Here is a 56,438-nt window from a genome sequence, read left to right as displayed (position 1 = left end):
CGGTTCTTCCGGCGCGGGCGGCGCGCAGTATTATCAATATTCCGGCGGCAACCCGTTTGGCGGCGGCGGAGTACATTTTAACGGGACGGGCGGGTTTAACGCCTCGGACTTCAGCGATTTCTTTCAGCAGATTTTCGGCGGAATGGGAGGCTTTTCTGGCAGGGGCAGACGATCGTCTGCTTCCGCCAACCCGTTTGCTGGTTTTGGCGGGGCTTCCGCACAGCAAGCGGAGAGCGGCGACAGCGAAGCCAATTTATCGCTTGATTTGGCCGAGGCTTACCGCGGCGGTCTTGTAAATCTTACTCTTCCAAACGGAAGGAACGTGCAAGTTAAATTCCCCGCAAAAATAGCGGACGGCGCCAAAATAAAACTTAAAGGTTTGGGAAATCCCGGCCCCAGAGGCAGCGGCGATTTGTACGTAAACGTTAAAATTGCGCCTAACGCTCATTTCAGGCTGGACGGGAAAGACATATATAAAGTTATAGACATTATGCCGTGGACCGCCGCTTTGGGCGGGAATGTTTCGGTACGTATGCCCGATGACAGCTTGGTAAAAATCAAGGTGCCAGCCGGCTCGCACAGCGGGCGCAAGCTGAAGCTGAGCGGAAAAGGCTTGGGCAAGAATGGCGATATGTATGTACAGCTTATGATAAACAATCCCAATATACTGACAAAGCGTCAGAAGGAATTGTTTGCTATGCTTAAAGAGACGGAAGAATAAATCTTCCCGTTTTATCAAAGCCTCGGTTGAACGCCGAGGCTTTTTATTTATGCTGTTTATCTTGGCGCTATTTGTTAAAATTAAAATAGTTTAAAACAAAAGAGGTTTTATGGCGAAGATAAAAGACGGGCCCAAAGTAGTAGGCATAGGCGAACTTTTGTGGGATATGCTTCCCGAAGGCAAAAGAGCTGGCGGCGCGCCGATAAATTTCGTCTATCACGCCGCAAGGCTTGGCGCGCGTGGTTGCGCGGTAAGTGCGGTCGGGGGCGACACTCTGGGCAGTGAAATCCTTGCGGAGCTTGCAAAAAACGGAATAGAGCATTGTATAGCGCGCTTGGATTATCCCACGGGTACGGTTTTGGTCAAACTTGACGATAAGGGCGTACCATCTTACGATATTACCGAAAATGTGGCTTGGGATCATATTCCTTTGACACAAGAAGCCTTGGCTTCCGTAGCCGAGGCGGAGGCAATCTGTTACGGCACTTTGGCTTCCAGAAGTGAAGAAAGCGCAAAGAGCGTAATTGAACTTTTAAGCCGTTGTCCAAAGGAGGCTCTCCGTTTTTACGACATTAATTTACGGGGAAATTATTATAACGCCGAACTGGTAAAGAGATTGATCGGCAAAGCAAATGTCTTTAAAATAAACGACGAGGAACTTTTAATATTGAAGCGGCTTCTCGCTCTAAAAGGCGACGGTGCGCAAATATGCCGCGCTTTGCTTAAGGAATACAATCTTAGATATCTGATACTTACCGCGGGTGCGAAATACAGCGAGGTATATTGGCACGGCGGGGTATCACGCGTGGACACTCCGCAGGTTAAAGTGGTGGATACGGTGGGTGCGGGCGATTCGTTTTCGGGCGCTTTCGTATATGGCATTTTAAGCGGAATGAATGTAGAGCAAGCGCATAAGCTGGCGGTGGAAGTGTCGGCTTATGTCTGCACGCGCAGCGGCGCGTGGCCGAAATATGAGAGGAAACAATTTTTATGACCGACAGTAATAAATCTTCGTTTATTTTCAAATTGATACCGGTAATGCTGGCGTTTTTCGCGATGGGTTTTGTGGATATGACGGGCATAGTCAGCAATTACGTACAGAAAGATTTTAATCTTTCGCATACTATGGCGGGATTGCTGCCGTCGATGGTGTTCTTCTGGTTTTTGGTCTTTTCTGTTCCTACGGGCATTTTGATGAATAAGATAGGGCGGCGCAAGACGGTGCTTATCAGCTTGGCGGTTACTTTAATAGCCTTGATTTTGCCTTTTGTGCATTATAATCTTGCGTTTATGTTGGCGGCATTGTCGCTTTTGGGAATAGGCAATACTTTGATGCAGGTTTCGCTTAATCCTTTGGTGTCGAACATCGTCAGCGGCGATAAGCTGGCCAGCTTTATGACTTTTGGGCAGTTCGTTAAGGCGATAGCCTCGTTTATCGCGCCGATTATAGCGGCGTGGGCCGCTTTGCGTTTTGACAACTGGAAGTTGTTATTCCCGATATTCGCGCTGGAAGGCCTGCTCGCCTTAATCGCCTTGGCTAAGACGGAAGTAAAAGAAACGCAGAGCGTAAGCAAAAACTCCGGCTTTAGGGAAAGTTTCGCTCTGCTGGGCGAAAGGACGGTGCTTTTGTTTTTCATAGGGATAATATGCCATGTCGGCATAGACGTCGGCACTAATTTGACCGCCCCTAAAATCCTTATTGAAAGGCTGGGGTGGGACCTTACGGCCGCTTCCGCAGGGGCGAGTATTTATTTCCTCTTTCGTACAATAGGCTGTTTTGCGGGCTCTTTTCTGCTTGCCAAGATAAACAACGGCGTGATATTTGCCGTGAGCGTGCTTTTGATATTCTCGGCTTGTCTGGGGCTTTTGGCGGCGCCGTCTAAGGCTTTGATATATTTGTGCGTGGCTATGATAGGTTTGGGCAATGCCAATATTTTCCCGATAATATTTTCCCGCGCGATATTAAGCGCGCCGGGCAAACAAAATGAGGTTTCCGGACTGATGATAATGGGGCTTGTAGGGGGAATGATATTCCCGCCGATTATGGGCGCGGCTTCGGATTTATTTGCATCGCAGAGCGCGGCCGCGGCGGTATTGGCTTTGGGCGCGGCCTATTTGTTATTTGTAATTAAGCTGACTTTTAAGAAAGAGTAAAACTTTGTGCAATTTTTATCAAAAAATATCAAAAAGTCTTTATTGGTAAAACGCCCCCGTTTTTTACGGGGGCGTAATTTCAAAAGAAAGTCAGGGAAGGCTCAGGCGAGTTTTGTATTTCTTTTTTATAGCTGTATATCGCGTAGCGCAGGGCGTCTAGGGCGTGGTCGTTAAATTTTAGCGGCTCTTCTAAAATATTGCCGTTTAGGTCGGTTTTCCAGCTGTAAGATTCTATTTCCCTGATAAGATTGCAGGAACTCTTTGTTATCAGCAATTCCCCGCAGCTTTTTACCGCCATTATCCCGTTAAGAATATTCTTGTCGGCCGCTTTTATGTTAAAACCCGCGCGGTATATCGCTTCTATGCGGGCGGGCTCGGCGGCGTCGGCGTATATCGTTTGCCCGCGCTCTTCTGGCGGGATTATATTCTTTAATTCCTCTATCAGAGCGTCGTTTGTCAGGGCGGCGCGGTATAGTTTTTCTTCCGCGCAGAAAGCGCCGTCTTTTATCCCCACTTTCACCAAAGCCGAAGGATTGTTAAACCCGAAATCCAAACCCCAAATAATCTCTTGCGGGTTGCTAAAAGGCTCCTCTACGCTGCGCCAGCGGGAATATATTATTTTGTCGCTTTTTCCCCAGTTGCCCAAGGCGTAGACTTCATAGGCGTTCTTATCGTAATCCTTGAGGGAAAGAAGAGTATCTACATATTCCTTGGAGAGGAAAGGATTATCCCTGTAACTGCTGCGTATGACTTTTATGCCTTTGCGGTTTATCAGCTTTTTGGCTATCCAGCTGTTGGCGTCGGTAGGGTTGAGGGTAAGGAATATTTGGTTTATCATATCAGCTTCTTTGGCTGCGGAAAGGCGGGTGAGCAGAATAAGATAATCCTGATAGGTAAATTCCGTCGCTTCTTCCATCCAGATATAATTAAATTCGGAGGATTTTATTTTCTCTGGGTCGTCGAGCGAAAAGAACTGTATTCTGCTGTTGCCCAGCAGATAAAAATTTTCCGTCTTGTTAAGTTTCCCGCTTTCAAAAAGGCCGTATTTGCCGAGCAGTTCCATTATAAGGCGAAAGGCCGTCATTTTAAGGGCGGGCATGGTCTTTCTTGTTATGGCTATGAGGCAGGCGCGGTTTAAAGCCCGCATTATCAGCAGCTGGGCCATGGCGTAGCTTTTGCCCGAGCGCGCCCCGCCGATATTGACTACCGTCTGCTCGCGGGCGGTATAGTTTTCCCTGAATATCCGGCCTACTTTAAATCTGTTTGTCGTTTTCATAAATTATTTTGCTGGGAGCCTCGGTTCTTTTGGGGCTTTCTTTGGGTGATTTGTTGTATTTTTTTGGCAGGCGGTTCGTCAGGGAAAAGCACAAAATGCCCGCGGTCTTGGATTTGAGCGCCGCTTCTATAAGCGCGATTTCAAGTTTAAGATTGATGATTTTGTCAAAGGCTTTAAGGAAACTTTTATCTTCTGCCAAAGCCGAACAAAGCATATTTTTGGGAAAAGCGGAAAGCTCCAACGCTTCGGCTATGGTGTTAGCTTCCTGCAAGGTTTTTAGGAAATTTTCTTTTAGGGTTTTGTCTGTATCTTTTTGCATATTGCCGTCGTAGGAATAGTCGTGACGGCTATAAGTATATAATAGCAAATTATTAGTTTCTCTTCAAATAGGCGCGAAAGCCGCAGCGCGAAAAAGCGTTGTTTTCCCCCGAAAACGGCTTTAGCGTTCAATCTATTTATTTTTGTATATTTCCCAAAGTTTGGCGTATTTAACGGCGGGATAGAAACTGCTGAACAAAGCCCACAGAAAACCTTGTATACCGTCCAAGAAGCCCAGTTTAAGAATGTATATTTTAAAAAATTCCAGCGGCGGCCTTATAAGTTGAACGGCCTTAAATTTCTTTCCGCGTTCGGCCATAGTCTGCGCTGCCAAAGAGGTGTATCTGTTAAACTTGCCGAAGTATTGTTCTATCGAAGTGTAGGTATTGTGCATAAACACATTTTCAAGTTCGCCCGTTTTGCCTTGCGTTTGCAGAACTTCGTGCACTCGTCCGCCGACGTAGCGGGCGGAGCCGGTTTTTACCAGCCTTAAAATTTTTTCGTTATGCACTCCGCCGTGTTTCATTTCTCTTCCCAAAAACACGTTGGATCGTTTAAGATAATAACCTTGGCACAGGTCCATATCCTTGGAGTTTAAAAGTTCTTTTATTTCCTCAAGCAGAGCCGGGGTGAGATATTCGTCGGCGTCCAAGCTGAGCGCCCAAGGTTTTGAGCACATTTCCAAAGCGGCGTTTTTCTGTTCGGTGAAAGAAGTAAATTCCTTAAATGCCGTTTTAGCGCCGAACTCTTTGGCTATGGCAAGAGTTTGGTCGGTGCTGCCGCTGTCCAGGATAATAATCTCATCAGCTATTTCCTTAACGCTTTGCAGGCATGTTCTAAGATTTTTTCCTTCTTGTTTTGTTATTAAAAAGACCGACAGTTCTCTCTTCATTAAAAATCCCCTTGTTCTTTTTGCTCTTTTGTGCGAATATTGTATCAAAAACCTCGCAAGTCTGCGTAAGAGATATTTCCTTAAGGCAGAAGGCTCGGCAATCGCCGAGGCAGCTACTCTCGCATTGCTGTTCTTTGGGCTTTATTAAAGCCGATACGGGCGCGGGCATATCTAAAAATTCTTCCGCTTTTAACGGAGCGAATACTATGGCTTTTTTGCCTAAAGCCGCGGCCAAATGCGCGGGCAGCCCGCAGCCGCCGATAATGCCCTCGCTCCTGGCTATTATCGCGCTTAAAACCGCTATATCGGGTGCGGTTCTTATTACGGCGGGTTTCTTTATGCAGAGCCAAAAAATCTCGTTTACCGTATGGGAAGATTGTTTATCAGCCGCTACTAAAAGTACTTTAAGCTCTTTATGTTTAAGCGCCGTTTTGTCGTTTAGTTTAGCGTAAAATTCTTTGCCGCAGTTTAGGTGCGGCGCACTTGCGCCGGGGAACATACAGACGAATTTCTCTTTAGGGGAAATACCTGCCTCTTTAAGCAGGTCCAGCGCGGCATTGTCTTCCGCTTTGTCTATAAACAATTGGCTTTTCGCGGGGAAAAAGTAAATAAACAAAGGTTTAAGCAGGGCGATATTTATGTCTTGCGCTTTGTTTTTGCCGTCGGTCTTTACCGACGTGCCGCCAAAAAGCGCGCTAAGCGGGGAATAGGGCATAATACGTCTTTTTATGCCGGCCATAAATGCCGTAAAAGCGTATTTAAAAATAGGTTTTGTTAAGATTAGAAGGTCGTATTTTTCTTCTTTGAGAAGGTTGTAAAGTTTCCCTGCCCCGATAAGAGGCCTCGTCTTGAATACGGCCGAATTGTTTTTAAACAGCCAAGGATAAGCCGATATAACGCTTATTTGCGCGCGTGGGAAATTACGCTTAAGTATGCTTAAAGCTGGCGTAAGCGCGAGTGTCCGTTCCGGAGTATCCGGGCAAATAAGCAGTATATTGTTCACTCTTATATTTTAACATTTAAGGCAAATATTTAAAAAAGAATAAAATTATGCTAAATTTATCTTAATCCGTTAAGGAGGGTGATTTCGATGAAGAAGTTTGCGATGTTTATTTTAAGCTGTTTGGTTTTTGGCGCTTGTGCGGGTGTACCCGTAGATAAAAGTACGGAGTATTTGGCCAAGGGAGAGATGTATCATAAAATCGGACGAGCACAGAAAGCTCTTAAGTATTTAAACAAGGCCATTGCGGAAGATCCGACAAACGCGCAGGCGTATTTGTCGCGCGGTTCGCTTTTTTACTCCGTGGGCGAATATGATAATGCAATAGCTGATTTCAACTTGGTATTGGAAGCCGATAAAAACGTGCCCGAGCTTTACTCCGCCTTGGGTGCGGCTTATGCCGCCAAGGGCGAATATAAAGAGGGCCGGGAGGCCTTATTAAAATCTTTGGAACTTTATCCAAACAATGTAGCGGCTTTAAATTCTTTGGGGGGAATATATTATTCTACGGAGAATTATAACGCCGCCATCGAGCAATACAGCAAAGCGTTGGATCTGCGCCCCGTACAGGGAATTTTCTATATGAGAGGAGTCTGCTACGAGAAGCTTGGCATGCAGGAGAAAGCCGCAGACGATTTCGCTAAAGCGGATTTCTTGGCGGGCGTATCGGCACAGTAAAACAGTATTTCGTTTAATTGGATAAATTAAAACCCGCGGTATTGAGCCCGCGGGTTTTTTTACGGCTTTGTAATTGTTTGGCTTCTATTCAAATCTAAGCGCGTCTATCGGGTTGAGAGTAGAGGCTTTATAGGCGGGGAAAAATCCGAAACATATACCCACCAAACCGGAAAATACAAACGATATTACCATCGGGAAAAGGGTTATCCCTATCGGCAGAAAGTCAGGAGCGAAAGTTTTTATCCCCATTGCAACAGATATGCCCAAAGCTATACCCAAAAGCCCGCCCGTTAGAGAGAGGACCAAGGCTTCCACCAAAAACTGCAGCCTTATATCCCAAGCTTTTGCGCCTATAGCCATACGTATGCCGATTTCTCTGGTCCTTTCCGTTACGGATACGAGCATAATGTTCATAATGCCTATACCGCCAACCAGCAGAGATATCGACGCTATTGCCGCCAACAGTACGGAAAATGTTTGGCTGGCTTCCATGGCGCTTTCCATCATTTGCGTAAGATTGCGGATAATAAAATCGTCCTCTTTTTTACCGGTAATATTATGGCGTTGCCGCAGGAGAAGGGTTATCTCCTCCTCCGCGGCGTCAAGCTCCTCGGTGGAGTTGGCCTGCACCATAATGTTTCTTACCGTGCCCGGGAATTCCGAGCCGAACAGTTTTTTAGACGCAGTGCTTACAGGGACTATTACGGTATCGTCTTGGTCGGTACCGTAGGCCGATTGCCCCATTGATTTCAGTACGCCTACAACTTTAAAAGGCATATTGTTTATTCTGACGTTTTTGCCTATTGGATCGACTACTCCAAAAAGATTTTCCACCACCGTTTCGCCAAGTATTACCACGCTTGCGGCCTGGCGTACGTCTTCGTCGGTAAATAGGGAGCCGTTATCCACTTCCCAAGAACGTATATAAAATAAAGACGGAGTTGTACCTTGTACTTGCGTAGCCCAGTTTTGGTTGCCGTATACTATTTGGCCCGTACCGTTGACGGTAGCCGCTACTTGATTTACGTGCAGAGAATTTTTTTCTATGGCGTAAGCGTCGTTTAAAGTTAAAGTGGGTTTGGAGCCATGTCCCGTTCTGGCCCCGCTGGAAGTTACCGAGCCTGATCGTATCATAAGCAGATTACTGCCCATACTGGACATTTGGTCGGAAATCCTTTTTTTCGCGCCTTCGCCTACCGCTAACATTACGATTACCGCCGCTACGCCGATAATTATGCCCAAACTGGTCAGCACGGAGCGCAGTTTGTTTGTCCATATCGCTTTAACGGCTATTTTAAAGATGGTGAAAATATCTATCATTGAACTACCGTCCTGTGATTGTTTTGTTCGTCGCTTACCAATTCTCCGTCCTTAAAGCGGATAATACGTTTGGCATAATCGGCGATGTCCTGTTCGTGCGTTACCAAAATTATGGTTTTATTCTGTTCGCTGTTGAGTTTTGCGAAACTGCACATGACTTCTATACTGGTTTTCGTGTCCAGGTTCCCGGTAGGCTCGTCGGCGAAGATTATCGGCGCGTCGTTTACTATCGCTCTTGCTATGGCTACGCGCTGCTGCTGCCCGCCGGAGAGTTGATTGGGCATATGTTCCAGCCTGTTGCCCAACCCGACGGCTTTTAAAGCCTTTATCGCTTTTTCTTTTCGCTCATGTGCTGGTATTCTGGCGTAAATCATCGGCAGCTCTACATTTTCTATAGCCGTAGTTCTGGAAAGTAAATTAAATCCCTGAAACACAAAACCTATTTTGCGGCATCTTATGTCGGCCAGTTCGGTTAAGCTGGATTTGGTTATATCCAGTCCGTCCAAATAATATTTGCCGCTGGTGGGTTTGTCTAAACAGCCCAGCATATTCATAAAAGTACTTTTCCCGCTTCCGCTCGGGCCCATTATCGCGACAAACTCTCCGTGCTCTATGGTCAGATTGACGTCTTTTAGCACTTGCAGCGGAATATCGCCAAGATTATAAGTTTTGTATATATGTTCTACTTTGATTAAGGACATTGTCTTATCCTCCGCCCGCGTTAAAAGCCGGGGGGCCCCATTCTCCTGCGGTTATTGTTGGTTTTACTCTGGAGCAATGCGCTGGTGACGATTTCGGTATTTTCGGGCAGATTGTCACTTAGTATTTCCGTCCTGCTTCCGTTGGTTATACCGGTAGTGACTTCTATGCGTTCTATCTCGCCGGTATTTTTGTCTTGAATCCAAACCCCTTGCCCCTTATAGGCTTTTTTACCTTCTGGGGAGGTATTTTTTATGATGGCATTGTCAGGCGGTACGAATCTCAGCGATTGGTTCGATACGCTTAAAGCGTCTTCCCTTATCGCTGTTATTATGGAGGCGTTGGCCGTCATGCCTGGTTTTAATTTAAGATCGCTGTTATCGACCGATACCACCACGGTATAAGTTACGACGTTTGATGTCGTTAAAGGGGAGTTTCTAACCTGTATTACTTTGCCTTTGAAAGTCGTTGTGGGATAGGCGTCGACGGTAAAATTAACGTCTTGACCTTCGGCTATTTTGCTGATATCGGCTTCCGATATGTTTACTTCTATTTGCATTTTGGTTAAGTCTTCCGCTACGGAGAAAAGCGTAGGAGTGCTGAAGCTTGCCGCCACCGTTTGGCCGAGTTCGACTTCTTTGGAAATAACAATTCCGTTTACCGGCGAAACTATTTGGGTATAGCCCAAGTCGATTTTGGCTTTGTCCAAAGAGGCTTGCGCCTGTATTACCTGCGCTTTGGCCTGGAGGTAAGCCGTTTCGGCGTCGTCAAGTTCGCTTTTGGCGACGAGTTCCTGCTTATAGAGCTGTTTGTAGCGGTTATAGTTCCTTTCCTGATTTTTAAATTCGCTTTCCACTTTAAGGACATTGGCTTCCTGTTGAACTACCGCGGACTCGTAGGTGGAAGGATCAATAACTGCCATAAGGTCGCCTTCTTTCACTATGGAGTTAAAGTCGACCAGTATTTCCTGTATTTTGCCCGATACCTGCGTACCTACGCTGGTTTCGGTGGTAGGGTTAATCGTGCCGGATGCTTCTACCTGCTCGACTATTCTTGCCCGTTTGACAAATTCCGTCGCGTAAAAATCGGTTTTTGGCCCGGCGGTTAATTTGAAATATAGTCCTATCGCGGCCGCTATTATGAATACGGCCAATATTATTTTCCAAGTTTTCTTTTTCTTTCTCATAGTTATATAATCCCCATAGCTTTATTAAGCGCCGCGATCGACAAAGTATAGTCGAAAACGGCTTGTATATAAGCGAGTTTCGCGTCGCTTAAAGTAGTTTCCGCATCTTTAACTTCTATGTAGTTGCCCACGCCCACTTTGTAGCGGCCTACGGCCAGTTCGTAGTTTTCCTGCGCTTGGGTGCGGGTTATTTCCGCCACCGGTATTTTGGATTTAGAGTCCTGCACGTTAAGGTAAGCCTCTTTTATTTCCAACAAAATATCCTGTTCGGCGGAAGTCAAATTGTAGTAAGCGCTGAGCATATTGTTTTGCGCTTCTTTTACGCTGTTATAGGTGCTTAAGCCCGAGAATATCGGTATTGATACGCCCGCGCCGATGCTCCATCTGTCGTAGAGGGGGAAATCTCCTCCGCTCCACCCGTAAGAGCCGGTGGCGTTTATGCTGGGCGCGTAACCTGTTCTGGATAGTTTTATATTCTGCCTTGCGCTTTCCAATTTTAGTTTATAGCCCAGCAAATCCTGTCTGTTTTTCATCGCGGTATCAAGGGCTTCTTCTTCCGTGAGGGTAAACTCAGGAAGGGTATTGTTCATCTGGAGCGAGAACTGCGGCGCAGGATCATAAATACCCATAACGTTTAACAGTACATGGTAAGACTTTTTTAAGGAGTTCTCGGCCTGTATTAAATTGAGTTTCGCGTTGTTTAAGTTTACCTGTGCGGTGGTAACGTCGATTTTTGGTCTTGTTCCCACCTGATAATAGGCCTGCGCTCTTTTAAGCTGCTCCTGATATTGTTCGACCGATTGCTCGTACACGTGTTTGCTTTCTCTGGCGAGCAGGGTATCATAGTAGGCTTTTTTTAGTTCGTATATGGTATTGATTATTAAATTTCTGGTATCGGCGACGGCGGAATAATAGGAATTTTCCTGTATCGCGGAGGAAAGGCCCGTCTTGCCAAAGTCGTAAATAAGTTGCTTGGCGTTGATGGAGGAAGAATATCCGTCCTGAGCACCGTTCCAGCCCGTTGCCGATTCGGAGTCGCTTCTGCTGTAATTGGCGCTTGCGTCTATTTGCGGCAGATAAGACGATTTCGTCTGTGAGAGCCTATTTCGCTGTGCTTCCTGCGATGCGAAAGAGGAGGAAATCGTCGGATTATTTTTTAAAGTGATGTCGATACAATCCTCAAGCGAGAGGACAGTATCTTTCTTTATCGTATCCTGCGCCGCGGCGGCGCTGGGATATACGAAAACGGCCAAAGCCGTAATAATAGGAATAAGATTTTTTATTTTCATAATAATATTTTAACAATTATGGGTTTGATAATTAAGCGTTTCAGCCCGCCGATAGCATAGCCCCTTTTGAAACGAATATATTGCCCGACGGTAAATATAAAAATATGCAATAAATTAGGGCTTCTATACGTTTTAGGTGCCCGAACTGTAAAATGAGATTGCTAAAAATTAAATAATAATGTATTTTATGTTAGGACATTAAAGAAATATACGAGGTGAAGATATGATTTTGGTTACCGGCGCAAAAGGACAGATGGGGCAGTCTTTAAAGAAAGTTTTTCCTGCGGACAAAGTTATTTATACCGATATAGAAGAGCTTGATATAACCGTCTATGACAGCGTAGACAAAATTGTGCGGGAAAATAATATCTCCACCATAATAAACGCCGCGGGGTATACCGCGGTTGATTCCGCCGAAAAAAATATGGATCAAGCCTATGCGGTAAACGCTTTTGGCGCTCGCAATTTGGCGATGGCGGCGGCGAAGTACAACTTGGGTATGATACAAATGTCCACGGATTTTATCTTTGACGGCAACAACTTCAAACCTTATACCGAAAACGACAAACCGCACCCTCTGTCTGTATACGGACAAACTAAACTTGAGGGGGAGTTGTTCGTCCTGAAAAACGCGCCGCAGTGTATAGTCTTGAGGACCTCCTGGCTTTACAGCGAGTTCGGCACTAACTTTGTTAAGACGATAATCTCGCTTGCCAAGAAGCAAGATGAAATCAAGGTAATATACGATCAAATCGGCTCGCCTACTTATGCCGGCGATTTGGCCGCGATCGTAGAAGGGATGGTGCCGGTGGTAAAAAACGGCGTAAAGAAAATATACAATTATTCCAACGAAGGCGTATGTTCTTGGTACGGATTTGCGAGGGAAATCGTCAGCCTTAAAAAACTTAAATGCGAAGTCCTGCCGATAGAATCGCAGGAATACCCCGCTTCCGCGCAGCGCCCGCATTATTCGGTGCTTAGCAAAGCCAAAATCAAAAGGGAGTTCGGCATAAAAATCCCCTATTGGCGCGACGCTTTGCAAAAAGCGATAGTCCGCATAGACGCCGATTAGAGTAATATACCGCAAAATATTTATCCGCGCTTTACAAAAATAAAGCGCGGATTTTTTGTAGTTTGGGTAAAAACTCTTGACCGTAAAAAATAGCAAGGCTTCTTAATGCCCTCATTGGCTCTTGACTTGAAGTTAACTCCATAGTTTATACTTTATATAGATTTTAAATAGGAGTGTGAAGCAATGTGTAAAAAGAAATTGGCCGCCGTATTGTCGGCGGGTTTGATATGCGGATTTATACTTGGGAAAATGACGGAGAATAAAACAATGAAAGATAAAAATATAGATACGATATTTGCCATTGGGGAGGAAAACCCTTACGGCAAATTCTTTACCGGTAAGACATATCTTAATATGCTCAGCCAAGGCGACGCGGAGTTTAATGCGCCGATAGGCAATGTTACTTTCGAGCCTGGCGCCCGCACTAATTGGCATAAACACAGCGGCGGGCAGATACTGCTTGTTTTGGCGGGTGAAGGGCGCTATCAGGAACGCGGCAAGGAAATACGCGTTCTTCATAAAGGCGATGTAGTAAGAATATCGCCAGATGTAGAGCATTGGCACGGTGCCGCGCCGCAGAGTTGGTTTACGCATATATCCTTGGAAACCAATGTCCCAAACAACAAGGCGCAGTGGCTTGAGCCTGTATCCGACGGGGAATATAAATGAGGAAAGGCGTAATACTTTTATTGGCGCTGCTTTTAATAGCGGCCGCGGTATTTTTTACGGCACATAAGAGAGAGGAATATCCGTATATGACAAACGAGGAAATTAAATCCGATGAGATTATGCAAGTGTGGGGGAATTTTGTGGAGCGGGACGTAAAGCCGCACGGCGCTTTGGATAAAAGGACCAGGTATCTCGTCCTCTTGGCGGGTAATGCCGCGGCGCAGGGCTTTGGCTCTTACGAAACGCTGTTAAGGGAAGCTCTGAAAGCGGGCGTAAAGCCCGAGGAAATAAAAGAAAGTTTATATCAAGCCGTTCCTTATGCGGGTATGGCGAAGATATACGATTTTCTTATCCTTACCGATAAAATTTTCGCGCAGAGCGGAATAAAGCTGCCCTTGGCGAAAGCAGGTGTAGTAAATGAAGATACGAGGTTTGAGCAAGGTCTTAAAGCGCAGAAAGATATTTTCGGTTCCGAACATATCGACGTTATGCGCCAAAACGCCCCCGCGGATCTAAAGCATATACAGGATTATCTTTCGGCCAATTGTTTCGGCGATTATTATAGCAGAGGCATATTGGATATAAAGACGAGGGAACTTCTTACTTTCGTCGTTTTGGTATCAATGGGGGGCGCGGATCCGCAAGCCAAGGCTCATGCGGGCGGGAATAAAAATATTGGCAATAGCCGCGCGCTTTTGATAGACAGCGTTACCCAGCTTCTGCCCTATATAGGCTATCCTCGCGCTTTAAACGCGATAAGCGCGATACAGTCCGCTTACGGCGCGTAGCAAGGCATTAAATAATAATTGTTGGCAAGTATGTTTTGTGCTTGCCAAAAACGCTTGGCGGGATAGTATCTGGCAGGTTTTTAGGCGGGGGAATTATCCTTAAAGAAGCAATTAAAGTTTTTAATGCCGCAACAATCTTCCGTCTAAATATCAATTATGCAATAAAAAAACCGGTGCTTTTTAGCACCGGTTTTTTGCGTTTATATATTTTTATTCCGAAGCCTTCACTTGGAAGCTGTCCACGCCCGCTTTTTCGGCGTAGGCTTCTTCTTGCTCTCTGGCTTCTTTTATGGGTTTTATCGTTGAGCACCCGCCGACGCATCCGCCGGGGCAGCACATCACTTCCACTAAATTGCCCGCGGATTTGCCCGTCTTGGCATAGGCTTTTAGTTTAAAGATGTTTTTCCTGTCTATGCCTGCTATAACCTCCTCTTTGATCAAGGAGGCGTAATCGCCCGCGGCTTTCTTTACGGTCTGTGCGACGCCGCCCGTTATGCCGAATTTTAAAGCCTCTACCGTAGCTTTGCGGTCGAATTCGGTTTCGGGGCAATCTTCAAGATTTATACCTTTGCCGAAGATCATTGCTTTAAGCTCTTCGTAGCTTATTACATAATCGACATATTCGTCGGTTTGGGCTTCTTTGCGTTTGGAAAGACAAGGCCCGACAAATACCGTTATAGCCTCGGGTATCTCTTTCTTTGCCAGCTGGGCCGTATAGTGCATAGGCGTACCGGTTGAGGAAATATACGGCAGCAATTCTGGAATATGCTTCTTGGCTAAACGTGTATAGGCGTGGCAGCAGGAAGTCGTCATAAAGGGGCGTTTTTCGTCTACCACTTTTTCTATAAATTCCGCCGCCTCTTTTTGGGCCGTAATATCTGCGCCGAGGGCTACTTCGTATACGTGGGTAAAGCCCAGTTCTTTAATAGCGGTGGCGAGCTGGCCTACCGATATGCCGAACTGACCCGCTATCGAAGGCGCTACCATAGCCACCAAAGGTTTGCCCGCTTTGGTTTGTTTCAGTACGTCTAAAATTTGGCTGCGCTCCATAATCGCGCCGAATGGGCAGTTCTTCATACAGTTGCCGCAGCTGATGCATAAAGAGTGGTCTATCTTCGCTATGCCCTTTTCGTTCTTCTTTATGGCGTTTACGGGGCAGGATTCTTCGCACGGTACCGTTAGTTTGAGTATGGCGCCGTAAGGGCAGGCGTCTTTGCATTTGCCGCAGCTTTTGCATTTGTCTTGGTCGATATGCGCCTTATGGTTGCTTACCGTAACTGCGTTGAAGAAGCAGGCGTTTTCGCACTTTCTGGCCAGACAGCCTTGGCAAAGTTCGCTTACCATATATCTGCTTTTTACGCAGGCCGAGCAGGCGCTTTCCAAAACTGTCAGCAGTTTATTGCTTTTATGGTCAAACTGAGGGTTATTCTGCCCGACATATTCGTTTAAAGGAATGGCTTCGTCGACTTCATTGACGGAATAGCCGAAAGCGGCCAAAGCGCGAAGTTTCAATATTGCGCGTTCCTTATATACGCAACAGCGGAACGCCGCTTCGCTGCCTTTGGGGATAATATTCCACGGAAGGTGGTTGATGTCCTTTTCCAATGTGCCTTTATAGAACATTGAACAGATTTCTTCCAGCACTTCCATTTTAAAGTGTTCGGAGTAATTTCTTTTTGTCATATACATATTTTACCATATTGGAAGTATCGGAAAAAGCGGATAAAATGCTCTTGCCAAGGCGGTTCCATCGATAAAATTTTAGTGTTTGCGGGTTAATTTTTAAGTTTCAGGCAAAGCAATGCCAAGCCTATGCTGAGGTCCTCGTTTTGCAGCGCTATGTGAGGTGGAACTTTTATATCGGCAGGCGAGAAGTTCCAAATAGCCTTTATTCCCGCGCCGACTAAAGTATCTGCCACGCCCTGCGCCGCGTAAGCGGGTACGGATATTATGGCGGTGGTGATTTTGTGAGTCTGGACATAAGATGCCAAGTGCTCTATATGCAGTATGTTTTTGTTATCGGCTTTGGTTATGTCGGTATCGAAAGCCGCCACCATATTAAAGCCGTGTTTTTTAAAGCCTTCGTAGTGGAACAAAGCCGAGCCCAGTTTACCGTATCCCACAAGGCATACGTCCCTTTCCTTCTGCCAGCCCAAGAATTGCTGTATGGCGGCTATGCTGCCTTTTACATTATATCCGAGCCTTGTTTTGCCGGGCGCTTTGGCCAGCAGCATATCCTTTTTTACGGAAATCGGTTTCAGGCTTAGTTTTGATGCTATCTCCACTGAGGATATATACTGCCTGCCGTAGCGGAACATATCGTTAAACAGCCTCAAATATTGAGGCATACGCTTAACCGCTTGGATATTGCCGGCGTTTTGTTTTTCGGATTTGTTCATTGTTTTGATGTGTTTTTCTTTACGTCTTTAGAGAAGAGGCCGCCGCTTTTGGACGGCGGCCTCTTTGATATTTATTTCTTTGCGGCTTTCGCTTTTTTCTGAGCGACCAATTCTTCCCCGTAGTAAGCCTTTAAGAACAATTCTTTGATTTCGCTTACTAAAGGATATCTGGCGTTTCCGCCCGTGCATTGATCGTCGAACGCGAGTTCCGACATTTCGTCGAGTTTCGCCAAGAAGTCGGATTCGGGTATGCCGTACTCTTTGATGGAAGTCGGGATATTAAGCCCTCTTTTGAGTTTTTCGATCTCAAGTACGAGTTTGTCGACTTTCTGGCCCTTGTCGTCTTTGGAGCTATCCAACCCTAAGAAGTGGGCTATCTTGGCGTAGCGTCCTTTGACGAAAGGATACTTATACTGCGGGAACAAGCCTTGTTTCGTCGGTTTTTCCGTGGCGTTGAACTCTATTACGTAGCTGATAAGCAAGGCATTGGCCAAGCCGTGCGGAACGTGGAAGATACCGCCCAGTTTGTGCGCCATGGAGTGGCACAATCCCAAAAACGCGTTTGCAAATGACATACCGGCTATCGTAGCGGCATAGTGCATTTTCTCGCGGGCATTGGGGTTCTGCGCGCCTTCGTCATAGGATACTTTAAGATATTTAAACACAAGCCTTAAAGCTTCCAAAGCCTGGCCTTCGGTGAAGTTCGTGGAGAATATGGAAGTATAAGATTCTATCGCGTGTACCAATACGTCCAAGCCCGAAAAAGCCGTCAGGGATTTGGGCATATTCATTACGAATTCAGGATCGACGATGGCCATATCCGGCGTTAAGGCATAGTCCGTAATGGCGTATTTGGTATTGGTTCTTTCGTCGGTGATAATCGTAAAGGGAGTTACCTCCGAACCGGTGCCGGAAGTGGTTGGAATTGCCACCATCACGGCTTTTTTGCCGAGCTCCGGCAGAGGATAAATTCTCTTTCTTATATCCATAAAGCGTGCGGCGATGTCGTCAAAGCTCATATTCGGGTTTTCGTACATGAGCCAAATCATTTTGCCCGCGTCCATAGGCGATCCGCCGCCCAACGCGATAATCAAATCGGGCTGGAAGGAATCGGTAATGTGCAAGGCTTCGTGGATAGTGGCCAAGTCCGGATCGGGCTTTACCGCGCTGAATACCCTTATCGACATGCCAAGGTTTTCCAATACATCTCTTACCATAGCTACATAACCGAAGGTTTCCATCGATTTGTCGGTAATGATGAAAGCTCTTTTCTTGTCTTTAAGTTCTTCAAGGGCGAGCTTCAAAGCGCCTCTCTTAAAGTAGATTTTCTTGGGTACTTTGTACCAGTACATATTTTCTCTTCTTTCGGCAACGGATTTAATGTTCATAAGGTGTTTTACTCCGATATTTTCGCTGACGGAGTTACCGCCCCAAGAGCCGCACCCCAAGGTGAGAGAAGGCGCAAGCCTGAAGTTGTAAACATCGCCAATGGCGCCCTGCGAAGAGGGCATATTGATAAGGGTTCTGCCGGTGTGCATCGTCTTTTGGAAAAGCTCAATGTGTTTCTTATTGGCTTCGTCCGTGTAAAGAACGGAAGTATGCCCCGCGCCGCCCAGCTCAATAAGAGCTTCGGCCGTATCTACGGCGTGTTCAAAAGAGTCGGATTTGTAAAAACCGAGTATCGGGGAGAGTTTTTCGTGCGAGAAAATTTCCTCGTCGCCCACCACCGAACATTCCGCTATGAGTATCTTGGTATGTTCCGGCACTTTTACGCCAGCCATCTGCGCTATTTTGTAAGCGCTTTGCCCGACTATTGCTGCGTTTAATTTGTGGCCGTCGGGCATAATGAGGCTTCCCACGGCGGCTTTTTCTTTCTTCGTCAAGAAGTAGCAGCCTCTTAAAACGAATTCGTCTTTTACCGCGTCATAAATGGGGGCTTCCACTATTACGGATTGCTCGCTGGCGCAGATTACGCCGTTATCAAAGGTTTTGCTCATAATTACCGAGCTTACCGCCATTTTGATGTCGGCTGTGGCGTCTATAACTACGGGAGTATTGCCCGCGCCTACGCCGATAGCAGGTTTGCCGGAGCTGTAAGCCGCGTGCACCATGCCGGGGCCGCCGGTAGCCAAAATAAGGTTAATGCCGGGGTGGCGCATAAGTGCATCGGAAAGCTGCATGGTGGGTTCTTCTATCCAGCCGATGATATTTTTGGGCGCGCCCGCTTCTACCGCCGCGTTGAGTACTATTCTGGCGGCTTCTATCGTGCATTTCTTGGCGCGCGGATGCGGCGAAAATACGATACCGTTTCTCGTCTTTAAGGCCAAAAGGGATTTAAAAATGGCCGTCGCGGTCGGGTTCGTGGTAGGTACTACGCCCGCTATTATGCCGATAGGCTCGGCTATCTGTTTGTATCCGAAAGAGTCATCGTCCGTTATCACGCCGCAGGTTTTAGTGTCTTTATAACTGTTATATATGTATTCCGAAGCGAAATGGTTCTTTATAACTTTATCTTCCATTATCCCCATTCCCGTTTCGGCAACCGCGAGCTTGGCAAGATATATGCGGTTTCTGGCTGCGGCCATCGCCGCCGCCCTGAATATCTTGTCTACGGATTGCTGGTCAAAGTTGGCGTATTCTTTTTGCGCCGCTTTGACTTTTTCGACTACGGCATTAAGATTTTTAAGTGCCGCGTCTTCATTCTGAGTCGTGTTTTTTTTGGTTTCTGCCATTGTTTGGTTTCTCCGGTTTTACTGCTTTAAGTGTAAAGTAATTGGTATACTTATATATCCATTATATCAATTAGCAATTGTCAATGCAATATCTAAATAAAACTTTAAATTATCGTTAGCAATAGCACTCATATTTAAAGCTAATTGGTATATCTTGATATCTAATATACTGTTTCAGTCCTTAAATATACATCAAAAAGCCTGTTTAAAATCGAGAGAAGCTTTTTTATTCCTTATATGAGGTCGCGTTTTTCGTTGGCAGGCGTATGGGAATTGAATAAATATATACTCTGTAAAACATTTTTGAAAAATCAAAAAACGCTTGACTGTTTTTTTTTTTTTGATAAATTTCTTCTGTAACACTAGCTCATATTACTGTAAATGTTTTTATTTTTCCGAGATTGCTTTATGAGTCTTTTTTCATAGATAGGATATAAAAAGGAGGAGATTGAATGGATATGTTAATAAAAAAAGTTTCTATGAAGATGTTTTTTATGGTTTTGTGTTTTCTTCCGGCTTCGGTTTTGGTTTATGCGGAGAGTTGTTCTTCGGTTGGAAAAATAGAATATAAATATACAGCCAAAGGGTGCAGTTATATCACAGAAAAGAGGACCTGCTGTGCTAATAAAACTTGGAGTGCTTGGAACGGGAAATGTCCCATTGCTCCAGTTTCATCTTTGATAGTTCAACATCTGGAGTGCAAGGGTACAAGCTATATCTATGAATCGTTTGGGAACGGTATGTTTCAAGATTCATATCCACCTACATTTACTATACCTTATCCAAAATGTTCGACCAGTAATATTTGTTCGGGAAAATCTGAAGGTTATATCTGTTACCAAAGTTATACCGCTAAGGAGGAACAATGTGCTCGAGATGTTGATTGCAGATATTGGTCGGAGGCCGGAACCTTTGATCGAAGTCAAGAATGCTATTGGGGAGGTTCGGCCGATGTTACCATTAAAATTGTTACTTGCAAATCTTCTTGATAAAGAGGAGTTAACTTATATTGGTTGTGCCGCCAATATATGTGCAGGTTAGGAGGTTGAGTTTTGGTTTTATAAAAAGATTTACCGAAGAAAAAATCTTCGGCTCTCAACTAACCGCCCCGCCGTTTTTACGGCGGGGTTTTATTTCTTCTATTAAACTTATCTATTGAAATAGGTCTTTTTTGCTTCCGCCGTCGTATGGATAGGCCAGCCCCGCTCGGAGCAAATTCTCGCCCAAGTCTTTATTGTCTGCTTTTACGTCGCACAATAAACGAAAATATTTGTCGCGTTCACAGTTTTCAAGAACGATAGTTTTGTCTTTTAAAAAGTTTTCGGTAAAATTCTTTGCTTTTTGCGCCAGTAGTTTTTCCCTTTCAGTTTTGCCTTTTATCTCGGGGCAGTCTATTGCGCGCACTCTTACGGATATGTTTTTGCAAAGGACTTCTTCTTGGCAGTTTAAATCTATTTTAAAAGTATCGCCGTCGTATACCGAAAGCAGACTCGGAGATAGCAATGTTCCCGTTTCAATCGGCTCGGTAGTGTCTTGGGTGCGAGGGAGATTATCTACCGGTTGATATTGCATAAAATACAATATCACGGTTATTATTACGGCCGCGATAAATTGGATTTGTTTCTTCTTGCTCAGACGTTTTCTTGCCATAATTACAGTTGGTTTGTCAGCGCGCCGACTATCTTCCAGGCCCAGTTCATTTCTATTTCTTCCGTCATAAGTTCGGAATCTTGGAAGTCCTTTTCAAACAGGCGCGTTTCCAGTTGTTTTACGAAGGCAGGGTCGTCTATGCCGAGGCTCATCTCATTGTTTATAAACAGGCTCATTTTGTCGAAATTGGCCGATCCCACTATCGCCCAGCCGTCGTATAGAGCTGCTTTTACGTGGCTCATACCGTTATAAAAATATACTTTTATTCCGTTCCTGAAAAGTTTATTGGCCATGGCGATATTATTCTTTGCCATAATGCCTATATCGTTTTCGCTGGGGAGTATTACTCTTACATCTACGCCTCTCATTCTGGCGTCGAGAAGGTGTTTTACTATTCTGTCGTCTGAGAAATAGGCGTTCTGTATATATATTCTCTTTTTAGCCCTTTTTATTGCTTCTATCTGCGCTTTGAATATTTGCGCTTCCTGCGGCTGTGTATAGAGCAGTCTAATATTTATCATCCCCGGTTTTTCGGCATTTTTGGGCCTGCTCTTTTTGCTGAAGATTTTCCTGTACGCCGCCGAAAAGTCCCCGCCTATTCCGTTAAAACTCCAGGCCTCGTAAAAATTCTTTACCAACTTGCCGACTACCGGCCCCCGCAGCGCGATCATCATATCGTGCCATTGATAGCGGTATTCCTCGCCGAAGTTCATCCCGCCGGTATAGGCCAAATCCCTGTCTATTATTATTACTTTGCTATGGTCGAAGGTCGCCCAGGTGTTCAGGCGTTTTCTTACTTTAACTTTTGAACCTTTCTTTAAATACGAAGCTATGCTTTTTGGCATTACATAATCTTTGGAGTAGTACGCTGGCGTTTTTTTATTGTTTAACAGAGAGTTTAGCTCGTCTACCATAACTCTTACGTCCGTACCCTCTTGCGATTTGCGTTTGAGCATATCGGCCAGCGATAAGGAATACATATCTGTGGTGAATATATACAGCCTTATGAATATTGAATGTTGAGCCTGATTGGCGTTGACGAGAAAATGGGGGAAAAACTCCTCTCCGTTTACAAGCAGTTCTGCGCTGCCTTTGTATACTTCTTTTGATATCGTTTTATCCAAAAAATCGTTAAAGGCCGTCAAATCCATAGGTTGGGCGTTTTCATTTATAGGGGGAATTTGGCCTTCATTGTCGGGAGTAAGGGGGGCCATCGCGCTGTATAGGGAATTTTTACCCAAGGACAAAAGCCTGAATGTTGATGTAAAAGGAGCTTTTACTATCCCGAATATATGGCTTTTTATAAGAAAAGAATATATAAAAGACAAGGAAAAGCCCAACTCTGTCATTTGTTTTTTAAATTCGAAATATTCCGGCAGAGTTAAGGTGAGCGCAAGATTATTTTCCAAATCCAAGTATATATATGGTTCCATGGGTTTGTTTTGGGTGGGGATTAAAAATCTTTTTTCGGTTATTTCCGCAATTTGCAAATCTTTTTTTATCGCGGCGAGGAATAATTCCGTAAAGCGGCTTTCATTTATTTTGCCTACTACTTCTATATTTTCAGGCAATTCCGTAAGAAGTTTAAAATCGGCCTTGCCGTTTTCTGCTCGAAACAGTACTCCTTCAAACCCTTGTATTATTACCACTACCCCTTTGCCGTTGCCTTGCGGAATAAGTGTTTTGAAAAAATCCGTTATTATGTTTTCAAACCCGCCGGATACGTATAATATTTCCTTTTTGCCCTCTGAAGTTTCATTTACCGCTTTTGCCGCGCTTAATTGTGTGCGGGAATAATTGTCCAAGGGGTTAGATTTTTCTTTGGGAAGCTCGGCTTTTAAATAAACGTCCTTATTTTCATAAAGGTATTTTATGTAAATATTGTCCTTTAAGAGAAAAACCTCTTTCGGAGCGGTTTTGTAACTATCCACGGACGAGAGGAAGTTCTTTCTGGTCTTTGACGGCGTTGCGCAAGCGCAGAGTATTAGTATAAGCGCCATCGAAAAGGAGAATAGCTTTTTTATAATAATCGTCAAATTATGTCTTCCGTTATCCAAGTATTTGCCGCGACTACCTTACCCGGCGCTATTTTTACCGGGCCTAGAATAGCCGCACCTGCATATATAGTTACATTATCGCCTACTGTCGGATGGCGCTTAAGGCCTTTTTTTGCAAAGCCGTTTTCATCTTTAGGGAAACTTTTTGCCCCCAAAGTTACGCCCTGATATATTTTCACATTGTCGCCTATTTCGGTGGTTTCGCCTATTACTACCCCTGTGCCGTGGTCAATGAAGAAACTTTTTCCTATTTTAGCGCCGGGGTGAATATCTATTCCGGTAAGGCTGTGGGCGTGCTCGGTTATTATTCTGGCGATAAGCTGCAAATTGTTTTCGTACAAGAAATGTGCCATTCTTTGCAAGGTTATTGCCAATAGGCCGGGATAGCAGAGCATAATTTCGTAGTAATTTTTTGCGGCCGGGTCGCCTGTGTATGCGGCTTGAATGTCGCTTATAGCCAAATTCTGCAGGCGGGGAAGTTCCTCTTCAAAGCGTTTAACCAAATCGCGGGCTTTTTTGCCCGCCTGGTCGGCTTTTGTTTCCTGCCCGGAAAAACAGAGATGATGTTTTATTTCCCGTCTAAGTACGTTTAAATTTTTGTTCAGCCTTTTGTCAAAATCGTTAAGTTCGCCCTCTTTTGAACTCAGCTTGGGGCTGATGGTGTAAAGGAAAAGTGCGTCTTTAAAGAAAGTAAAGGCGCTGAGTATCGCTTGTTTGTCGGGAAAGAAATCCCTTCTGGAACAGGATACCGCCATAGAGGAGTTTTTGATATTATGCGTCAATAATCGCGCGGCCGCGGATATGTTTTTCATAAAATAATTCTACTAAATTTATTGCTATAATCTACTTGTAAGGGGGCGGCAAATGGCGTATGAAAACGTCTTGAAAGAAAATATGTCAACCAGAGGGATAATAATGAGATGGTTTAAACTTATCCCCTATGCGGCATTTGTCTCCTTAAAGCAAAGCGCTTTATTTGCGCTTTTTAACGCTTTTGCTGTATTTATGTCGTTTTCTCTTTACGAAAAAAACGACGGATACAGCTGGTTCCTCAGTGTAGCGATGAGTTTATCTCTTTTCTGTTTAGGCGTAAATTTTATTTTAGGGTACAGTTCCGTCAAACTGATGCAGGATGGCGTCAATGGGCAAAAGCAGGATGTTCTTGGTGCCGTAATTCTTACAATGAAGAAGAGTATAATAATTTTTGCATCTTCTCTCCTTTTGGCCGCTGTAATCTATTTTACGCTGTTGCCCGCGATGTATTTAAGCGGAGGATTAAAGAACTGGTATCTTTTCATATTGGTGCTGATATACACGTTTTTTTCGCCCTATATCATATTCTATCCCTGGATGATAATGTTGGAAGAGAAGAACGTCTTTGACTCTTTCCGCGCCAGTTACCATTTGGTCAGGAGCAGGTGGATAAAATACGCATTATTGTTTTTCCTGTCGGCACTGATAATGTTTTTTGCCGTTATGGGGATAATATTTGTTGCCGGGATGATAAGCGTCTGGATAAATTGGGATGTATCGTGGTCTTTATGGCGGCTTAATCAATTTTTGGGGGATACTATGCCTTTTAATATAAAGGCGGCGATATTGTTTACGGAGTTGACTTCTTTCGGTTTAAAGGCGACGCTTAGTCTTATGGCTTTTTTGTTGTTTTCTCTATACGTTGCGTTTTTTGGTTTGAATATGTTTGTTTTGATATTGGCGATAAGTTATAAAACTCTTAATGATTATAATCTTATAGTCAGCAGCGAGGCGGAAGAAGAAAACAAACCCAAGGAAGACGACCTCTTTGAAATAACTTCTTTATTTAAAAACGTTAAGGAAATAACGATAGACACTAAAGAGCCGGAAACCTTCGACGACAGCGCTATCGGACATCTTAATCGCAGAGAAACTTTGCGGCAATTTAATAAAGAAGACGAGGATACCGCCAATTTCGGCCGGATTAAGCATTTGGTGCACGAATATCCCGACCCGGAGGAAGAAGAAAAATAGCTTTACGTTCTGTTTCGTATTTATATAAAGCCCCTTGCTAAAGGGGCTGTTTCATTTTATTGATGTAATTGTAAATTACGGATTAAGCGCATAAAATCGGAACGCCCCGCCGATAGTAGTTAGGCGGGGCGTCTTTTAAAACAAAGAGTCATAAGCCTAAGGCTTTATTTCTTTGCGTTGTTTTGCGCTATTTTGGCAAGTGCTTTAACAATTTTATCCATCATATCAAGGCTAGTCCACTCAAATGGGCCGTGAGGGGTGCCGTAGCCCGCATCAATATTGGGTGTGGGCAGGCCCATGTAGGAAAGGGTTGCACCGTCGGTGCCGCCGCGAATTGGCTGCCCTTCCGGGTTTAGTCCGCACTCCGCGAAAGCGTCTTTTGCGAGTTTTAAGATACTGGGGTGCTTATCGATAATGGGTTTCATATTCCTATATGATTGTTTAACTTCCATTTCTATTTTACTGCCCGGATATTTAAGTTGTTTTTCCTTGACGATTTGTTCTAACAGCTTGATATGTTCGTCTAGTTTGTTTTCGTCGAAATCCCTGACCATTGCGTTGAGTACGCCCTTTTCAAAATCGGCCGAGCAGTTTGTAAAACAGATAAATCCGTCGCGCCCGCAGGTGGTTTCGGGAAGTTTGTTTTCAGGCCAGGAGGAGCAAATATCGGCGATTATTCTTACGGGATTTTGCATAATATCTTTGGCGTTGCCGGGGTGCGCCTGTACACCTTTGACTTTAATGGAAACGGAAGCGGCGTTAAAGTTTTCCGCTACGATGCCGTCCCCGCACTCTCCGTCCAGAGTATAGGCGAAATCCGCGCCGAAGGCTTTTACGTCGAAGTGTTTGGTGCCGCGGGCGATTTCCTCGTCAGGTGTGAAAGCTATTCTAATGTCGCCGTGTTTTATTTGGGGATTGGCGATTAGATACTCAAGCATTACCATAATTATGGTAATGCCGGCCTTGTCGTCCGCGCCGAGCAGCGTATCGCCCGAGGCGGTAACTATATCGTGTCCCAGGCATTTGTTCAGCGCGGGGGAAGTTTTTGGCGATATTACGACATTATGTTCTTTGCTTACGACAATATCTCCGCCCTGATAGTTTTTGTGCAGCACTGGTTTTACTTTCCTGCCGATGGTTCCGCCTGGATAAGTATCCATATGCGCCAAGAAGCCGATAGTCGGCACCTTATAGTCTATGTTTGAAGGCAGGGTTGCGGTAAGATAGGCGAACTCGGAGAGGTTAATATCTTTAAGCCCCAATTTTTGCAAATCGTCTTTAAGTACGCGCGCCAAATCCATCTGTGCGGCGGTGGAAGGATCGGAGGGGGAATTTTCGTCGCTGCCCGATTCTATTTGGACATATTTGGTAAAAACGTCCAGCAGTCTTTGTTTAAAGTCAGTCATAAGCACCTCTATAATATTTGCGTTTTTATATGTTTTATTATAATATGGATTTATAATTCGTTATAAATACATTATAGAAATATATCTGGGAGTTATCCAATGAAAAAACTTTTAACGATATTCTGCGCGCTGCTCTTTGCAAGCGCGTGCGCCACTGTGCAGGAAATGAAACAGGCTGTAAATTGCCGATACGAAATCAGATCGGCGCAGGTGAGCGATTTTTCTTTAAGCGATATAAATTTAGACGTGAAAGTAGCGATAAGCAATATGGACAAACAGCAAACGGCCAAGCTTAATCGTTTTGACGGGAATTTGTATATAAACGACAACGAAGTCAGCGCCATATCTTTTGGGGCTTACGAGATAGCGCCTTCGGACACGGAACTTGCCAAAGCCAGCTTGACGATACCGTTCGCCAAAGTTGGCAAGAATTTGATAGGCCTTGTAACGGCCAACAGCATATCCGTGGATTACAAGATAAAAGGAACAATGTATTTTGATACGGCTTTGGGGGAAATTCCGATGCCGGTAGTGATTACGCAGAAGAAGGATATGTAATCTGGCAGTACGAGTTTTGAAAATTAAGAACTGAGGAGACTTACAAAATGTCGCAAGAAACAACCGCCGCGGCTGAATTACGCGCGATAATAAATAAGTGGAAAGACGTTGAGGGCAGCCTTGTAATGATGCTGCATTCCGTTCAGGACAAGTTGGGTTATGTACCCAGGGAAACGGCGATGGTAATATCCAAGGAGACGGGAATACCTTTGGCCAAGATATACGAGGTTTTAACCTTTTATCATTTCTTCAAATTAAATCCTCCGGCCAAATGCCAAATAGCGGTATGTACCGGCACCGCGTGTTATTTGAAAGGCGCGCCGGAACTGCTTAAAGAGATAGAAAAATGCACGGGCGTGAAGGAAGGGGAAAGCTCACCTGACGGCAAATATTCGGTAGCGGGGTTAAGATGCATCGGCTGCTGCGGCCTTTCGCCTGTAATATCGATAAACGGGAAGATACACGGCCAGGTAAAGCCTTCGCAAATCAAAGCTATACTTGCCGAGGCGGAAAAAGCGGAGGTAAGCCATGAATAACTTGGTAAATGAAATCAACGATAAATTTAAAAAACAATATTCCAAGGTAAACAACAGGATAGTAATCTGCGGCGGAACGGGCTGTATAGCTGGCGGATCTATGGAGGTCTATAAGGCGTTTCAGGAGGAGTATAAGAAACGCGGCCTTGACTACTGCGTAGAGATAACCGACTCCTGCCGGGAAAAGAGCACCTATATATCCAAAAGCGGCTGCCAAGGCTTTTGCGCGCAAGGGCCTTTGGTAAGCGTAGGCGACATTTTCTACACGAAAGTAAAGCCCGAAGATGTTGAGGAAATAGTGGAACGCACCGTTCTTAAAGGCGAAGTGGTGGAGCGTCTTTTGTATGTAAACCCCGTAGACGGCGAGCATTGCAAGACTTTAAACGATATTCCTTTCTATAAGAAGCAGCACCGCATTTTGCTTGCGGACTGCGGCAAAATCAACCCCGAAGACATAAACGAATATATCGGCCACGGCGGGTATTTTGGTTTGAAGAAAGCCTTGGAAGTCGGCCCGGAAGCCGTAATAGCGGAGATGAAGCAAAGCGGCTTAAGAGGACGCGGCGGCGGCGGATTCCCGGTATGGCTTAAATGGGATTTGACTAGAAAACCGCAAAGCAAAGAGAAGTATATGATATGCAACGGCGACGAAGGCGACCCCGGCGCCTATATGGACAGATCCCTATTGGAAGGCAACCCGCACTCGGTGGTAGAGGGTATGATAATAGCGGGCTTTGCGATAGGCGCGAGCAGGGGTTTATTCTATATCCGCGCGGAATATCCTTTGGCGATAGAGCGCGTGCAGAAAGCCATAGACGCGTGCTATAAGACGGGCCTTTTGGGCAAGAACATAATGGGATCGGGTTTTGATTATGATTTGGAAATCCGCTATGGCGCGGGCGCGTTTGTCTGCGGCGAGGAAACGGCTTTGATCGCCTCGATAGAAGGCAACCGCGGCACGCCCAGGCCCAAACCGCCATTCCCCGCGACTAAGGGTTTATGGGGCAAGCCTACGGCTATAAACAATGTAGAAACCTTGGCCAATGTACCTTATATAATGACCAAAGGCGGAAAATGGTATTCGGAGATGGGCTCCGGCAAGTCTACGGGTACGAAAGTATTCGCAATGACGGGTAAAGCAAAGAATACGGGCTTGATAGAAGTGCCTATGGGCATTACTATAAGGGAAGTGGTATACGACATCGGCGGCGGTCCTTTGAAAGGCGACGAAGTCAAGGCGGTACAAACGGGCGGACCTTCGGGCGGCGTGATAGACCCCAAACATTTTGATATGCCGATAACTTACGAATCTTTGCAGGAGATAGGCTCGATAATGGGTTCGGGCGGCTTAATCGTGATGGACGAAACGGACTGTATGGTGGATATAGCCAAATTCTATTTGGAGTTCTGCGTAGACGAGTCCTGCGGCAAATGCGCTCCTTGCAGAATAGGCGGCTATCAGCTTTTGAGCATTTTAAATAAGATAACCAACGGCACGGCCAAGGAAGGCGATTTGGACAAATTGGAGCAAATTTCCAAGGCTATGCAGAAGGCCTCTTTATGCGCATTGGGCCAGACGGCGCCGAATCCGGTATTGTCGACGATAAAATTCTTTAGGGACGAATATGAGGCGCACATAAAGGAAAAGCGCTGTCCTACCGGCAAATGTACTCAGCTTGTGTCATACAGCATAGGCAGCGGCTGTATAGGCTGCGGCGCGTGCAAAAGGGCGTGCCCGGTCGGCGCGATCAGCGGCGAGCCGAGGAGCAAGCACAGCATTGACCCGAAGAAGTGCATCAAATGCGGGCAGTGTTTCAATGTATGCAAATTTAACGCGGTTAAGAAAGGATAAAGAATATGATTAAGTTAAAAATTAACGGCAAACCGGTAGAGGTTAAAGAAGGAACGACGATTTTGGAAGCGGCCAAACAGGCTAAAGTAAAGATACCGACCTTATGCAAACATGAGGATTTGGAAGCGAGCGGCGGCTGCGGCTTGTGTATAGTTAAGGTAAAAGGCATGCCGAAGATGCCCAGAGCCTGCACGACGGAAGTTACGGAAGGTATGGAAATTACTACACACGACGCGGAATTGGTAAGTATCAGGCGCACGGTGCTGGAACTTATAATGTCCAACCACCCCAAAGACTGCCTGGTCTGCGCGCGCAACCAAGATTGCGAGCTGCAAAGATTATGCGCGGAATTCGGCATAAGGGAAGACGCTTTCCCCAGCATAGTCAACCGCCAGCCTCATAAGAAAGACGATTCTACCGGCACTATAACAATAGACACCAGCAAATGCGTACTGTGCGGGCGCTGCGTACAGGTATGCCAGAAGGTGCAAAATGTTTGGGCGCTTGCGTTTTTGAAGAGAGGCATTAAGACGGAACTTTCGCCCGCGGGCGAGATAAACCTTCAGGAATCGCCGTGCGTAAAATGCGGGCAGTGTTCTGCTCATTGCCCCGTAGGCGCGATAGTGGAGCACGACGACACCCAAAAAGTGTGGAACGCTTTGATGGACGAGAAGAAATACTGCGTAGTGCAGATGGCGCCCGCGGTAAGAGTGGCGATAGGGGAGGCTTTCGGCTTTCCTTTGGGCGCCAATCTTACGGGCAAGCTTAACGCGGCCTTGTACGAACTGGGCTTTAAAGCTGTATTTGATACCAATACTTCCGCCGACGTGACGATAATGGAAGAGGCTTCCGAGTTTAAGCATCGCCTTACCAACGGCGGTACCCTTCCTTTAATAACCAGCTGCTGCCCTGCTTGGGTAGATTATATGGAAAAGTATCACGGCGATATAATTGATAATTTCTCCAGCGCAAAATCCCCGCAGGAGATGATGGGCGCACTGTCAAAAACTTACTATGCCCAAAAGCACAATATCGACCCTAAGGACATCTTTATGGTATCGATAATGCCGTGTACGGCCAAGAAGTACGAGATAACCAGAAGCGATGATATGTTCTCTTCGGGCTATCAGGATATAGATGTTTCTATTACTACGCGCGAATTGGCGAGAATGTTAAAACAGTCGGGCGTGAACTTTAAGGAAATCGAGGAGCGCAAAGGCGACGACATTTTAGCCGATTACAGCGGTGCCGGCACTATATTTGGCGCGACGGGCGGCGTAATGGAAGCGGCATTAAGGACGGCGCATTACCTTATAACCGGCAAAGAAGCTGCGAGTTTGGACTTTAAGGAAGTCCGCGGCTTGAAAGGTATAAAGGAAGCGGAGATAGACGTCGCCGGTACCAAGGTAAAAGTGGCGATAGCACACGGTTTGGCCAATGTCGGCGAAGTGCTTGCTAAGATAAAGAAGGCCAAGGCGGAAGGCAAAGAGCCGCCGTACCACTTTATAGAGGTAATGGCCTGCGAAGGCGGCTGTGTGGCGGGCGGAGGCCAGCCCTACGGCGTAACCAATGAGCTTAGGAAACTTAGAGCCAAAGGCTTGTATGACGAGGACGCCTCAATGAAAGTCCGCTGTTCGCACGATAACCCCGCAGTTCAAAAGATATACAAGGAGTTTTTGGGCGAGCCTCTCAGCGAGAAAGCGCATAAATTATTGCACAACCATTATAAAGCACGCGCTTCCTACAAGAAATAGCCTTGCGATTACTTGATGTTAAAATCCGCCGCCGATATACAGCGGCGGATTTTTTATGGGCCTAAAGGGCACCTTTTGTCTTCCCCAAAGGTACCTTGCCGTATTATGGCAAGAAAGATAAAATATCATTATGAAAAATATTATTTTTAGTTTTATTATATTTATCTCTTTGTTTTTACCCTCGGGTGTATACGGGCAGAAAAATATCGCCGCGTTAAATGCGGAAAATCCGTATATAACGCAAGAGGCGATTTTGAAATCTTTTTATGCGGGTAAAGTAAAGCGTGTATTAAGCGGGTTAAGGACGTATTCGGACAGATATAACGCGGTATCATTTGCGGCGTATCCGCGCACTTTTATAGAAGACAGAATTCCCAATCTTGCACCTTACGACAAGAAGGGAGAACTTTTCAAAGACGTATTGGCGACATCGTATAAAGAACTGAAGAGGCAAAAAGCGGTAAACGTGAGGGCATTAGCCGATAAGACGGTAGCGGAGATAGTATTAAATCCGCGCAGGGTGGATGTATCCAAGCGGATTCCGTTTCCGGATAAGGGAGATGTATGGTACGGGGCGTTTTATTTGAGTTCATATTATCAACAGCTAAACGATTTTATAAGAGCCATAAACGAGGAGGAGAAGGTATACAAAGATTACGCGAAGTACTTGGCTAATGGCGACAGTTTTATGCTAAGCGGGTATGAGGGGTATGATTTTGACTTGGTAAAAGGGAAGTATGACAAACGTGTATTTTTGAGAAGGAAGCAAGAGATAGAGAACTTTATAAGGCAATACAGCGATAAGGCTGACGGATTTATAAGGCGGGTCTTGGTGCCAATGCAGAGCGAAGCGATAACAGGCGCGGACGTAAGAGCGTATATAGACAGGCATTTAAGCGGTGCGGCGTTACCTGCGGGGGTAAGCGCGAAAGCTTTAAAAGAGGTGTTGGCGGAAGGGATACCCGAAGCGGAGTATTTTTATAAAGAGGCGGAGAAGCTTGATCCGTCGTTTTTGACACAGATAACTTCGCTTGGCACATTGTTTTTTAACAGTATGAATGCGAAGGGAGAGGATATAAGCAATGCCCTTAGCTTATTGGAGTATATATCGCCCGGTACTTTGGCGGAAAGATTAAACAGGTATGGGAAGATACCCTCTAGGGAGAAGGTGATAGAAGATATAGCGACGAGTATGGCGGCGGGTGCGTTAAACAGGAGTCTGGCGCAGATAGCCAATGATTTATTTGAATTTGAGAAGCCTTTTTATTATGCGGATTATACATTTGGCAATGCGGAGATGGCGATAGTTTCAAACTGGAGAGATATAGCATTAAACCAGCATTTTGGCGGGAAGAAGATAGGGCAGATAGCGACGGACAATATAATACAATCAGGGAAGCGGGCAGGGCAGGACAGATTATTGTCGCAGCAATTAAACAAGAGGAGAATAGACAAGAACATAGAGTTTTATGAGGACGCTTTCCCGATAGCGATAGATTTTGCGTCAGGGGATTTGGTATATGCGATGGCCTCGCCGATATTAAAAGGCGGGCGTTACCTAATGGCGGCCAGAGTGAAGGATTTAACTGCCTCTATTAAAGGTTTAAAGTATGCTCCGCAGGCGGCAACCAAGAATTTAGGGAAACTCTTTGGCGTTAAAACGGCAAAGAACATAAAATCAGCCGATGGACTGATTCGTCCCGTGTGGCAGTTGTCTGATGAAAGCGGCGAGGTTGTATATTACTTCAAATACGGCAGCAAGAGGGAATTATATCGGACGAAACAAATAGACAAGATAATTAAAGATCAGAATTTGGCTTCTAAATACAATCTTATTGAAATAGAATATCCGCACGTAGTAAGCGAAGGGTTGGAGGGTTTGCCTCCGGAAATGGCGGAGAAGATATCTTCCGATATGAAAAATATAGCATCCAAGATGCGCGACTCCAAAAATCGTTTGGAAGTACAATTTGTCACAAACAAGGTGGACGCCAGCGGCTTTACTTTGGCGAATGCGTCACCGGAGAGCATAGCACTTCTTAATAATATTCCAATAACTAAAGAGGAATGGAAACAAATCGTGGCTTTTTACGGCGATTTGAATAAGTCTGGTTTTTATCATACGGATATCTGGAATAATTTACATATAAGGCGGCTTGAGAACGGCAAGTTAAAAATTACCTTATTGGATTTTGAGCATTTGGGCGTATCGGATATGTTAGAACTTGAGGATTTAGAAAAGAAGTTAAGAGCCATGCATTTGAGGGAGAAGAAAGGCTCGGCCAATTATCTTAAGGAATTTGGCCCCGAGGCCGCCCGCTCCGATATGGGCAGATGGCCTTTATAGTTGTCTTTGATCTTTTTCTATACCCTCCGTTTCTTTGACGGGGGGTATTTTTTATGGGCCTAAAGGGTACTTTTTTGTTACCTAAAAGCACCTTGTTACATTATTGCCGGTAAAGATAAAATATCATTATGAAAAATATTATTTTTAGTTTTATTATATTTATCTCTTTGTTTTTACCCTCGGGTGTATACGGGCAGAAAAATATCGCCGCGTTAAATGCGGAAAATCCGTATATAACGCAAGAGGCGATTTTGAAATCTTTTTATGCGGGTAAAGTAAAGCGTGTATTAAGCGGGTTAAGGACGTATTCGGACAGATATAACGCGGTATCATTTGCGGCGTATCCGCGCACTTTTATAGAAGACAGAATTCCCAATCTTGCACCTTACGACAAGAAGGGAGAACTTTTCAAAGACGTATTGGCGACATCGTATAAAGAACTGAAGAGGCAAAAAGCGGTAAACGTGAGGGCATTAGCCGATAAGACGGTAGCGGAGATAGTATTAAATCCGCGCAGGGTGGATGTATCCAAGCGGATTCCGTTTCCGGATAAGGGAGATGTATGGTACGGGGCGTTTTATTTGAGTTCATATTATCAACAGCTAAACGATTTTATAAGAGCCATAAACGAGGAGGAGAAGGTATACAAAGATTACGCGAAGTACTTGGCTAATGGCGACAGTTTTATGCTAAGCGGGTATGAGGGGTATGATTTTGACTTGGTAAAAGGGAAGTATGACAAACGTGTATTTTTGAGAAGGAAGCAAGAGATAGAGAACTTTATAAGGCAATACAGCGATAAGGCTGACGGATTTATAAGGCGGGTCTTGGTGCCAATGCAGAGCGAAGCGATAACAGGCGCGGACGTAAGAGCGTATATAGACAGGCATTTAAGCGGTGCGGCGTTACCTGCGGGGGTAAGCGCGAAAGCTTTAAAAGAGGTGTTGGCGGAAGGGATACCCGAAGCGGAGTATTTTTATAAAGAGGCGGAGAAGCTTGATCCGTCGTTTTTGACACAGATAACTTCGCTTGGCACATTGTTTTTTAACAGTATGAATGCGAAGGGAGAGGATATAAGCAATGCCCTTAGCTTATTGGAGTATATATCGCCCGGTACTTTGGCGGAAAGATTAAACAGGTATGGGAAGATACCCTCTAGGGAGAAGGTGATAGAAGATATAGCGACGAGTATGGCGGCGGGTGCGTTAAACAGGAGTCTGGCGCAGATAGCCAATGATTTATTTGAATTTGAGAAGCCTTTTTATTATGCGGATTATACATTTGGCAATGCGGAGATGGCGATAGTTTCAAACTGGAGAGATATAGCATTAAACCAGCATTTTGGCGGGAAGAAGATAGGGCAGATAGCGACGGACAATATAATACAATCAGGGAAGCGGGCAGGGCAGGACAGATTATTGTCGCAGCAATTAAACAAGAGGAGAATAGACAAGAACATAGAGTTTTATGAGGACGCTTTCCCGATAGCGATAGATTTTGCGTCAGGGGATTTGGTATATGCGATGGCCTCGCCGATATTAAAAGGCGGGCGTTACCTTATAACGGACAAAATAAAGGAGTTTGTAGCCTCTATTAAAGGTGTAAAGAAAGTTTCCTTTTCAATGCTGAAAAACAAGAACCCTCTCTCATCTATCAATATGGCCAGGAACGTTAAGGATGAGGGATTTGGATCCCTGCGCCCGGTATGGGAACTTATGGATAATTCCGGCGATGTAAAATACTACTTAAAATTCGGCAAAATGAGTGAACTGGAAAGGACAAAACAACTTGATAAAATAATAAAGGATAATAATCTTCTTTCAAAATACAAGCATTTGGAGATAGAATATCCAAAAGTAATAAGCGAGGGAATGGACGCTTTGCCGCCCCACGTAGCACAGAAGATAGACGGTGAGATAAATTTTGTAAAAAGCAAGGTTCGCTGGGGGGGTAGTCGTTTTGACGTACCGTTTATTCTCAGCAAGGTCGATGTGAGCGGATTTAATCTGTTTGGAATGAAGTACCCTGACGCTTTATCTCTTCTTAACAATATCCCAATAAAAAAGAGCGAGTGGGATGAGATAGTCGATTTTTATAGGGATTTAAATTCGGCGGGTTTTCATCATACGGATATTATAAACAACCTTCATATGCGTCGCACGCCAAAAGGAGAGCTTAAAATTACGCTTTTAGATTTTGAGGATTTTCAAGTTCCCGATGTCTTATCCCTGCAGGAAGTGGAACTGAACCTTATATCAAATAAACTCGGCGATAAGAACATTGCCAACAAGTATTTAAGGTAAATTTATATATAAGACAAAAGCCTGGTGGCGGGCGTTTGGGCCAAAAGACCCAAAAAGGGATAGGCCTAAAAAAGAGGTAAATATGCCCAAAGGTCACTTACAGCCGGGATATAAAAATTAGATAATATAAGAAAGGAAAGTTTATAGGAGCGTTAAATATGAATATAAAGAAGATGACGATAATAGCCGCGGCTTTTGCCGTTTTGCCGACGTTTACAATGGCCCAATATTACGGGGAAAGAGTTCCCGGCAGAGAGGGCGCGATAATGGAAAGTGGTATCTTTCTGTTTAATATGATTAAAGATTTGAAAGATGAAAAACAAGAGAATAATAAGCTTGATCAAAAACTTGAAGATTTAAAAGACAAGACGGAAGCGGAATATCGCAGCGAAAGGCAGACTTCTTTGAGAGGCGAGGCCCTGCTGAAGCAGCTTAGGAAAGAGGAAAACGACAGGCGCTGGAAAGAATATCAAGAAAAGAGAGACAAAAAAATAAGCTATAAAAAGTTTATAGAAGAACAGGTCGCCAAAATACCGGCGGAGCAAAAAGCCCGTTATGACGCCATGGCGCAAGCCGAAGACTATTCCGGCCTTATTGAGGAACTGCAAAAATTTCGTTATAACGCCAACCCCAAGTTCGACTATGATGCGGACAGATATTATATTTTGCAAGCTGTTGTAAAAGTAAACGGCAAAGGTTTGGTATCCTTTGGGACTTTAGATATCGCACAGACGATAAAGGCCACAACCGATAAAGTGAGATCTTGGGCATATAAAGAAGCCGAAAAAGTTGAAAACAGCATATTAAATTCAGGCAGAGCTTTATAAAATATTTAAATCCTTTTAAACCCCGCCTTTTTAGGCGGGGTTTTATTTTGGCCGGGAAATATAATTATTGACAATTTGATAAGAATTTGATACATTTGTATCAGAATAGGGGAAGAGCCGTCAATCCGCGCAAGGGTTTGATGGCTATTTTTATTGGCGTAAATCAAGCCCGAACGGCGGAAAAGAGTTTAGAGGAGAAATAAATGGACGATATAATGGGCTCCATAAAAGAACTCAGGAAGACGCTTGACGGCAAGATAGAATCCTGCATCACCAAAGAAAAAGCTGAGAAGATGATAGAAGATATAATCAATCGTCTCCATCCCGCAGACAGCAAGGCCGTGATACCGAACTCGGAAAGCGAGATAATGGAAAAGTACGCCGCGTTTAAACGCAGAAGCGGCTTTCAGAAGGAAGAGAAATGGACAAGCGAATACGGGCGCAAATTCGGGAATATGAAGAATTTTCTTTTGGCGGCCAAGAATCGCAACTCGGTGTTAAACGATTTCAAATCGGTTTTAAGCGAAGGCGCCTCCGGCGCGACGGGCGGCGGCTATTTGGTACCGACGGAATTTTCGGCGCAGGTTATCCGTATGATGAACGAATCCAGCCCGATAATGCAGATAGCCAATATATTGCCGATGTCTTCTTGGAAGAGGCAAATCCCCAAACAGCTTACCAATCTGCAGGTGGGCTGGGTAGCGGAGAACGGGGTAAAAGGTATAAGCAACCCCACTTTCGGTCAGCTTGAGCAGACGGCTAAAGTATTGGCTACGGTAATCAAATGCACCGACGAGTTAATTCGCGACAGTGCAATAAATCTTACGCAATTCCTTTCAGAACTGGTGGCCGAGGCTATGGCTTTGGAAATAGAAAGAGTCGCTTTGCTGGGCGACGGCAGCGCCGATCCGTTCACGGGCATATTGCACGCCAGCGGCGCGAATAAAGTGGCTATGGCGGGCAATGAAGTCAGCTTCGACGACATCGCCAATTTGATTTTCAGTTTGAGCGAAGCCAACTCCAAAGACGGCGTTATAGTACTCTCACGCGCGGGCCTTAACAAATTGATGAAACTTAAAGACAGCAACGGCAATTATATATGGGCCCCGCCTTCTTTGGGCAATCCCGCCACGATATGGAATACGCCTTATGTGGTAAGTTCTCAGATCCCCAATACGGTAAGCGATGCGGGCGCTTTAACCGGCGGAAACGGCACGATAGCGTTCTTCGGCAGATTTAACAAGAACCTGTTGATTTCCCCCAGGGAGGAGATGACGGTAAAAGTATCTCAGGATGCGGCTTCGTGGAACAGCGACGGCTCTACCCTGGACAGCGCTTTTATGATGGATCAAACCTGGCTGCGCTTTACGCAGGCCTTATCCATAGACGTAACTTTCGGCAGCGCGTTTAGCTACCTTATATTCAAATAACCTTAAGAGATAAAAAGGCGGCGTTTTTACGCGCCGCCTTTTCAAGGAGCTTACATGAGTGAAATAATCCAGCCCGCCTGCACCCTGGGCGATTTAAAGATCTATCTTAAAATAAGCGAAGAGGACGAGTCAAAAGATGCTCTTTTGAATCTTCTTTTGGAATCGTGCACAATAGCGGCCGAACGTTATATGGGGCGCTATATAATTGCGCGGGAGATAACGGAAGAGCCGCACGATTTTGAAAACGGAAAAAGCAAATATCTCCAGTTGGAGCAATATCCCGTATTCGAAATAAGCAAAATAATACAGAACGGGGAAGAGATAGAAGTTTCTTCTCTAAAGGCGGATAAATATAACGGACTTATCAAGAAAAGCACGCCTTGGCGCGGCGCGGTATTGGCCAGTTATAAGGCTGGGATAGCGGCCTCGCAGGAAAGCGTACCTGCAAATATCCGCCTGGCGATATGCTGTTGGATAGCTTCTATGCTTAGCGAACAGGAAAGCGGCGGCGTCAAGAGCGAAACTTTAGGAGATTATTCCGTCAGCTATTACGACGAGCGGCAAGTCCCGCCTTCTTCGGCTGTGCTGCTGGAAAGTTACAGGAAGGTGAATTTATGAGCTTTAAGGCGCTTCTTAACCGCGTGTGCGACATAGAAAAACTTTCCTTGGGCTCCGCCGACGCTTACGGCTCGCGCTCGGAAACTTGGGAAACTCTAAAAAGCGAAGTCCCTTGCCGCCTAAGAACGCGCAGCGCCGGCGAAAAACATTACAGCTCGCCAGAATATCAATACGCCACCCATTCGCTTTACTTGGAATATCTTTCGCTCCCGCAAGGTCGGCTAAGAGCAAAGATCGGGGGCTTTTACTACGATATTACCGGCAGAATAGAGCTTGGCGGCGCGAAGAAATATCTTTGCCTATATTTGGAAAGGAAAACAGTATGCCCATAAAGAACAACTCAGACGAATTTAAACGGGATATGGATAATTTCGGCTCGAAATTGCTGGGAGCTCTTTTAAATGCGGCGAGAGTATCGGCAAGCGAGGCGGAAACGGATCTGCAAGGGAGCCTTTCCAAAACGGGCGCTGTGTTGCAAGGGGAGCGGCAAAGCTCACCCGCGTACGGCGCGCCGTATAAAGTCAGCGGGCGTCTGCTTGAATCCAGCGGCGTGGTTTATGAAGAAGGCGACGCTGGGGCCTCAATAAAGATAGGAACGGACATCAGCGCCGCGCCGTACGCGGTCTACCTGGAATACGGCGGCGCGAGAATGAAAGCCAGGCCCTATCTTCTGCCGTGCGGGCGGAGATGTTTCCAGAGAATAAGCGAATATATGCGCGGCATAAAGGGGGAAGTATGATAGTTGAAGATATTTATTCGTATTTGGCTTCGGACTCCGCTTTACGGACGGCATTAAGCGCAGACGAACGCGACTGCAAAATCTATCCCAATTACGCGGCTATAACTTCAAGAGTGCCGTATTTGGTGTACAGGTCTAGCAATCCGGGCGGGAGTTATGACGAAGTCTTAAGCGAAGAAGGCGTAACCTTCGTGATAACGGGCGAAGATTACGCCCAAACCGCGGCGATAAGCAAGGTGCTTAGCGCGCTGTTGGATTTAAACTGCGGGGGCATACCTTCCCAGGGGCACAATATATACTACGCAAAGAAAATCGGGGGCAGCGATTATATGGACGAGCTGGGGCGGCATTGTCGGGCGGTGAATTTTATTTTTAAATTCAGATAGGAGATTTATATGTCATCATCAACAAATATAGTAGTAGGCGTAAGCGCCAGCGGCACTGTTAAGGCGGGCGACTACGGCGCGCAGGAAAGCGCGGCGACGGATTTGGGTTTTATAAAGGGTGGCGTTTCCATAGAGCACGAGGAAACTTCTTACGATATTAAAGTGGATCAGGTGCTGGCGCCGATAGACAAGGTAACCACGGACGAAAGTTTAAAGATAAAGTTTTCGCTTTCGGAAGCTACCTTGGAGAATATAGCCCTTTCCTTGGGCATAGGCGCGCCCATCGGCGGCAAAATAGAATTCGGCGATAAAACCGACAATATGGTAAAAACGCTTTTTATAAACGTTAAAGGTGCGAATAATTCTTCGCGCAAATATACCTTTTGGCGCTGCCGCCCCACGGGTAAAACGGGGCAGACCTACAAACGCGACGGCGAAACTCTAATAGAGGCGGAATTTGACGTTCTGCCCGATATGAGCAAAGATCGCGGCAAGCGTTTCGGTATGATAGAAGACCTTTAAACCCCGCGCCTTATCGGCGCGCTCGGAAATAAACTCGCCCGGCCTTTTCGGGCCGGGCTTTATAAGGAGAATTTAATGAACGAACTGGAAGCGATGTGCCCTAAATCAAGGATAGTGAAACTCTGTGGACGCGAAGTGGAAATAAAAGCGCTAAGCATAAAGCAGAGCATAGATATATGGCGGATAATAAACGACGTAAAATTGGAGGGCGAGGCTCTAAAAGACGCCCCCGACGCTTTGCGCGCCGCGCGGATATTGGAAATTTTGGGCAGCAGCAAGAGCCGCGATCTTATCAATATAATTACCTGCGGAGTTTTAAAGGACATAAGCAATCCGCAGGAGAAAATAAGCCTTTTGGAACTCAGCGAGCTTGTGCAGGCTTTGGGTGAAGTCAATGATTTCGGAAGGATATTCGTAAATTTTACGCAAGCCCTGAAAGCGGCCGCGGGGCGGAGGGACTTTCGGATGCGGTGAGTTTCTGCGCTTTCGCTTACGGCTATAAGACGGAATATATATTGGCGCACAGTCTGGAGTGGCTGTCGTGGGCCTGTGAACGGGCGGCCGCTTTCAGGGCGGGCAGAGTAAGGCGCTTCATAAACGAAGAAGCGCAATTATCAAAAATAGGGATAAGCAAATGATAGAGAACATAGCAAAATTCTGCGTTGAGCTTGAGGCCGTTTTTGAAGACGGAGGCCTAAAGCAAATGTATAACGACTTTAGAAATGCGGGCGAGGAAGTCGCCGAGATATACGACTCTTTAAAAAGAGAAGCGCAAGAAAGCGGCGGCGTGGTGGCAAACAGCGCGTATTCGGGGTTTTCCTCGTTAAAGAGCGGGCTGGAAGATTTTTTTAATTTTACATCCGAATCGTTCGGCAAGATAGACGATTTGATAAAAAGCGTCTGGGAGAATATGGTATCGGGTTTCGCGCAAGCCTTAAGCAAAATGGCGGCCAATAATTTGCTTTCGGCGATATTCGGCGGCGGTGGAGGATTGCTTGGCGGGGTTTTCGGCGGGCTGTTGGGCAGCAGGCGGAGTGGCGGACCGATAGAAGAAACGGGCGCTTATTATTTGCATGCGGGCGAGTTCGTTTTGCCGCCGGAGGTCGTAAGTTCAATACAAGGCGGGGCATATAACTCCGCGCCGGCCCAATTCGGCAGCGGTGGCGCGGGCAATATCAGCGTTACGGTAAATACGCCGGTAACTTTTAACGGCGCGCCCCAAAATTCGGACGTGCGCAAAATATGCGAGGAAATATCAAACGCCGCCAGGCGCGGAGTCAGCTGGGCGGTGGAGCAGGCCAAGATAAGCTATAAAATCGGACGGGATAGAAGCTCGGAGAGTTCATTATGACTATAAAACCAATAGAAATACTTACGCCAAATATTCTTGAAGCCGCCTCTTTAAGCGACGCGCAGGGCGAGGTTTTTGCCATCAAACACGGGAGCAAAAACACAATAAGCGGCGCGGTGACGGCCGCTTTTGCCGGAACGGTTTCGGCCGAGAAAATATTGATCAAAAATACCGACGCGCAAAGTATAACGATAGAGTATAAAAGGGCGGCCTCGGACGAAAATTTTACGCTTTTTGAAGATTTCGCCCTGGTTAAAAGCGGGCGCGATATTTTGATAACTTTTGACGCCCCGCTTGAGGCAGCCTCTTTCAAATTTACCTTGCTCGGCGAAGTGGAAAGCGTGTATTTTTACGAATTTGCCCTTCTTTCGCGTCTGCTTTTTTTGGATAAGGCTTTGACCTCTTTTACACCGAGCGGATATCGCAAAGGCGGATACCATTACACTGCCGACGGTACTCTGATAAGATGGCACGAGTTCAGCAAAAAGTCAGGGGCGCTCGTTTTGGAAAATCTTTCCGAGACTACAAAGCAAACCCTTGAATATATTTGCGACGAAAATATTTTCCTTACCTTCCTTTTCTACGGCGCTTATGATTTGAGCCAAAGCGGGCAGTATGCTCTTACGGCGGATTTTAAGGCGGAACTTAACCGCCTTAGCGGGCTGTGGAACGTTTATCTTGAAATAACGGAGAAATAAAATGAAAATCTTATCCGATTCTATGCTCAAAGCCTTGAACTCGCAGTCGCCTTGTTATGCGCGGAAATTCATTTTGTACCGCAAGGTGTGGAACGATGAACAAAAAAAATACATTTTCGGCGATGGTTTTGACCTGACGCCCTTTGTCATTCAAAGCGGAGAAATAAAATGGAAGCTTGACAATGAAGGCTACGGAATATGGAACAATGCGGGTATGGCCATTACGATAAGCGCGCGGGCCGGTATTTTTGAGGAAAAGCAAAACAATCTGCTTTACGGCGCCAGGATTGACGTTTACGGCGGCATCGCCGATGAGGAATATACAAAAATATTCCGTGGTTTTATTATGCGCGAGCCAAGTTATAATCAAGAAGCGAGGGAATATATCGTCAATTTAAGCGGCGAGTTGGCCTGTCTTTCTTCTTACGGCGCGTTGGATTTATCGGTGGTAAAAAATAATGTGCTGATAGCTTCGCGCGCGGGGCAGTCCGAAGCCGCCGAAGACGAAAATTATTTTTCCTTTGAACTTCCCGACAAAGCAGTAGGCGCGGTATTGGAAGCGCGGATAGGTTCAATTGACGGCGGTTTTGAGGGCGCTTCCGTTCTTAAAGAAGTAAACGAATATGAAGTATCTTCTCTAAATTCACCCAAATATCCCGCTAAGATAACTCTGTTAAACGCCTTGCCCGCGGGCTGCGGTTTATGGGTTTCTTACCGAGTATGGCATACCAACAAAACCATAGAATGGATACTGGAAAAAACGCTTGAGCTCTGCGGAGATCCGGAACGTGAAATAGAGGAGTTGAATTATGAAGGCACGATAGAAGCTTTTTTCAATCAGCCTTCGGACGCGGATTTTTTGCAGGGCACGCACGATTATGCTTTGGTCAATTCATCTTCTGTTACTCTGCCTTCTACTTTTCTTAAAGACGCCAATTTTGATTGGATTATAGTTTCTTCCGGCAATTTGCCCTTTGAGCACCTTACCCCAAATAGCGTGGGCATAGGTGACGGGATATTGGATTATCCCGGCATAGTTGCCGCGCCGTGCGAGCAGGCTTACGGCACTTGGGAGGTGGAATGCTCCACCCTTAGAAACGAGGTCATAACCCAGTATTACTACTATCTATGGGAAGGGGCGGAGCCACTTATAGGGCAGGGATATTGTTTCCAGCATTCTAAGTATGACAGTTTCAGGTTATTTTTCGCTTTTTTCAAGGTGAGCAACAGCGGTACCGAACAGATGGGTATGGTCTGGATGGACAGGGACAATCAGACTTATAGGGTAAGGTACCGCATATGTCGTTATCCCGACGGCTCTATACGCTTTATGGTCAAGCCGCTTACCCCGGTGGAAGGGCCTTGGAAAGACTTCGGGATAGTTTGCAGCGATAATGAATATCAGGTCTGCAATTATCAGGCGATAATCTTAAGCAATTACGGCAACAATCATTTCTATTCCATAAAACTGAGCCCGCAGGCGGCTACGGGTTCGGGGGATGTTGCGCCCTACGCCAATTATTACAGCCCCATAATCGACGGGGGCGGCAGGCTTAAAAACTGGAAGAGTTTTACCGCCTCGGAGGAACTTAACGGAGGGAGTTCCTCTTATTACACCAGGAGCCGCAACGAGGAAACTTCCCCTTGGAGCGATTGGAAGAGCATTACCCCAGGTTCCCCCATAGAGGAAAACGGGCGATACCTTCAGCTCCGCTGGCTTGGGCAAAGCGACGCCGCCCAAACCACTGTGCCAAAACTTAAATATTGGCAGGCGGAGTGGGACGCGGACGGCGTCAGCATAGCGATGCTTAACACTTCTTCGTTGACTTGCTTGGATATAGTGCAGGAGCTCGCCAGGCTTAGCGGGTATCAAATAGGGTTTGATTCCGAGGGTAAATTCTTTTTTAAGAGCAGGCCCTCTTTAACCACCCCTTGCCTAAAGCTGGGCAAGAGCGAAATTATAAAAGTGGAAAGCGTCAGCGGCGGGTTGGACAAATTGTATAATCGGGTGAGCGTAAACTTCGGCAGTTACAGCTGTGTGGTGGACGATTTTACCCTAAACAAAGCGAGGCCCAATCTTATAGACAAATACGGTCTTAAGGAGCTTGCTCTTTCTTCGGGTTCGCTGCTGCCCGCGCAGAACGCCAATTTGGCGCGAGCCTGCGCGCCGGGTATTTTTACGGAAGTGAGCAAAATAAAGAAAAGGGCCGCCATCGTATGCCGCTTTTTGCCACAAATAGAATTGGGCGACGTTGTCGAGGTGGACTACGGCGATGTGCTTAAAGGCAATATGATGGTCGAAGGGCTGGAGTTTAATTTGAGCGATTGGGCTTTAAGGCTGGATTTATGCTCTTGGGAGTCTTAATTATGGAAGAAAATTTATTATCCTGCGGCGGTCTTAGAAGCGGATTTGTATTTCTGAACGTAGTAAAGAACGTGATATATCTTATAGCGGTATTTTTGTCTTTTTCCTTATGGCTGGCCGCTACGGTTAATACGCCTAAGCGTTTGGCCGAACTTGAATATCGGGTGATTTCGCTTAATTCCGCACAGAGCAGAACGGAGGGGAAAGTGGAACAAGTTTTGGAAGAGCTGCATTTTATAAGGGATTATGTAAATCAGAGATAGGAGAAACACGATGTTCGGCAAGATAATAAGTTTATTGTCAAAAGCGAAGGAATTTCTAAAGGGGAAGAAAATCTATATAGCCTCGGTTATATTGATATTGCAGGCGATATTGGGTTATTTGGGTCAGCTTATAGATTTGTCTTCTCTTGCGGATTTTATAAATTGGTGCGGCGCCTTGGGCGCGAACGAATATACCGCCCGTTTAATAGAAGGTTTGGGCATATTCGGTTTGCGCTTCGCTTTTGGGGCCAGCTCCAAGAGCGGGCAGGAAGCCGCGGCCAAATAGCGGCCTGAGCGTATGGCGTAAAATGTTATTATCCCGCGCATTAAGGCGCAAAAAATCCCCGGTTAACGCCGGGGATTTTATCTTGGCGAAACAATTTCAAAGTATAAAGTTTAACAGCCCGCCTATGGCTATGGATACGCCCAAAGTAATGGCTATGATTTTAAGCCCGTCTTTAAGTCCGCCTTCCCTTAAAAGCACGAAGAAGGACGCCGTACAAGGCATATACATCGCCATAAATATGCACGCTATTACCATCTGTTTGGCGCTGAGCGCGAAAGGCGTCAGAAGAGCTATGGAAATGTCTTTCCTCAAAAAGCCCAAAAGTATTACGGAGGAAGATTCTTTCGGCAGCCCCAGAACCGAACTGACCAAGCCTTGCATTACATTGTCTATTACGTCTATCAGCCCCGTCATATCGGCCAGTGTTATTATGAACATACCGGCTATGATTAAGGGTATGGCCTCCACTATAAAATCTTTGGCGCGCCTGCCCAGCTGTTTTACGAACGGTACGAATTTGGGGATTTGCCAGCTTGGCACTTCCATAAAAATATCGGAGGTATCGCCCGGCAGTATTTTGTTTAAAGCCAGGCCCGTCAACAGGCCCGTAAAAAGCATTATCGCAAATACGGTTATAAGATATTTAACCCCGTACGGCGCCACTACCGAAAACATCATCGCCGTCTGGGATATACACGGTACCATCATCAATATCAAGGCCAGCGCTATAATTTTTTGGCGTCTTGTTTCCAGCGAACGCACAGCCATAATAGCGGGCACTTTACAGCCAAAACCCAGCATTATCGGTATGGCACTGTATCCGTGCAGGCCGATTTTATGCAGTAAAGAATCAAGCAATATCGCCAGCCTGGGCAAATAACCCAGCATTGAAAGGAAATCCAATACGGCGTAAAACACCACCACGTAAGGCAAGACGTCCACGAAAGCTATTTTCACGCCTTCGGAGAGTATGCCTAGCCCGCCCGTCGTTTCCGAAGCGCTGCCGAAAAGTATCGTATATACAAAAGTATCCTGCGTAAAAGCGAACAGATGCTGCATAAGCGGCAGATAATAATTTTCGTACAGCGGCGTAAGGAGGTTTATCAATCCTTCGCCTAGAAAGCGTATCACAAAGAAGGATATTACCATTACTACAAAGGCTATCGGCAAACCGAGCCAGCTTGAGGAGGCGGCTTCTTCCAGCTTTTCTATGAAGGAAGGGTGTCTGTGCGTGATTTTCTGCGCCTGCGCGCTTATCTTGCCGATAAGTTTCCATTTTTCGTCCTGGTCCTGAGGAATTTGCGCGGAGGCATATTTCATTTTGCCGGTGGCTAGCTTGTCTATGGTGGAAGTCAATTCCTTAAAGCCCATTCCGCTAAGCCCGTTGCTTGCTATTACCGGCACGCCCAAGAATTGGGAGAGCTTTTCGGTATCCACGTCTATACCCTTTTTCTTGGCTATATCGAATTTATTTAAAAGCAATACGGTCGGCTTTCCCAGCGCGATAATATCCAAGGCGAAATATAAATTGCGTTCCAAATGCTGAGCGTCAAGCACATATACGGCGACGTCATACGGTGTGTTCCTTATCAAGCCGCAGGCTTCTTCGTCGGTTCGGCATTCTTCCTGCAGACTGTAAATGCCGGGCATATCGTATACGGTGTAAAAATGTTTGTTTATTACGGTTTCTCCGTTCAAGAGCGATACCGTGGTGCCTGGGTAATTTGAAGCGTCGGTCTTGACGCCCGTCAGTCTTGAAAATACCGTACTTTTCCCTACATTGGGGTTGCCCATCAGGAAGATTACTTTCTGAGAGGTCTCTATCAATATATGGTCCGCGAATTCGCGCCCCAGCGCTATTTCCACGCCGTCGGCGTCTATTAAAATCGGGAAAGATGAGTTTTTTCTTTTTACTTCGCAGCCTTTGTGCAGGCCCATAGCATTTAAGCGGTTCTTAACTTTTTTGTCTTCGTGCACTATGGCAGTTATTTTGCCGTAGCCGTCTTTTTTAAGTTCGCTTAATTTTTTTATCGTGGTAAATTTTTCCGCCATATAAGAGCATATCCTCGTTAACTGAAATAAAACTTAGAGAAAAGTAAGTCTTAACTAACAAAATTATATAATATCTTGACGCATAAAACAAATTAAAGCCGAAAAAAGGTTGATTTGGACTGTTTTAAACCTATTTGGAGTCAAAATTATTGAGGAGGCCTCCGCTTTTTGCGCTCTGCCCTAGGGGCGGAATAGCTGTTTTGCCCGTAGTATTATATGGAAATACTGATATAAGCATATAAGACGGAGAAAAATAAATTTATGTGGACATAAATAAACCCCGCTTAATTTCTAAGCGGGGTTTATGTTTAGAGATATTATTTATTTGTCAGTTTTCTTTTTACCGTTTTGCGCTTCCCTTTCGGATTTAACGATTTTCGCTTTTTCGAGTTGGTTTTCCAGGAAGGCGATATAATCGTCAATATCTTCGATGCTGTCCCAGAACTTTTGTTCTTCAGCCTGTTTGCGCATCAGCATTTGTTCTTTATAGGACTGTTGCAGGCGGCCTTCTTTTTCCGCGCGTTTTTCTTCCGTTTCTATAACGGCGGCCAATTTTGTGTTGTTATTGGCTCTGGCTATGCTTGAGAGTTTGGGGGTATCCTCGCTTTTGATATATGGATTGGCGCCAAATCCCACAAGCAGAGTGGCGACTCTGGTATGATTTCCTTTAACGGCATAGAAGAGGGCGGTATTTTCTTCGGTATCCTGGAGATTGGGTTCGGCTCCTTTAGAGAGTAACTCGTAAGTCATTTTATAGTCGCCTTTTTTTGCCGCGCCCATAAGGGGGGAAGTATTTTCAGAGCTGTAAAGCAAATCGGGGTTTGCGCCTTCGGTGGCCATTACGGTATTAAAGACGGGATAATCGCCGTTTTCCACCGCCCAAGAAAGCGCGCTTCTGCCCAGCCTGTCCTGAGCGTTTACGTCCGCTCCGCGTTTAAGCAATTCTTTCACCATGGTGTTATTGCTGTTTTTGGCGGAAAGGATAAGCGGGGTGGTGGCTAAAGCGTCCTGAGTTTGGGGGTTGGCGCCCGCATTCAGCAGGAGTTTCGTTATGGCGTCGTCTTTATTTTGTACGGAATGCATAAGGGCGGTTCTGCCCGTATTGTCTTTAACTTCCAAATTGGGATTGAGGGCGAGCATCTCTCTTACGAATTTATAGTCGCCCGTATCTACCGCGGCGATAAGCGGCGTATAGCCGAGCTGGTTTTTGCCGTTGATGTCGGCGCCTCTGTCCAGCAATTTGTGGACTGTCATCATATCTTTTGCGGCTGCGGCCGAGGTTATTGATACCGACAGAGCCGTTTCCTTATCGTCGATTTTTATTATTTTTGTATCGATTAGTTTAAGCACTATATCGTGATTTTTATTTTCCGCGGCGTAGTTCAAAGCCGTTTTTCCTTTATTGTCTTCGGCGTTAGGGTTGGCGCCGTATTCCAGCAAGAGGGTTACGGCTTCAAGATTGCCGGCTCTGGCGGCGGCCATTAAAGGGGTTACGGAATCTTTGGAAGGCTCATTAACTTTTGCGTTGCGTTTCAAAAGCATTTCGGTAATTTTCGGGTCGGAATTGGCCGCGGCGACCAACGGTGCCGTGCCTTCGTCGTTTTTTTCGTTCGGGTCTACACCGGCGTATAGCAGGATATTGACTCTATCCACGTCATTATCGCTTATGGCTTTAATGAGCGATGTATTATAAAGGTAAGAATACTCGGGTTTTTCTTTGGCTTTTTCCGCATCGCCGCCGAGTATTTCGCTGTAAGCGCCTCTGCTCTGCGTTTGAGCGCATAGCGCCGCGGCGAAGGACGAAATAATAAAAAAGACAAATGTTTTCTTAAACATATATATCTCCTATATAAAATACTAACTAACATATTATTAAAAAGAAGTGAGTATTACAAGGGTTTTATTTTTGCCATTTAAAGGTGGCAAAGTCGCGATTTGGGGGGATTTTACGTCTAAGCAAACAAGTTAATAATATGCTACAATGGCCGTAGGCCGAGTGTGATTTTCAGACGTTGGAGGCATAAGTATGGATTTTAGTTTGTTCTCTAAATTGGCGCAAATACCTTCGGCGCCGGGCAGGGAGGAGTTTCTTGCCGAGGAAATTATTTCCGAAATCAAACCCTATTGCGACGATGTTCGCATAGACAGAATGGGCAATGTAATAGCTTTCAAAAAAGGTACGGGCGGCAACAGAATAATGGTTGCCGCGCATATGGACGAAGTTTCCCTAAAAGTACGCTATATAGACGATAAAGGATTTATATATTTTACGCTTACCGGCGGCATAGACGCCAGGACTTTGCTTTCCCAGCGGGTAACGATAGTTACGGAAGAGCATGGCCTTATCCCCGGCGTAATCGGGGCTAAGGCGGCGCATTATCTTACCGCGGCGGAAAAGACGCAGGGCGTGGACGCGGCCTCTTTGAGTATCGATACGGGTTACGGCGCGCAGGAAGTGCGGGATATGATAAGCATAGGCGATCCCGTCGTCTTGGACAGAGTCCCGCGGGAATTGGGGGGCGATTTATTCACTTCCAAAGCGATAGACGACCGCGCGGGTGTGTATATTTTGCTTGAAGTTATAAAGAATATGCCCAAGAGTCACAGGAATGATATATACTTCGTCTTCAGCGTGCAGGAGGAATACGGCCTTATCGGCGCGGAAGCGGCCACCGCCGATATCAAACCGGAAGTGGCTTTGGCGGTGGATACTACGGGTGCATTGGATACGCCCGGTATGCGTCCGCAGGACTATGTAGTTAGTTTGGGCAAGGGCATAGGCATAACCTTGGCCGACAGCACCACGATAGCGGACAGGGCTTTAAGCAAGCATTTGATAAAGATTTGCAAAGAAAAGAATATAGCCTATCAGCTTAGGGTGGCGGCGCGCGGCTCCAACGACGCTAAGGTAATGCAGCGTGCGGGCGGCGCGGCGCGGGCGGCGGCTTTGAGCGTACCGGTACGCTATATCCATTCCAACGTGGAAACCGCTAGCAAGAAGGATATTGACGCGGCGTATAATTTGGTATTAAATTTCCTTTCGGGCGATTTCGAAGGCTAAGGAGCGATTTATATGATAAATTCGTCGGAGTTTAAACTGAGCGAGAAAACCAACCTTTATTATAAGGCGGAAGATATTTTAAAAGACGGCTCTTACAAATTGAAAGAAGAGGAGAAAACCCTCCTGGAGAAAACCGATATAGTATACCGGGCGCTTTGCGCAATACTGTATAACTTTGCGCCGCTTTCGGGGCACCCGGGCGGGAGCATATCCTCGGGCAGGATAGCGGCGTCTTTGGCCTATAAAGTAATGGATTATGATTTTAAGGATCCTGATTTAAAGGAAGCAGATAGTCTTTCTTATGCGGCTGGCCATAAGGCTTTGGGGCTATACGCTATGTCGGCTTTAAGAAACGAGATTGTAAGAACTTATCTTCCGGATTTATTGGCGGCGGAGAACCGCCAGCTTCGTTTGGAGGATTTACTCGGTTTCAGGAAATCTCCCGCGGCGGGCACATCGCTTTTTAAGAAGTTCAATTCCAAAGCTTTGGACGGACACCCGGTACCGATAACGCCATTCGTCAAACTGTCGACGGGCGCTTCGGGCATAGGGGTAGGCTCCAGCATAGGTTTGGGCTTGGCGGCTGCGTGTTCTTATAAGGGAAATACGCCAAGGGTAAACATAATAGAAGGCGAAGGCGGGCTTACCGCAGGCAGGAGCGCGGAGGCTTTGGCGATAGCTTCGGCTGCGGGTTTGGACAATGTGGTTTTGCATTTGGATTGGAACCAAGCGTCGATAGACTCGGAAAAGGTTACCGCCGATAAGAGCGGCCGCGGCGATTATACCGCTTGGACTCCCGCCGAACTGTTCTACATTAACGGTTTTAACGTGATAGAGGTAAGCGACGGATTTGATTTTACGCAGATATACGCGGCGCAGAAATTCGCTTATAATTTAAACAACGGCTGCCCTACGGCGATAGTATATAAGACGATAAAGGGCTGGCGCTACGGTATAGAGGGCAAAGCGAGCCACGGCAGCGGGCACAAATTCGCCTCCGATGGTTTTTACAAAGCGATGGCGGAATTTGAAGAGGCGTTCGGCGTGAAAATGCCGCGTTTTGAAGGCGAGATGACGCCCGACAATATAGAAAAATGTTTTTGGGATTTCTTGCTGAAAGTCAGGGAAGTTATCGGCAACAGGGCCGAGGTCTTTAAGCCTATGGCGGAAATGATAAAAGCCTCCAAAGAGCGGCTTGCCGCTTTGGGCAGGAAGTTTGGCGGCCCCGATATAGAGGGCGTATATAATATAAAGGAATGGCAAACCCCGTCCGAGTTTAAATTTGAGGCGGGCACGGCCCACGCTTTAAGGACTGTAATGGGCTCGGCTTTGGGATATATATCCGAGCATACGGGCGGCAGTTTGCTGGTAAGTTCGGCGGACTTGTCGGGTTCTACCGGTGCGGGCGCGATAGCCAAGGCTTTTGCCAAAGGATTTTACAACAAGTATAAAAACCCCGACTGCAAATATATAGCGGGCGGCGGGATATGCGAAGACGGCATATCTTCGGTGATGAGCGGCGTATCGGCCTACGGCACGCATATCGGGGTGGCGGCGTCGTACGCGGCGTTTACCTCGGCGATGATGCATACTCAGGCGCGCTTGCACGCGATAGGCCAACAATGCTGGAAAGAGGCTACGGGCGAACCCGAACGGACCTTTGTGATTTTTACGGGTCACGCGGGCTTACAGACGGGCGAAGACGGCCCGACGCACGCCGATCCGCAGGCTTTGCAGCTGATAATGGAAGATTTTCCCAAAGGCGCGGCGATAACTTTGACGCCTTTGGACGGCAATGACGTCTGGCCTTTGCTTAGCGCGGCCTTGGCCAAGCGGCCCGCGGTGCTTTATCCTGTGGTATCAAGGCCGAACGTAAAAGTGCTTGACCGTGCGGCTTTAGGCGCGGACTCACCCGAAGCGGCGGCTAAGGGCGTATACAGGATATGCCGCAGCGCGAAAGCCGATCCCGACGGCGTAATAGTGTTGCAGGGCCCCGGCGTGGGGGAGATATTCTGCTCCTCGGTATTGCCCGAACTTAAGAAGAAAGGCTTGGAGCTGAATGTATATTATGTAGCCTCCAGGGAGCTTTTTATGGCGCTTGACGAGCGCGAGCGGGAGGAAATCTTCCCATATAAAGATATGCGCAAAGCGATTGCCGTTACGGATTTTACTTTGCCTACGATGTATTGCTGGCTTAAATCCAAGGACGGCGCGCGGTTTTCGCTCTATCCGTTTATGCAGGGCAAATATATGACCAGCGGCAAAGCGGAAGATGTATATAAGGAAGCGCATTTGGATGCTAAAGGCCAGCTGGAAAAGATAGAAGCCTATATTGAAGCGCTGAAAGCGGGCAAATGGGAATAAATTTAAATCATTAAGGAGAGTGTGAACATGGCGGAACAGAAACCTTATCTTACCGGAAGAACGTATATTTTCAGAATAGCGAAAGGCAAAGACCTTATGGAAGCCTTAACCGATTTCTGCCACGACAATCAAATAAAGTGCGGAATAATAAACGGTATAGGCGCCTTGGAGAACGCTACTATAACCACCTTCAGCCAATCCAAGAAGAAATACGATAAACGCGTTATAAGCAAGCCGACGGAAATGGTGAGCCTTATGGGCAATGTCAGCATAATGGACAACAGGGCCAATGTGCGTGCCGATATAGTCTTGGTAGACGAGGAAGGCAAAACCGACGGCGGACAGCTTACGGTAGGCAGCAAGGTGTTTGTGGCGGAAGTATACATACAGGAACTTGTCGGAGAGCCTAAGGTAAGAAAGCAAGACAAAGTTACAAAACAGAATATTTGGATATAAGAAAAAGAGCAAGGCAAAGGCCGCCCGAACGGGCGGCCTTTTTTTGCGTTTAAAGAGTTAAGGCTTTAGAAACTATTTTGCGCTTTTGGCGGGGAATTGAATCCATAAATATCGTTTTTTTGTTTGTGAAAATAAAATATAAATCAATTGGGAAATAAAATAACTGGTTTTAAAGCCCGTTTATTTTTTTGATTGCAAAAAAGAGGGGGAAATAAGCCTGTCGTACGTCGAGGTTTGCCGAAAAGTCAAAAAACGCTTGACTGATTTTTTTTTTTTTGATAAATTTTCTCTGTGCCCAGCAAGGGCAAAAAGGAGGAAGTTTATGAAAAACTTAAACAGGAAGGGTTTTACCCTCATAGAATTGCTTGTGGTGGTCTTGATAATCGGTATTTTGGCCGCCGTGGCATTGCCGCAATATTTTAAAGCGGTAGAAAAATCCAGAGCGACGGAGGCTTTATCCATTATGGGTTCTTTGGCCGCGGCTATGGAAAGAGCAAGATTGGTCAGCTCAACAAACGTATATCCGGCGGATTTATCTTCTTTGGATATAGAATTTTCAGATGTTAGCGGTTCCCCCGTTACCGGTACTAGTTGGAATACCAATAACTTCGAAATAGCGCATACACCGGGAAGTACCGAGGTAGGCAAGGTCGTGGCAACCAGACAGGGCGCCAACCCGTATACTCTTACCAGGTATTATTATACCGGCAGAGTTGTGTGCAATGATAAAACAACAGCTACCGGAACAGGCGGGAGCGTAAGCGGTATTTGCGCGTCGCTCGGTTTGCCGACGGGAAGCAATTAGTTCTAATAAAACAGCTTTGGTACTATAATCATATAGTACCCTCCTAAGGGGGGAGGCGCAAGCCTCCTCTCTTTTTGTTTTACAATAACGGTTTTGCTTTGAGAATATTATTACATTTTGCGGCGGGCGTATTGTAGGGTAAGGCAATAATATCGTAGAATTACAAAATGGAACACAAAGACAAATCCATCTTCTTTTACTGCGACAGACGCAGATACGCTTTCAGTTTGGCGGTATGCCTTTTATGCGCGGCCTTTGCCGTATGGGTCATATTTAAATTGCAGGAAGTCAAATGGCTGGCCTATGCGGGTTTGGCTTTTTTCATCTATAAAAGCGGCGTCTATTTTTACGAATTGTTTTTCAACAAAACACCGCTGGTTGAACTGCGGGAAAAGGAAATACTTATAGACGGCTGCCCCGCCCTTCCTTTAAAGGCGATAGACATAGTGGGGCAGAAGCGGGTAAATGTCGGCTCTTCCAATATGCTCTATGTTTGCTTGATGACGGACGAGAGCAAATTCAAATTGACGGATGTCCAAAAGGCCAATGTCGCGATGGGCCTTACCGCTTTTTGCTTCAGGCCTGCGGCTATGCCAAGGCGCGACAGCGAATTCCTTATAAAAGAACTCCTTAAAAGGACAAATCAAAAGCAGAAACTTTAGGCGAGTACGGGCTCGAGTTCGAGCTCGGTTTCTTTTTCTTGCTCTTGAGCGGGTATTGGCGCGGTAAGCTCAAGCTGGCAGACGGTATGCAAGGGATAATTGAGGTATCTGTTCAAAAATCTCTTGCAGACATATCTTGTTTTATTCAAATTCAAAATATCCCGTTCGCTGTTAAAGTTAAGCTCGGCTAGGGGCAATTCGTGCATAGCTTGCCAAAAATCCTCGTCGATACCCAAGACGCTGTGCCCATAAAGCCCGAATCCGCTAAGCTGCATAAGCCTTAAAAGGAAAGCGGGCGCCGTCGCTTGGTTTAGCGGGGCGCAATTTATTTGGGAAAGCGAGTTTTCCAAAAGGGAGAACTTATCGGGATTGGGGCTGTAATCCGGGGTGAGCCTGTAAAACAGCTCGCAGAAATAAGCCGCCATTTGCGTCTTGTTGAAGTCTTTTCTTATTTCGGGGTATACGGTTTCTATTTTCCCGCCCGTAACACAGCCGACGGAAGCGTTCCTCCTTATATAAATGCGCGCGCAGGACTGCGCGAAAGGCTCGCTTAAGGCCTTTAGTTTGGAATCGCTTCTGTTTACCCCGGGAAAGCGCAGCGCTACCCGCCCGTGCTCAAGCGTATAGGCGCATATCATACGGTCCCTTTCCCTGAAGTTTTGGCGCAGCAGGACTATCATTCTGTCCGTAAAGTTCATAGATAAATGATACAATAAATAGAAAGAAAAGTTTCTTTGTAAATAAGGTCTGCGGCCATAAGTCGTGCCGCGCCGTTTATATTTTTAAGGAGGAATATTATATAACCCAAAATGCCGTGCGCGGAACGCAATGCGGCGGTATAGCCGATGTTATATACCCGCCGTAAGCGGGGGGCGTCTAAGGAAATTGCAAGCGCGGGGAAAATATAATATAATATTATCACTATGTTACCTACATATAGACCAAACAATAGAAAAAGAGCTAAAACCATCGGTTTTAGAGCTAGAATGGCCACCGCGGGTGGCAGAAAAGTGCTTAGCGCCAGAAGGGCAAAAGGGCGCCAAGAGCTTATTCGCAAGTAATCTTGTGAAGAAATTCGGCCTAGCCAAAGCTCAGCGGGTGTATCTTGAGCGGGACTTTAAAAGTATTTTAAAGGACGGCCTCAAGCTATACGGCGAGGGCTGTGTTTTATGGTGTAGGCCCGGTCCCCATTTAAAAGCCGGAGGGGAGGAAACTCCCCTCGGCGTAAAAAAAGAGGGACGGATAGGAATAATAGTTTCAAAAAAGTTAGGCAATGCGGTGGTTCGCAACCGCTGTAAAAGGCTTTTTAGAGAGGCCTTTCGGCTTAACAGACATTTATTGACACACGGCGCCGACTGCTTGGTATCGATAAAAGACGCTGAAAAGTTTTGCGATATGCAGGCGGCAAGCGCGGCTTTCTTGAAAATGGCTAAGAAAGCCGGAATTTTAAAAGAACCATAAGGACCCTTTCTTATACCCTTACCTTAGGTTTTGTTAAATTTTGATGAAAAGAATACTGCTTTGCTTATTAAGGCTTTTCAGCCGATATGTAAGGCCGTTACTCGGGCCTGGTGGCGTATGCAGGTTTTATCCCACATGCAGTGCGTACGCTTACGAGGCGATAAATAAACACGGAGCGATAAAAGGTTCGTATTTGGCGGTGAAGAGAGTACTAAAATGCCATCCTTTTCACCCGGGCGGATTTGATCCCGTTCCGTAGTCTGTTGGCAGAAGGCCTCAGGCTTTTGCGCTCGGCGCGCATTGCCAGAGGATACTGATGAATAAAGACTTTCTGATAGCATTGGGCGTAACCCTTGTATTCTATGCGGGTTACAGCTATTTTTTCCCACCAAAACAAGCGGAATTTCCGCCAAACGCACAGGCAGTGAT

General features: G+C 45.9%; 56 protein-coding genes (2 of these 56 cut by a window edge). 38 read left to right on the top strand and 18 right to left on the bottom strand.

The annotated features are described in order from the left end of the window. The 3 genes from ACQY3M_RS01415 to ACQY3M_RS01405 form a co-directional block, all read left to right on the top strand. Positions 1–721: the 3' portion of a DnaJ C-terminal domain-containing protein gene (locus tag ACQY3M_RS01415; protein ID WP_428065531.1), read on the top strand. The gene continues 284 nt to the left of window position 1, outside the view; the window shows 721 of its 1,005 coding nt (coding positions 285–1,005); its start codon lies off the left edge, out of view; it ends in the stop codon at positions 719–721. A gap of 109 nt (positions 722–830) precedes the next feature. After that, positions 831–1,715: a carbohydrate kinase family protein gene (locus ACQY3M_RS01410; protein ID WP_428065529.1), complete on the top strand. Its 885-nt coding sequence runs from the start codon at positions 831–833 to the stop codon at positions 1,713–1,715. Further along, a complete protein-coding gene (locus tag ACQY3M_RS01405; RefSeq protein WP_428065527.1) occupies positions 1,712–2,875 on the top strand; it encodes an MFS transporter in 1,164 nt (387 codons plus the stop codon). The genes ACQY3M_RS01410 and ACQY3M_RS01405 overlap by 4 nt, the downstream gene beginning before the upstream one ends. 79 nt (positions 2,876–2,954) lie before the next feature. Here ACQY3M_RS01405 and ACQY3M_RS01400 read toward each other — a convergent pair whose 3' ends face one another. From ACQY3M_RS01400 to ACQY3M_RS01385, 4 genes are all read right to left on the bottom strand, one after another. After that, positions 2,955–4,151 (bottom strand): PBSX family phage terminase large subunit, encoded by a 1,197-nt coding sequence (locus ACQY3M_RS01400; protein ID WP_428065526.1) that lies wholly within the window; start codon positions 4,149–4,151, stop codon positions 2,955–2,957. Then, positions 4,129–4,470 (bottom strand): hypothetical protein, encoded by a 342-nt coding sequence (locus tag ACQY3M_RS01395; RefSeq protein ID WP_428065524.1) that lies wholly within the window; start codon positions 4,468–4,470, stop codon positions 4,129–4,131. The genes ACQY3M_RS01400 and ACQY3M_RS01395 overlap by 23 nt, the downstream gene beginning before the upstream one ends. Positions 4,471–4,602: 132 nt before the next feature. Next, on the bottom strand, positions 4,603–5,361 hold the full coding sequence (locus ACQY3M_RS01390; protein ID WP_428065522.1) for a glycosyltransferase family 2 protein: 759 nt from the start codon (positions 5,359–5,361) through the stop codon (positions 4,603–4,605). Beyond that, positions 5,306–6,364, bottom strand: a complete 1,059-nt coding sequence (locus ACQY3M_RS01385; RefSeq protein WP_428065520.1) for a glycosyltransferase family 9 protein — start codon at positions 6,362–6,364, stop codon at positions 5,306–5,308. The genes ACQY3M_RS01390 and ACQY3M_RS01385 overlap by 56 nt, the downstream gene beginning before the upstream one ends. Before the next feature lie 87 nt (positions 6,365–6,451). Between ACQY3M_RS01385 and ACQY3M_RS01380 the strand changes: the two genes are divergently transcribed. Then, on the top strand, positions 6,452–7,039 hold the full coding sequence (locus ACQY3M_RS01380) for a tetratricopeptide repeat protein (protein WP_428065518.1): 588 nt from the start codon (positions 6,452–6,454) through the stop codon (positions 7,037–7,039). Positions 7,040–7,123: 84 nt separating this feature from the next. On the opposite strand, the gene ACQY3M_RS01375 is transcribed toward ACQY3M_RS01380, so the two are convergent. From ACQY3M_RS01375 to ACQY3M_RS01360, 4 genes are read right to left on the bottom strand one after another with little or no spacing between them, the layout of a single operon-like run. Next, on the bottom strand, positions 7,124–8,359 hold the full coding sequence (locus ACQY3M_RS01375; RefSeq protein ID WP_428065516.1) for an ABC transporter permease: 1,236 nt from the start codon (positions 8,357–8,359) through the stop codon (positions 7,124–7,126). Further along, positions 8,356–9,060 (bottom strand): ABC transporter ATP-binding protein, encoded by a 705-nt coding sequence (locus ACQY3M_RS01370; RefSeq protein ID WP_428065514.1) that lies wholly within the window; start codon positions 9,058–9,060, stop codon positions 8,356–8,358. Before ACQY3M_RS01370 ends, ACQY3M_RS01375 begins: the two co-directional genes overlap by 4 nt. A 20-nt stretch (positions 9,061–9,080) precedes the next feature. After that, a complete protein-coding gene (locus ACQY3M_RS01365; protein WP_428065512.1) occupies positions 9,081–10,244 on the bottom strand; it encodes an efflux RND transporter periplasmic adaptor subunit in 1,164 nt (387 codons plus the stop codon). Positions 10,245–10,246: 2 nt separating this feature from the next. Further along, a complete protein-coding gene (locus tag ACQY3M_RS01360) occupies positions 10,247–11,533 on the bottom strand; it encodes a TolC family protein (protein ID WP_428065510.1) in 1,287 nt (428 codons plus the stop codon). 223 nt (positions 11,534–11,756) lie between these two features. Here ACQY3M_RS01360 and rfbD point away from each other — a divergent pair, with 223 nt between their 5' ends. The 3 genes from rfbD to ACQY3M_RS01345 all read left to right on the top strand — a co-directional run bounded on the left by rfbD (position 11,757) and on the right by ACQY3M_RS01345 (position 14,062). Next, positions 11,757–12,605 (top strand): dTDP-4-dehydrorhamnose reductase, encoded by an 849-nt coding sequence (gene rfbD / locus ACQY3M_RS01355; RefSeq protein WP_428065508.1) that lies wholly within the window; start codon positions 11,757–11,759, stop codon positions 12,603–12,605. Positions 12,606–12,788: 183 nt separating this feature from the next. Beyond that, positions 12,789–13,274: a cupin domain-containing protein gene (locus ACQY3M_RS01350; protein ID WP_428065506.1), complete on the top strand. Its 486-nt coding sequence runs from the start codon at positions 12,789–12,791 to the stop codon at positions 13,272–13,274. Then, a complete protein-coding gene (locus tag ACQY3M_RS01345) occupies positions 13,271–14,062 on the top strand; it encodes a carboxymuconolactone decarboxylase family protein (protein ID WP_428065504.1) in 792 nt (263 codons plus the stop codon). Before ACQY3M_RS01350 ends, ACQY3M_RS01345 begins: the two co-directional genes overlap by 4 nt. 210 nt (positions 14,063–14,272) lie before the next feature. On the opposite strand, the gene ACQY3M_RS01340 is transcribed toward ACQY3M_RS01345, so the two are convergent. From ACQY3M_RS01340 to adhE, 3 genes are all read right to left on the bottom strand, one after another. Continuing rightward, positions 14,273–15,745, bottom strand: a complete 1,473-nt coding sequence (locus ACQY3M_RS01340; protein ID WP_428065502.1) for a monomeric [FeFe] hydrogenase — start codon at positions 15,743–15,745, stop codon at positions 14,273–14,275. Between the two features lie 92 nt (positions 15,746–15,837). After that, positions 15,838–16,461, bottom strand: coding sequence for a redox-sensing transcriptional repressor Rex (locus ACQY3M_RS01335; RefSeq protein ID WP_428065500.1), 624 nt, complete (start codon positions 16,459–16,461; stop codon positions 15,838–15,840). 71 nt (positions 16,462–16,532) lie between these two features. Then, on the bottom strand, positions 16,533–19,193 hold the full coding sequence (adhE, locus tag ACQY3M_RS01330) for a bifunctional acetaldehyde-CoA/alcohol dehydrogenase (RefSeq protein ID WP_428065498.1): 2,661 nt from the start codon (positions 19,191–19,193) through the stop codon (positions 16,533–16,535). Between the two features lie 452 nt (positions 19,194–19,645). Between adhE and ACQY3M_RS01325 the strand changes: the two genes are divergently transcribed. Further along, positions 19,646–20,182: a hypothetical protein gene (locus tag ACQY3M_RS01325; protein WP_428065496.1), complete on the top strand. Its 537-nt coding sequence runs from the start codon at positions 19,646–19,648 to the stop codon at positions 20,180–20,182. Positions 20,183–20,345: 163 nt separating this feature from the next. Here the strand turns inward: ACQY3M_RS01325 and ACQY3M_RS01320 are convergent, their stop codons facing one another. From ACQY3M_RS01320 to epsC, 3 genes are read right to left on the bottom strand one after another with little or no spacing between them, the layout of a single operon-like run. Next, complete coding sequence (locus ACQY3M_RS01320) at positions 20,346–20,843, bottom strand: thermonuclease family protein (protein WP_428065494.1); 498 nt, start codon at positions 20,841–20,843, stop codon at positions 20,346–20,348. A 2-nt stretch (positions 20,844–20,845) separates the two neighbouring features. Next, entirely contained in the window at positions 20,846–22,843 is a 1,998-nt protein-coding gene (locus tag ACQY3M_RS01315; RefSeq protein WP_428065492.1) for a phospholipase D-like domain-containing protein, read from the bottom strand. Positions 22,844–22,875: 32 nt separating this feature from the next. Continuing rightward, the gene (epsC, locus tag ACQY3M_RS01310) at positions 22,876–23,712 is read right to left on the bottom strand and encodes a serine O-acetyltransferase EpsC (protein WP_428065490.1); all 837 of its coding nucleotides are present in this window, start codon (positions 23,710–23,712) and stop codon (positions 22,876–22,878) included. A 52-nt stretch (positions 23,713–23,764) separates the two neighbouring features. Between epsC and ACQY3M_RS01305 the strand changes: the two genes are divergently transcribed. Further along, positions 23,765–24,907: a hypothetical protein gene (locus ACQY3M_RS01305; RefSeq protein WP_428065489.1), complete on the top strand. Its 1,143-nt coding sequence runs from the start codon at positions 23,765–23,767 to the stop codon at positions 24,905–24,907. 164 nt (positions 24,908–25,071) lie between these two features. On the opposite strand, the gene pepT is transcribed toward ACQY3M_RS01305, so the two are convergent. Next, the gene (pepT, locus tag ACQY3M_RS01300) at positions 25,072–26,313 is read right to left on the bottom strand and encodes a peptidase T (RefSeq protein WP_428065487.1); all 1,242 of its coding nucleotides are present in this window, start codon (positions 26,311–26,313) and stop codon (positions 25,072–25,074) included. A 99-nt stretch (positions 26,314–26,412) separates the two neighbouring features. On the opposite strand from pepT, the gene ACQY3M_RS01295 reads away from it, so the two are divergent. From ACQY3M_RS01295 to ACQY3M_RS01200, 20 genes are all read left to right on the top strand, one after another. Next, complete coding sequence (locus tag ACQY3M_RS01295) at positions 26,413–26,871, top strand: LEA type 2 family protein (RefSeq protein ID WP_428065485.1); 459 nt, start codon at positions 26,413–26,415, stop codon at positions 26,869–26,871. A gap of 47 nt (positions 26,872–26,918) precedes the next feature. Next, entirely contained in the window at positions 26,919–27,407 is a 489-nt protein-coding gene (locus tag ACQY3M_RS01290) for an NAD(P)H-dependent oxidoreductase subunit E (protein WP_428065483.1), read from the top strand. Next, on the top strand, positions 27,400–29,259 hold the full coding sequence (nuoF, locus tag ACQY3M_RS01285) for an NADH-quinone oxidoreductase subunit NuoF (RefSeq protein ID WP_428065481.1): 1,860 nt from the start codon (positions 27,400–27,402) through the stop codon (positions 29,257–29,259). The genes ACQY3M_RS01290 and nuoF overlap by 8 nt, the downstream gene beginning before the upstream one ends. A 5-nt stretch (positions 29,260–29,264) precedes the next feature. Further along, positions 29,265–31,013 (top strand): NADH-dependent [FeFe] hydrogenase, group A6, encoded by a 1,749-nt coding sequence (locus ACQY3M_RS01280; RefSeq protein WP_428065479.1) that lies wholly within the window; start codon positions 29,265–29,267, stop codon positions 31,011–31,013. Between the two features lie 130 nt (positions 31,014–31,143). Next, complete coding sequence (locus ACQY3M_RS01275; protein ID WP_428065477.1) at positions 31,144–33,360, top strand: hypothetical protein; 2,217 nt, start codon at positions 31,144–31,146, stop codon at positions 33,358–33,360. A 128-nt stretch (positions 33,361–33,488) separates the two neighbouring features. Further along, positions 33,489–35,663: a hypothetical protein gene (locus ACQY3M_RS01270; RefSeq protein ID WP_428065475.1), complete on the top strand. Its 2,175-nt coding sequence runs from the start codon at positions 33,489–33,491 to the stop codon at positions 35,661–35,663. 158 nt (positions 35,664–35,821) lie between these two features. Beyond that, positions 35,822–36,490 (top strand): hypothetical protein, encoded by a 669-nt coding sequence (locus tag ACQY3M_RS01265; protein ID WP_428065473.1) that lies wholly within the window; start codon positions 35,822–35,824, stop codon positions 36,488–36,490. Positions 36,491–36,693: 203 nt separating this feature from the next. Then, a complete protein-coding gene (locus ACQY3M_RS01260) occupies positions 36,694–37,920 on the top strand; it encodes a phage major capsid protein (protein WP_428065471.1) in 1,227 nt (408 codons plus the stop codon). Between the two features lie 54 nt (positions 37,921–37,974). Next, positions 37,975–38,538 carry a phage head-tail connector protein gene (locus ACQY3M_RS01255; protein ID WP_428065469.1) on the top strand — a complete coding sequence of 188 codons (564 nt, stop codon included), beginning with the start codon at positions 37,975–37,977 and terminating at the stop codon, positions 38,536–38,538. Next, positions 38,535–38,870: a phage head completion protein gene (locus ACQY3M_RS01250; protein ID WP_428065467.1), complete on the top strand. Its 336-nt coding sequence runs from the start codon at positions 38,535–38,537 to the stop codon at positions 38,868–38,870. Before ACQY3M_RS01255 ends, ACQY3M_RS01250 begins: the two co-directional genes overlap by 4 nt. Continuing rightward, positions 38,861–39,277 carry a hypothetical protein gene (locus ACQY3M_RS01245; protein ID WP_428065465.1) on the top strand — a complete coding sequence of 139 codons (417 nt, stop codon included), beginning with the start codon at positions 38,861–38,863 and terminating at the stop codon, positions 39,275–39,277. Before ACQY3M_RS01250 ends, ACQY3M_RS01245 begins: the two co-directional genes overlap by 10 nt. Next, positions 39,274–39,663: a hypothetical protein gene (locus ACQY3M_RS01240; RefSeq protein WP_428065463.1), complete on the top strand. Its 390-nt coding sequence runs from the start codon at positions 39,274–39,276 to the stop codon at positions 39,661–39,663. Before ACQY3M_RS01245 ends, ACQY3M_RS01240 begins: the two co-directional genes overlap by 4 nt. Before the next feature lie 9 nt (positions 39,664–39,672). Then, positions 39,673–40,185: a hypothetical protein gene (locus ACQY3M_RS01235; protein ID WP_428065461.1), complete on the top strand. Its 513-nt coding sequence runs from the start codon at positions 39,673–39,675 to the stop codon at positions 40,183–40,185. A 75-nt stretch (positions 40,186–40,260) separates the two neighbouring features. After that, positions 40,261–40,659, top strand: coding sequence for a hypothetical protein (locus tag ACQY3M_RS01230; RefSeq protein ID WP_428065459.1), 399 nt, complete (start codon positions 40,261–40,263; stop codon positions 40,657–40,659). After that, the gene (locus tag ACQY3M_RS01225; protein ID WP_428065457.1) at positions 40,656–40,823 is read left to right on the top strand and encodes a hypothetical protein; all 168 of its coding nucleotides are present in this window, start codon (positions 40,656–40,658) and stop codon (positions 40,821–40,823) included. Before ACQY3M_RS01230 ends, ACQY3M_RS01225 begins: the two co-directional genes overlap by 4 nt. Next, the gene (locus ACQY3M_RS01220) at positions 40,820–41,536 is read left to right on the top strand and encodes a hypothetical protein (protein ID WP_428065455.1); all 717 of its coding nucleotides are present in this window, start codon (positions 40,820–40,822) and stop codon (positions 41,534–41,536) included. Before ACQY3M_RS01225 ends, ACQY3M_RS01220 begins: the two co-directional genes overlap by 4 nt. Continuing rightward, complete coding sequence (locus ACQY3M_RS01215; RefSeq protein ID WP_428065453.1) at positions 41,533–42,234, top strand: hypothetical protein; 702 nt, start codon at positions 41,533–41,535, stop codon at positions 42,232–42,234. Before ACQY3M_RS01220 ends, ACQY3M_RS01215 begins: the two co-directional genes overlap by 4 nt. Position 42,235: 1 nt before the next feature. Continuing rightward, positions 42,236–44,599, top strand: a complete 2,364-nt coding sequence (locus ACQY3M_RS01210; RefSeq protein WP_428065451.1) for a hypothetical protein — start codon at positions 42,236–42,238, stop codon at positions 44,597–44,599. A gap of 2 nt (positions 44,600–44,601) precedes the next feature. Further along, positions 44,602–44,862, top strand: coding sequence for a hypothetical protein (locus ACQY3M_RS01205; protein ID WP_428065449.1), 261 nt, complete (start codon positions 44,602–44,604; stop codon positions 44,860–44,862). Positions 44,863–44,872: 10 nt separating this feature from the next. After that, positions 44,873–45,148 carry a hypothetical protein gene (locus tag ACQY3M_RS01200; RefSeq protein ID WP_428065447.1) on the top strand — a complete coding sequence of 92 codons (276 nt, stop codon included), beginning with the start codon at positions 44,873–44,875 and terminating at the stop codon, positions 45,146–45,148. A 96-nt stretch (positions 45,149–45,244) separates the two neighbouring features. Here the strand turns inward: ACQY3M_RS01200 and ACQY3M_RS01195 are convergent, their stop codons facing one another. Together ACQY3M_RS01195 and ACQY3M_RS01190 are read right to left on the bottom strand one after the other, a co-directional pair. Next, the gene (locus ACQY3M_RS01195; protein ID WP_428065445.1) at positions 45,245–47,200 is read right to left on the bottom strand and encodes a FeoB small GTPase domain-containing protein; all 1,956 of its coding nucleotides are present in this window, start codon (positions 47,198–47,200) and stop codon (positions 45,245–45,247) included. A 321-nt stretch (positions 47,201–47,521) separates the two neighbouring features. Then, entirely contained in the window at positions 47,522–49,036 is a 1,515-nt protein-coding gene (locus ACQY3M_RS01190; protein ID WP_428065443.1) for an ankyrin repeat domain-containing protein, read from the bottom strand. A 190-nt stretch (positions 49,037–49,226) separates the two neighbouring features. On the opposite strand from ACQY3M_RS01190, the gene ACQY3M_RS01185 reads away from it, so the two are divergent. The 5 genes from ACQY3M_RS01185 (at position 49,227) to ACQY3M_RS01165 (ending at position 54,548) form a co-directional block, all read left to right on the top strand. After that, a complete protein-coding gene (locus ACQY3M_RS01185) occupies positions 49,227–50,261 on the top strand; it encodes a M42 family metallopeptidase (RefSeq protein ID WP_428065441.1) in 1,035 nt (344 codons plus the stop codon). A gap of 12 nt (positions 50,262–50,273) precedes the next feature. Continuing rightward, a complete protein-coding gene (locus tag ACQY3M_RS01180; protein ID WP_428065439.1) occupies positions 50,274–52,625 on the top strand; it encodes a hypothetical protein in 2,352 nt (783 codons plus the stop codon). 27 nt (positions 52,626–52,652) lie between these two features. Then, a complete protein-coding gene (locus ACQY3M_RS01175) occupies positions 52,653–53,081 on the top strand; it encodes a PPC domain-containing DNA-binding protein (protein ID WP_428065437.1) in 429 nt (142 codons plus the stop codon). Positions 53,082–53,403: 322 nt separating this feature from the next. Then, positions 53,404–53,886 (top strand): type IV pilin protein, encoded by a 483-nt coding sequence (locus tag ACQY3M_RS01170; protein ID WP_428065436.1) that lies wholly within the window; start codon positions 53,404–53,406, stop codon positions 53,884–53,886. Positions 53,887–54,053: 167 nt separating this feature from the next. Further along, on the top strand, positions 54,054–54,548 hold the full coding sequence (locus ACQY3M_RS01165; protein ID WP_428065434.1) for a hypothetical protein: 495 nt from the start codon (positions 54,054–54,056) through the stop codon (positions 54,546–54,548). Here the strand turns inward: ACQY3M_RS01165 and recO are convergent. Further along, on the bottom strand, positions 54,545–55,246 hold the full coding sequence (gene recO / locus ACQY3M_RS01160; protein ID WP_428065432.1) for a DNA repair protein RecO: 702 nt from the start codon (positions 55,244–55,246) through the stop codon (positions 54,545–54,547). The two genes, ACQY3M_RS01165 and recO, sit on opposite strands and share 4 nt — an antisense overlap. Positions 55,247–55,471: 225 nt before the next feature. Here recO and rpmH point away from each other — a divergent pair, with 225 nt between their 5' ends. The 4 genes in view from rpmH to yidC are tightly spaced (at most 57 nt apart) and all read left to right on the top strand, a layout consistent with a single transcriptional unit that may run on beyond the window. Then, a complete protein-coding gene (rpmH, locus tag ACQY3M_RS01155) occupies positions 55,472–55,609 on the top strand; it encodes a 50S ribosomal protein L34 (RefSeq protein ID WP_428065430.1) in 138 nt (45 codons plus the stop codon). After that, positions 55,548–56,009 carry a ribonuclease P protein component gene (rnpA, locus tag ACQY3M_RS01150; protein ID WP_428065428.1) on the top strand — a complete coding sequence of 154 codons (462 nt, stop codon included), beginning with the start codon at positions 55,548–55,550 and terminating at the stop codon, positions 56,007–56,009. Before rpmH ends, rnpA begins: the two co-directional genes overlap by 62 nt. 43 nt (positions 56,010–56,052) lie before the next feature. After that, the gene (yidD, locus tag ACQY3M_RS01145; RefSeq protein WP_428065426.1) at positions 56,053–56,268 is read left to right on the top strand and encodes a membrane protein insertion efficiency factor YidD; all 216 of its coding nucleotides are present in this window, start codon (positions 56,053–56,055) and stop codon (positions 56,266–56,268) included. A 57-nt stretch (positions 56,269–56,325) separates the two neighbouring features. Further along, positions 56,326–56,438: the beginning of a membrane protein insertase YidC gene (yidC, locus tag ACQY3M_RS01140; RefSeq protein WP_428065424.1), read on the top strand. 1,489 nt of this gene lie beyond the right edge of the window; 113 of the gene's 1,602 nt are visible here — the first part of the coding sequence; its start codon is at positions 56,326–56,328; its stop codon lies beyond the right edge, outside the window.

This window comes from Candidatus Proelusimicrobium volucris, from assembly GCF_959605025.1.
Taxonomy (GTDB): domain Bacteria; phylum Elusimicrobiota; class Elusimicrobia; order Elusimicrobiales; family Elusimicrobiaceae; genus Proelusimicrobium; species Proelusimicrobium volucris.
Note: the sequence above shows the minus strand (reverse complement) of the source record. Positions and strands in the feature narration are given on the sequence as shown.

Excerpts from the sequence above, each read along its gene's own strand:
- ACQY3M_RS01305 (WP_428065489.1), top strand. The coding sequence starts at position 23,765 with ATGGCGTATGAAAACGTCTTGAAAGAAAATATGTCAACCAGAGGGATA.
- ACQY3M_RS01380 (WP_428065518.1), top strand. The coding sequence starts at position 6,452 with ATGAAGAAGTTTGCGATGTTTATTTTAAGCTGTTTGGTTTTTGGCGCT.
- ACQY3M_RS01210 (WP_428065451.1), top strand. The coding sequence starts at position 42,236 with ATGAAAATCTTATCCGATTCTATGCTCAAAGCCTTGAACTCGCAGTCG.
- ACQY3M_RS01200 (WP_428065447.1), top strand. The coding sequence starts at position 44,873 with ATGTTCGGCAAGATAATAAGTTTATTGTCAAAAGCGAAGGAATTTCTA.
- ACQY3M_RS01185 (WP_428065441.1), top strand. The coding sequence starts at position 49,227 with ATGGATTTTAGTTTGTTCTCTAAATTGGCGCAAATACCTTCGGCGCCG.
- ACQY3M_RS01245 (WP_428065465.1), top strand. The coding sequence starts at position 38,861 with ATGCCCATAAAGAACAACTCAGACGAATTTAAACGGGATATGGATAAT.
- rpmH (WP_428065430.1), top strand. The coding sequence starts at position 55,472 with ATGTTACCTACATATAGACCAAACAATAGAAAAAGAGCTAAAACCATC.
- ACQY3M_RS01340 (WP_428065502.1), bottom strand. The coding sequence starts at position 15,745 with ATGACAAAAAGAAATTACTCCGAACACTTTAAAATGGAAGTGCTGGAA.
- ACQY3M_RS01410 (WP_428065529.1), top strand. The coding sequence starts at position 831 with ATGGCGAAGATAAAAGACGGGCCCAAAGTAGTAGGCATAGGCGAACTT.
- ACQY3M_RS01250 (WP_428065467.1), top strand. The coding sequence starts at position 38,535 with ATGAGCTTTAAGGCGCTTCTTAACCGCGTGTGCGACATAGAAAAACTT.
- ACQY3M_RS01180 (WP_428065439.1), top strand. The coding sequence starts at position 50,274 with ATGATAAATTCGTCGGAGTTTAAACTGAGCGAGAAAACCAACCTTTAT.
- ACQY3M_RS01350 (WP_428065506.1), top strand. The coding sequence starts at position 12,789 with ATGTGTAAAAAGAAATTGGCCGCCGTATTGTCGGCGGGTTTGATATGC.
- ACQY3M_RS01215 (WP_428065453.1), top strand. The coding sequence starts at position 41,533 with ATGACTATAAAACCAATAGAAATACTTACGCCAAATATTCTTGAAGCC.
- ACQY3M_RS01260 (WP_428065471.1), top strand. The coding sequence starts at position 36,694 with ATGGACGATATAATGGGCTCCATAAAAGAACTCAGGAAGACGCTTGAC.
- ACQY3M_RS01290 (WP_428065483.1), top strand. The coding sequence starts at position 26,919 with ATGTCGCAAGAAACAACCGCCGCGGCTGAATTACGCGCGATAATAAAT.
- ACQY3M_RS01240 (WP_428065463.1), top strand. The coding sequence starts at position 39,274 with ATGATAGTTGAAGATATTTATTCGTATTTGGCTTCGGACTCCGCTTTA.
- rfbD (WP_428065508.1), top strand. The coding sequence starts at position 11,757 with ATGATTTTGGTTACCGGCGCAAAAGGACAGATGGGGCAGTCTTTAAAG.
- ACQY3M_RS01375 (WP_428065516.1), bottom strand. The coding sequence starts at position 8,359 with ATGATAGATATTTTCACCATCTTTAAAATAGCCGTTAAAGCGATATGG.
- ACQY3M_RS01275 (WP_428065477.1), top strand. The coding sequence starts at position 31,144 with ATGAAAAATATTATTTTTAGTTTTATTATATTTATCTCTTTGTTTTTA.
- ACQY3M_RS01220 (WP_428065455.1), top strand. The coding sequence starts at position 40,820 with ATGATAGAGAACATAGCAAAATTCTGCGTTGAGCTTGAGGCCGTTTTT.
- pepT (WP_428065487.1), bottom strand. The coding sequence starts at position 26,313 with ATGACTGACTTTAAACAAAGACTGCTGGACGTTTTTACCAAATATGTC.
- ACQY3M_RS01270 (WP_428065475.1), top strand. The coding sequence starts at position 33,489 with ATGAAAAATATTATTTTTAGTTTTATTATATTTATCTCTTTGTTTTTA.
- recO (WP_428065432.1), bottom strand. The coding sequence starts at position 55,246 with ATGAACTTTACGGACAGAATGATAGTCCTGCTGCGCCAAAACTTCAGG.
- nuoF (WP_428065481.1), top strand. The coding sequence starts at position 27,400 with ATGAATAACTTGGTAAATGAAATCAACGATAAATTTAAAAAACAATAT.
- ACQY3M_RS01265 (WP_428065473.1), top strand. The coding sequence starts at position 35,822 with ATGAATATAAAGAAGATGACGATAATAGCCGCGGCTTTTGCCGTTTTG.
- ACQY3M_RS01395 (WP_428065524.1), bottom strand. The coding sequence starts at position 4,470 with ATGCAAAAAGATACAGACAAAACCCTAAAAGAAAATTTCCTAAAAACC.
- ACQY3M_RS01230 (WP_428065459.1), top strand. The coding sequence starts at position 40,261 with ATGAACGAACTGGAAGCGATGTGCCCTAAATCAAGGATAGTGAAACTC.
- ACQY3M_RS01255 (WP_428065469.1), top strand. The coding sequence starts at position 37,975 with ATGAGTGAAATAATCCAGCCCGCCTGCACCCTGGGCGATTTAAAGATC.
- ACQY3M_RS01360 (WP_428065510.1), bottom strand. The coding sequence starts at position 11,533 with ATGAAAATAAAAAATCTTATTCCTATTATTACGGCTTTGGCCGTTTTC.
- yidD (WP_428065426.1), top strand. The coding sequence starts at position 56,053 with ATGAAAAGAATACTGCTTTGCTTATTAAGGCTTTTCAGCCGATATGTA.
- ACQY3M_RS01235 (WP_428065461.1), top strand. The coding sequence starts at position 39,673 with ATGTCATCATCAACAAATATAGTAGTAGGCGTAAGCGCCAGCGGCACT.
- ACQY3M_RS01170 (WP_428065436.1), top strand. The coding sequence starts at position 53,404 with ATGAAAAACTTAAACAGGAAGGGTTTTACCCTCATAGAATTGCTTGTG.
- ACQY3M_RS01345 (WP_428065504.1), top strand. The coding sequence starts at position 13,271 with ATGAGGAAAGGCGTAATACTTTTATTGGCGCTGCTTTTAATAGCGGCC.
- ACQY3M_RS01165 (WP_428065434.1), top strand. The coding sequence starts at position 54,054 with ATGGAACACAAAGACAAATCCATCTTCTTTTACTGCGACAGACGCAGA.
- ACQY3M_RS01295 (WP_428065485.1), top strand. The coding sequence starts at position 26,413 with ATGAAAAAACTTTTAACGATATTCTGCGCGCTGCTCTTTGCAAGCGCG.
- ACQY3M_RS01335 (WP_428065500.1), bottom strand. The coding sequence starts at position 16,461 with ATGAACAAATCCGAAAAACAAAACGCCGGCAATATCCAAGCGGTTAAG.
- adhE (WP_428065498.1), bottom strand. The coding sequence starts at position 19,193 with ATGGCAGAAACCAAAAAAAACACGACTCAGAATGAAGACGCGGCACTT.
- ACQY3M_RS01175 (WP_428065437.1), top strand. The coding sequence starts at position 52,653 with ATGGCGGAACAGAAACCTTATCTTACCGGAAGAACGTATATTTTCAGA.
- ACQY3M_RS01400 (WP_428065526.1), bottom strand. The coding sequence starts at position 4,151 with ATGAAAACGACAAACAGATTTAAAGTAGGCCGGATATTCAGGGAAAAC.
- ACQY3M_RS01405 (WP_428065527.1), top strand. The coding sequence starts at position 1,712 with ATGACCGACAGTAATAAATCTTCGTTTATTTTCAAATTGATACCGGTA.
- ACQY3M_RS01370 (WP_428065514.1), bottom strand. The coding sequence starts at position 9,060 with ATGTCCTTAATCAAAGTAGAACATATATACAAAACTTATAATCTTGGC.
- ACQY3M_RS01320 (WP_428065494.1), bottom strand. The coding sequence starts at position 20,843 with ATGGCAAGAAAACGTCTGAGCAAGAAGAAACAAATCCAATTTATCGCG.
- ACQY3M_RS01325 (WP_428065496.1), top strand. The coding sequence starts at position 19,646 with ATGGATATGTTAATAAAAAAAGTTTCTATGAAGATGTTTTTTATGGTT.
- ACQY3M_RS01195 (WP_428065445.1), bottom strand. The coding sequence starts at position 47,200 with ATGGCGGAAAAATTTACCACGATAAAAAAATTAAGCGAACTTAAAAAA.
- ACQY3M_RS01365 (WP_428065512.1), bottom strand. The coding sequence starts at position 10,244 with ATGAGAAAGAAAAAGAAAACTTGGAAAATAATATTGGCCGTATTCATA.
- ACQY3M_RS01190 (WP_428065443.1), bottom strand. The coding sequence starts at position 49,036 with ATGTTTAAGAAAACATTTGTCTTTTTTATTATTTCGTCCTTCGCCGCG.
- ACQY3M_RS01280 (WP_428065479.1), top strand. The coding sequence starts at position 29,265 with ATGATTAAGTTAAAAATTAACGGCAAACCGGTAGAGGTTAAAGAAGGA.
- ACQY3M_RS01315 (WP_428065492.1), bottom strand. The coding sequence starts at position 22,843 with ATGGCGCTTATACTAATACTCTGCGCTTGCGCAACGCCGTCAAAGACC.
- ACQY3M_RS01205 (WP_428065449.1), top strand. The coding sequence starts at position 44,602 with ATGGAAGAAAATTTATTATCCTGCGGCGGTCTTAGAAGCGGATTTGTA.
- epsC (WP_428065490.1), bottom strand. The coding sequence starts at position 23,712 with ATGAAAAACATATCCGCGGCCGCGCGATTATTGACGCATAATATCAAA.
- ACQY3M_RS01390 (WP_428065522.1), bottom strand. The coding sequence starts at position 5,361 with ATGAAGAGAGAACTGTCGGTCTTTTTAATAACAAAACAAGAAGGAAAA.